The sequence below is a fragment of the Vibrio vulnificus NBRC 15645 = ATCC 27562 genome, from assembly GCF_002224265.1.
In the GTDB taxonomy this organism is placed as follows: Bacteria; Pseudomonadota; Gammaproteobacteria; order Enterobacterales; family Vibrionaceae; genus Vibrio; species Vibrio vulnificus.
On the sequence record NZ_CP012882.1, the window covers coordinates 1,268,773 to 1,326,443 of the forward strand.

General features: G+C 45.3%; 54 protein-coding genes and 2 pseudogenes (1 of these 56 running past the window's edge). 35 read left to right on the forward strand and 21 right to left on the reverse strand.

Annotated elements, in window-relative coordinates; translation table 11 throughout:
- The 5 genes in view from AOT11_RS21165 to AOT11_RS21185 are tightly spaced (at most 5 nt apart) and all read left to right on the forward strand, a layout consistent with a single transcriptional unit that may run on beyond the window.
- Nucleotides 1-393, forward strand: partial view of a MotA/TolQ/ExbB proton channel family protein gene (locus AOT11_RS21165; RefSeq protein ID WP_017422788.1) — the final stretch only. Its footprint begins 975 nt before the window's first position; the window shows 393 of its 1,368 coding nt (coding positions 976-1,368); the start codon falls outside the window, past its left edge; its stop codon occupies nt 391-393.
- Nucleotides 394-398: 5 nt separating this feature from the next.
- Nucleotides 399-956 carry a MotA/TolQ/ExbB proton channel family protein gene (locus tag AOT11_RS21170; protein WP_026050832.1) on the forward strand — a complete coding sequence of 186 codons (558 nt, stop codon included), beginning with the start codon at nt 399-401 and terminating at the stop codon, nt 954-956.
- Nucleotides 953-1,357 carry an ExbD/TolR family protein gene (locus AOT11_RS21175; RefSeq protein WP_017422790.1) on the forward strand — a complete coding sequence of 135 codons (405 nt, stop codon included), beginning with the start codon at nt 953-955 and terminating at the stop codon, nt 1,355-1,357. Before AOT11_RS21170 ends, AOT11_RS21175 begins: the two co-directional genes overlap by 4 nt.
- Complete coding sequence (locus AOT11_RS21180; RefSeq protein ID WP_017422791.1) at nt 1,357-1,995, forward strand: energy transducer TonB; 639 nt, start codon at nt 1,357-1,359, stop codon at nt 1,993-1,995. The genes AOT11_RS21175 and AOT11_RS21180 overlap by 1 nt, the downstream gene beginning before the upstream one ends.
- Nucleotides 1,995-3,272: a tetratricopeptide repeat protein gene (locus tag AOT11_RS21185; protein ID WP_017422792.1), complete on the forward strand. Its 1,278-nt coding sequence runs from the start codon at nt 1,995-1,997 to the stop codon at nt 3,270-3,272. The genes AOT11_RS21180 and AOT11_RS21185 overlap by 1 nt, the downstream gene beginning before the upstream one ends.
- A gap of 100 nt (nt 3,273-3,372) precedes the next feature.
- Here AOT11_RS21185 and AOT11_RS21190 read toward each other — a convergent pair whose 3' ends face one another.
- Nucleotides 3,373-4,701, reverse strand: coding sequence for an anaerobic C4-dicarboxylate transporter (locus AOT11_RS21190; protein WP_026050833.1), 1,329 nt, complete (start codon nt 4,699-4,701; stop codon nt 3,373-3,375).
- Between the two features lie 505 nt (nt 4,702-5,206).
- On the opposite strand from AOT11_RS21190, the gene AOT11_RS21195 reads away from it, so the two are divergent.
- Nucleotides 5,207-6,823 carry a methyl-accepting chemotaxis protein gene (locus AOT11_RS21195; protein WP_017422794.1) on the forward strand — a complete coding sequence of 539 codons (1,617 nt, stop codon included), beginning with the start codon at nt 5,207-5,209 and terminating at the stop codon, nt 6,821-6,823.
- 80 nt (nt 6,824-6,903) lie between these two features.
- Here the strand turns inward: AOT11_RS21195 and AOT11_RS21200 are convergent, their stop codons facing one another.
- Nucleotides 6,904-7,107: a DUF2986 domain-containing protein gene (locus AOT11_RS21200; protein ID WP_017422795.1), complete on the reverse strand. Its 204-nt coding sequence runs from the start codon at nt 7,105-7,107 to the stop codon at nt 6,904-6,906.
- 107 nt (nt 7,108-7,214) lie between these two features.
- On the opposite strand from AOT11_RS21200, the gene AOT11_RS21205 reads away from it, so the two are divergent.
- Nucleotides 7,215-7,640, forward strand: a complete 426-nt coding sequence (locus tag AOT11_RS21205; RefSeq protein WP_017422796.1) for a nitrous oxide-stimulated promoter family protein — start codon at nt 7,215-7,217, stop codon at nt 7,638-7,640.
- Here the strand turns inward: AOT11_RS21205 and AOT11_RS21210 are convergent.
- Nucleotides 7,609-8,994: an MATE family efflux transporter gene (locus AOT11_RS21210; RefSeq protein WP_017422797.1), complete on the reverse strand. Its 1,386-nt coding sequence runs from the start codon at nt 8,992-8,994 to the stop codon at nt 7,609-7,611. The two genes, AOT11_RS21205 and AOT11_RS21210, sit on opposite strands and share 32 nt — an antisense overlap.
- 51 nt (nt 8,995-9,045) lie before the next feature.
- Here AOT11_RS21210 and AOT11_RS21215 point away from each other — a divergent pair, with 51 nt between their 5' ends.
- Nucleotides 9,046-9,930: a helix-turn-helix transcriptional regulator gene (locus tag AOT11_RS21215; RefSeq protein WP_026050834.1), complete on the forward strand. Its 885-nt coding sequence runs from the start codon at nt 9,046-9,048 to the stop codon at nt 9,928-9,930.
- 5 nt (nt 9,931-9,935) lie between these two features.
- Here AOT11_RS21215 and AOT11_RS21220 read toward each other — a convergent pair whose 3' ends face one another.
- A complete protein-coding gene (locus AOT11_RS21220) occupies nt 9,936-11,090 on the reverse strand; it encodes an MFS transporter (RefSeq protein WP_017422798.1) in 1,155 nt (384 codons plus the stop codon).
- A gap of 198 nt (nt 11,091-11,288) precedes the next feature.
- A complete protein-coding gene (gene trxC, locus AOT11_RS21225) occupies nt 11,289-11,723 on the reverse strand; it encodes a thioredoxin TrxC (RefSeq protein WP_017422799.1) in 435 nt (144 codons plus the stop codon).
- Nucleotides 11,724-12,017: 294 nt separating this feature from the next.
- On the opposite strand from trxC, the gene AOT11_RS21230 reads away from it, so the two are divergent.
- The gene (locus AOT11_RS21230; RefSeq protein ID WP_017422800.1) at nt 12,018-13,106 is read left to right on the forward strand and encodes a ketoacyl-ACP synthase III; all 1,089 of its coding nucleotides are present in this window, start codon (nt 12,018-12,020) and stop codon (nt 13,104-13,106) included.
- A 70-nt stretch (nt 13,107-13,176) separates the two neighbouring features.
- On the opposite strand, the gene AOT11_RS21235 is transcribed toward AOT11_RS21230, so the two are convergent.
- The 4 genes from AOT11_RS21235 to AOT11_RS21250 form a co-directional block, all read right to left on the reverse strand.
- Complete coding sequence (locus tag AOT11_RS21235; RefSeq protein ID WP_017422801.1) at nt 13,177-14,493, reverse strand: DUF1501 domain-containing protein; 1,317 nt, start codon at nt 14,491-14,493, stop codon at nt 13,177-13,179.
- A 10-nt stretch (nt 14,494-14,503) separates the two neighbouring features.
- The gene (locus AOT11_RS21240) at nt 14,504-16,069 is read right to left on the reverse strand and encodes a DUF1800 domain-containing protein (RefSeq protein ID WP_017422802.1); all 1,566 of its coding nucleotides are present in this window, start codon (nt 16,067-16,069) and stop codon (nt 14,504-14,506) included.
- Between the two features lie 326 nt (nt 16,070-16,395).
- Nucleotides 16,396-18,099: an FAD-dependent oxidoreductase gene (locus AOT11_RS21245; RefSeq protein ID WP_017422804.1), complete on the reverse strand. Its 1,704-nt coding sequence runs from the start codon at nt 18,097-18,099 to the stop codon at nt 16,396-16,398.
- Between the two features lie 85 nt (nt 18,100-18,184).
- Complete coding sequence (locus AOT11_RS21250) at nt 18,185-18,370, reverse strand: YgaP family membrane protein (RefSeq protein ID WP_011081305.1); 186 nt, start codon at nt 18,368-18,370, stop codon at nt 18,185-18,187.
- Nucleotides 18,371-18,522: 152 nt separating this feature from the next.
- Here AOT11_RS21250 and AOT11_RS21255 point away from each other — a divergent pair, with 152 nt between their 5' ends.
- From AOT11_RS21255 to AOT11_RS21275, 5 genes are all read left to right on the forward strand, one after another.
- The gene (locus AOT11_RS21255; protein WP_038941075.1) at nt 18,523-18,834 is read left to right on the forward strand and encodes an ArsR/SmtB family transcription factor; all 312 of its coding nucleotides are present in this window, start codon (nt 18,523-18,525) and stop codon (nt 18,832-18,834) included.
- A gap of 15 nt (nt 18,835-18,849) precedes the next feature.
- Nucleotides 18,850-19,272 carry a YeeE/YedE family protein gene (locus AOT11_RS21260; RefSeq protein WP_017422805.1) on the forward strand — a complete coding sequence of 141 codons (423 nt, stop codon included), beginning with the start codon at nt 18,850-18,852 and terminating at the stop codon, nt 19,270-19,272.
- Between the two features lie 8 nt (nt 19,273-19,280).
- Nucleotides 19,281-19,748 carry a YeeE/YedE family protein gene (locus AOT11_RS21265; protein ID WP_017422806.1) on the forward strand — a complete coding sequence of 156 codons (468 nt, stop codon included), beginning with the start codon at nt 19,281-19,283 and terminating at the stop codon, nt 19,746-19,748.
- Nucleotides 19,749-19,843: 95 nt separating this feature from the next.
- A complete protein-coding gene (locus AOT11_RS21270) occupies nt 19,844-20,791 on the forward strand; it encodes an efflux RND transporter periplasmic adaptor subunit (protein ID WP_223848387.1) in 948 nt (315 codons plus the stop codon).
- Nucleotide 20,792: 1 nt separating this feature from the next.
- Nucleotides 20,793-23,942: an efflux RND transporter permease subunit gene (locus AOT11_RS21275; protein WP_026050836.1), complete on the forward strand. Its 3,150-nt coding sequence runs from the start codon at nt 20,793-20,795 to the stop codon at nt 23,940-23,942.
- 169 nt (nt 23,943-24,111) lie between these two features.
- On the opposite strand, the gene AOT11_RS21280 is transcribed toward AOT11_RS21275, so the two are convergent.
- A complete protein-coding gene (locus AOT11_RS21280; protein WP_017422809.1) occupies nt 24,112-25,005 on the reverse strand; it encodes an endonuclease/exonuclease/phosphatase family protein in 894 nt (297 codons plus the stop codon).
- A 296-nt stretch (nt 25,006-25,301) separates the two neighbouring features.
- Between AOT11_RS21280 and nrdD the strand changes: the two genes are divergently transcribed.
- The 4 genes from nrdD to AOT11_RS21300 all read left to right on the forward strand — a co-directional run bounded on the left by nrdD (nt 25,302) and on the right by AOT11_RS21300 (nt 30,093).
- The gene (gene nrdD / locus AOT11_RS21285) at nt 25,302-27,422 is read left to right on the forward strand and encodes an anaerobic ribonucleoside-triphosphate reductase (protein ID WP_017422810.1); all 2,121 of its coding nucleotides are present in this window, start codon (nt 25,302-25,304) and stop codon (nt 27,420-27,422) included.
- A gap of 74 nt (nt 27,423-27,496) precedes the next feature.
- Nucleotides 27,497-27,964, forward strand: coding sequence for an anaerobic ribonucleoside-triphosphate reductase-activating protein (nrdG, locus tag AOT11_RS21290; RefSeq protein ID WP_017422811.1), 468 nt, complete (start codon nt 27,497-27,499; stop codon nt 27,962-27,964).
- Between the two features lie 310 nt (nt 27,965-28,274).
- Entirely contained in the window at nt 28,275-29,462 is a 1,188-nt protein-coding gene (locus AOT11_RS21295) for an amino acid aminotransferase (protein ID WP_017422812.1), read from the forward strand.
- A 13-nt stretch (nt 29,463-29,475) separates the two neighbouring features.
- Nucleotides 29,476-30,093: an ATP-dependent zinc protease family protein gene (locus AOT11_RS21300; RefSeq protein ID WP_017422813.1), complete on the forward strand. Its 618-nt coding sequence runs from the start codon at nt 29,476-29,478 to the stop codon at nt 30,091-30,093.
- Between the two features lie 118 nt (nt 30,094-30,211).
- Here the strand turns inward: AOT11_RS21300 and AOT11_RS21305 are convergent, their stop codons facing one another.
- A complete protein-coding gene (locus AOT11_RS21305) occupies nt 30,212-30,748 on the reverse strand; it encodes a hypothetical protein (protein WP_017422814.1) in 537 nt (178 codons plus the stop codon).
- A gap of 270 nt (nt 30,749-31,018) precedes the next feature.
- A complete protein-coding gene (locus AOT11_RS21315) occupies nt 31,019-31,387 on the reverse strand; it encodes a YgiW/YdeI family stress tolerance OB fold protein (protein WP_017422815.1) in 369 nt (122 codons plus the stop codon).
- Between the two features lie 154 nt (nt 31,388-31,541).
- Between AOT11_RS21315 and AOT11_RS21320 the strand changes: the two genes are divergently transcribed.
- From AOT11_RS21320 to modC, 4 genes are read left to right on the forward strand one after another with little or no spacing between them, the layout of a single operon-like run.
- On the forward strand, nt 31,542-32,993 hold the full coding sequence (locus tag AOT11_RS21320) for a cobyric acid synthase (RefSeq protein WP_017422816.1): 1,452 nt from the start codon (nt 31,542-31,544) through the stop codon (nt 32,991-32,993).
- Between the two features lie 10 nt (nt 32,994-33,003).
- Nucleotides 33,004-33,759 carry a molybdate ABC transporter substrate-binding protein gene (modA, locus tag AOT11_RS21325; RefSeq protein ID WP_017422817.1) on the forward strand — a complete coding sequence of 252 codons (756 nt, stop codon included), beginning with the start codon at nt 33,004-33,006 and terminating at the stop codon, nt 33,757-33,759.
- The gene (gene modB, locus AOT11_RS21330) at nt 33,756-34,442 is read left to right on the forward strand and encodes a molybdate ABC transporter permease subunit (RefSeq protein ID WP_017422818.1); all 687 of its coding nucleotides are present in this window, start codon (nt 33,756-33,758) and stop codon (nt 34,440-34,442) included. The genes modA and modB overlap by 4 nt, the downstream gene beginning before the upstream one ends.
- Nucleotides 34,442-35,548 carry a molybdenum ABC transporter ATP-binding protein ModC gene (modC, locus tag AOT11_RS21335; RefSeq protein WP_017422819.1) on the forward strand — a complete coding sequence of 369 codons (1,107 nt, stop codon included), beginning with the start codon at nt 34,442-34,444 and terminating at the stop codon, nt 35,546-35,548. Before modB ends, modC begins: the two co-directional genes overlap by 1 nt.
- 17 nt (nt 35,549-35,565) lie before the next feature.
- Here the strand turns inward: modC and AOT11_RS21340 are convergent, their stop codons facing one another.
- On the reverse strand, nt 35,566-36,474 hold the full coding sequence (locus AOT11_RS21340) for a DMT family transporter (RefSeq protein WP_026050838.1): 909 nt from the start codon (nt 36,472-36,474) through the stop codon (nt 35,566-35,568).
- Between the two features lie 110 nt (nt 36,475-36,584).
- On the opposite strand from AOT11_RS21340, the gene AOT11_RS21345 reads away from it, so the two are divergent.
- Entirely contained in the window at nt 36,585-37,067 is a 483-nt protein-coding gene (locus tag AOT11_RS21345) for a MarR family winged helix-turn-helix transcriptional regulator (RefSeq protein ID WP_026050839.1), read from the forward strand.
- Between the two features lie 36 nt (nt 37,068-37,103).
- Here AOT11_RS21345 and AOT11_RS21350 read toward each other — a convergent pair whose 3' ends face one another.
- A complete protein-coding gene (locus AOT11_RS21350; RefSeq protein WP_011081285.1) occupies nt 37,104-37,541 on the reverse strand; it encodes a DUF3069 domain-containing protein in 438 nt (145 codons plus the stop codon).
- A gap of 140 nt (nt 37,542-37,681) precedes the next feature.
- On the opposite strand from AOT11_RS21350, the gene AOT11_RS21355 reads away from it, so the two are divergent.
- Both AOT11_RS21355 and AOT11_RS21360 read left to right on the forward strand, forming a co-directional pair.
- A complete protein-coding gene (locus AOT11_RS21355; protein ID WP_017422821.1) occupies nt 37,682-38,641 on the forward strand; it encodes a GGDEF domain-containing protein in 960 nt (319 codons plus the stop codon).
- A 2-nt stretch (nt 38,642-38,643) separates the two neighbouring features.
- Entirely contained in the window at nt 38,644-39,639 is a 996-nt protein-coding gene (locus tag AOT11_RS21360; protein WP_017422822.1) for a Solitary outer membrane autotransporter beta-barrel domain, read from the forward strand.
- Nucleotides 39,640-39,689: 50 nt separating this feature from the next.
- Here the strand turns inward: AOT11_RS21360 and AOT11_RS21365 are convergent, their stop codons facing one another.
- Entirely contained in the window at nt 39,690-40,934 is a 1,245-nt protein-coding gene (locus AOT11_RS21365; protein WP_017422823.1) for a GGDEF domain-containing protein, read from the reverse strand.
- Between the two features lie 206 nt (nt 40,935-41,140).
- On the opposite strand from AOT11_RS21365, the gene AOT11_RS21370 reads away from it, so the two are divergent.
- The 9 genes and pseudogenes from AOT11_RS21370 to AOT11_RS21410 all read left to right on the forward strand — a co-directional run bounded on the left by AOT11_RS21370 (nt 41,141) and on the right by AOT11_RS21410 (nt 49,565).
- Entirely contained in the window at nt 41,141-41,515 is a 375-nt protein-coding gene (locus tag AOT11_RS21370; protein WP_017422824.1) for a late competence development ComFB family protein, read from the forward strand.
- A gap of 6 nt (nt 41,516-41,521) precedes the next feature.
- The gene (locus AOT11_RS21375; RefSeq protein WP_017422825.1) at nt 41,522-41,803 is read left to right on the forward strand and encodes an HlyU family transcriptional regulator; all 282 of its coding nucleotides are present in this window, start codon (nt 41,522-41,524) and stop codon (nt 41,801-41,803) included.
- A 305-nt stretch (nt 41,804-42,108) separates the two neighbouring features.
- Nucleotides 42,109-43,665: pseudogene (locus AOT11_RS21380) on the forward strand (Re/Si-specific NAD(P)(+) transhydrogenase subunit alpha).
- A 13-nt stretch (nt 43,666-43,678) separates the two neighbouring features.
- Entirely contained in the window at nt 43,679-45,073 is a 1,395-nt protein-coding gene (gene pntB / locus AOT11_RS21385; protein WP_017422827.1) for a Re/Si-specific NAD(P)(+) transhydrogenase subunit beta, read from the forward strand.
- A gap of 125 nt (nt 45,074-45,198) precedes the next feature.
- Nucleotides 45,199-46,671 carry a sensor histidine kinase VxrA gene (gene vxrA / locus AOT11_RS21390; protein ID WP_301280454.1) on the forward strand — a complete coding sequence of 491 codons (1,473 nt, stop codon included), beginning with the start codon at nt 45,199-45,201 and terminating at the stop codon, nt 46,669-46,671.
- The gene (gene vxrB / locus AOT11_RS21395) at nt 46,646-47,308 is read left to right on the forward strand and encodes a response regulator transcription factor VxrB (protein ID WP_017422829.1); all 663 of its coding nucleotides are present in this window, start codon (nt 46,646-46,648) and stop codon (nt 47,306-47,308) included. The genes vxrA and vxrB overlap by 26 nt, the downstream gene beginning before the upstream one ends.
- The gene (locus tag AOT11_RS21400) at nt 47,308-48,189 is read left to right on the forward strand and encodes a DUF2861 family protein (protein WP_017422830.1); all 882 of its coding nucleotides are present in this window, start codon (nt 47,308-47,310) and stop codon (nt 48,187-48,189) included. Before vxrB ends, AOT11_RS21400 begins: the two co-directional genes overlap by 1 nt.
- 63 nt (nt 48,190-48,252) lie before the next feature.
- Nucleotides 48,253-49,365: a conjugal transfer protein TraF gene (locus AOT11_RS21405; protein ID WP_017422831.1), complete on the forward strand. Its 1,113-nt coding sequence runs from the start codon at nt 48,253-48,255 to the stop codon at nt 49,363-49,365.
- 44 nt (nt 49,366-49,409) lie between these two features.
- Nucleotides 49,410-49,565 carry a YoaH family protein gene (locus AOT11_RS21410; RefSeq protein WP_011152125.1) on the forward strand — a complete coding sequence of 52 codons (156 nt, stop codon included), beginning with the start codon at nt 49,410-49,412 and terminating at the stop codon, nt 49,563-49,565.
- A 673-nt stretch (nt 49,566-50,238) separates the two neighbouring features.
- Here AOT11_RS21410 and AOT11_RS24260 read toward each other — a convergent pair.
- From AOT11_RS24260 to AOT11_RS21430, 5 genes and pseudogenes are all read right to left on the reverse strand, one after another.
- A pseudogene (locus tag AOT11_RS24260) lies at nt 50,239-50,372 on the reverse strand (ISNCY family transposase); the annotation flags it as partial.
- A gap of 577 nt (nt 50,373-50,949) precedes the next feature.
- Nucleotides 50,950-51,261: a stress response translation initiation inhibitor YciH gene (yciH, locus tag AOT11_RS21415; protein ID WP_017422832.1), complete on the reverse strand. Its 312-nt coding sequence runs from the start codon at nt 51,259-51,261 to the stop codon at nt 50,950-50,952.
- Between the two features lie 2 nt (nt 51,262-51,263).
- Nucleotides 51,264-51,638, reverse strand: coding sequence for a DUF3319 domain-containing protein (locus AOT11_RS21420; RefSeq protein WP_017422833.1), 375 nt, complete (start codon nt 51,636-51,638; stop codon nt 51,264-51,266).
- Nucleotides 51,639-51,934: 296 nt separating this feature from the next.
- Nucleotides 51,935-52,930: a D-alanine--D-alanine ligase gene (locus AOT11_RS21425; protein WP_017422834.1), complete on the reverse strand. Its 996-nt coding sequence runs from the start codon at nt 52,928-52,930 to the stop codon at nt 51,935-51,937.
- 166 nt (nt 52,931-53,096) lie between these two features.
- A complete protein-coding gene (locus AOT11_RS21430; protein ID WP_017422835.1) occupies nt 53,097-53,672 on the reverse strand; it encodes an SPOR domain-containing protein in 576 nt (191 codons plus the stop codon).
- 224 nt (nt 53,673-53,896) lie between these two features.
- On the opposite strand from AOT11_RS21430, the gene AOT11_RS21435 reads away from it, so the two are divergent.
- Nucleotides 53,897-56,575, forward strand: a complete 2,679-nt coding sequence (locus AOT11_RS21435) for a bifunctional acetate--CoA ligase family protein/GNAT family N-acetyltransferase (protein WP_017422836.1) — start codon at nt 53,897-53,899, stop codon at nt 56,573-56,575.
- A 48-nt stretch (nt 56,576-56,623) separates the two neighbouring features.
- Here the strand turns inward: AOT11_RS21435 and AOT11_RS21440 are convergent, their stop codons facing one another.
- On the reverse strand, nt 56,624-57,511 hold the full coding sequence (locus tag AOT11_RS21440) for a LysR family transcriptional regulator (protein WP_026050841.1): 888 nt from the start codon (nt 57,509-57,511) through the stop codon (nt 56,624-56,626).
- Nucleotides 57,512-57,671: the final 160 nt, after the last annotated feature.

Consider the following 57,671-nt stretch of genomic DNA (forward strand, 5'->3'; position numbering starts at 1 on the left):
GCTCTAGAGCTGCGCTTGTTAGAGACCATAGTGGATGAGCAAACCGGGCTGGAAAAAGGGCTTTCGATGCTCAAACTGTTGGCGGCGTTGGCACCGATGTTGGGGCTGCTTGGTACGGTGATTGGTATGATCGAAACCTTTCAAGTCATCACCCAATTTGGTAACGGGGATCCTAAAGTCATGGCCAGCGGCATCTCGATGGCTTTGGTCACCACCGTGCTCGGCTTGGTGGCGGCGATGCCGTTATTGCTAGCACATAACGTGCTCAGCGGTTGGGCGGAAGAAATTCGCAGCATCCTCGAAAAGCAAGGCATTGGTTTGGTGGCACAACAAGCAGAGCAGCAGCTACCTTCCGTCACGCCCGTGATGGATAAAGTCGGCAACGCGGCGTGATCATTATGGACCTTCATTCCGATATTTGGCCAGAGCTACTGACTTCATCCTCGTGGTGGAATGCGCTCTATTCCTTTATGCAACAAGGCGGAGAAGTGCTCTGGTGGTTAGCGGCGGTCGCGGTGATCTTTTGGCTGCTGACCATCGAAAAATTGCTGTTTATCTACTGTGCGTACCCTCGTTTACGTGCAGAAACATTGCAAAAATGGCAAATGCGGCACGATCACCTTTCATGGTTTGCGCGTTCGCAAAGAGAAGCCTGGTTAGATGATGCGCATCAACAGTTATTCAAACACTTGGCCTTTATCAAAGTATTGGTGGCCATTTGCCCGATGCTTGGCTTACTTGGCACCGTGACAGGCATGATCTCCGTGTTTGATGTGATGGCCACACAAGGCAGCAGCAACCCGAAGCTCATGGCTTCTGGTATTTCATTGGCCACCTTGCCAACGATGGCGGGCATGGTGGCAGCGTTAGTAGGTATGTTTGTTCACGCTCGCTTGGTAAAACTGTGCCAAAACCGAGAAGTGAAACTAGAGCAGTCTTTGAGGAGTGACGCATGAGATTAGGCAGACGTCAAAGTAAAAGCGACGAAGCACAAATTGACCTAACTTCAATGCTCGATATTGTGTTTATCATGCTGATTTTCTTTATTGTCACGAGTTCATTTGTGCGTGAGTCTGGTGTTGAAGTGAATCGCCCTCAAGCGTCTAATGTTTCGGCGCAGAAAGATGCGGGTATTTTCGTTGCGATCACCGCCGCCAACGATATCTATATCGATAAACGTATGGTGGACGTCGAGCGCGTACAAGCGAGCATTGAGCGCCTGTTGCTCGAACAGCCTGACGCTTCTCTAGTGATTCAAGCGGATGAATACGCCTACAATGGCGTCGTCGTGAAAGTGATGGACGCAGCCAAAGCGGCTGGGGTGAAAAACATCGCGTTAGCGGCGGAGAAATCGTAATGATGCGTCTTGCGATCGCATTTCCCGTGGCGTTAGCGCTGGTCTTTGCCTTGTTTTCCGCCATGGCGTTGCTCGTTAATAGCGGCAAAAAGCAAGCGATTGATCAGACGCCGTCACTGAGTTTCAACATGGTGATGGTAGAGCAGGATACCGAAGTCACGAGACGGCAGCGTAGTGTACCGCCGCCGCCCGAGATCCCTGAGCCGCCACAACCGGAAACACCGAAAATGGCGCAAACGCCGATGCAAGTGACGTCGACACAAGTTGCGACGCCTAATATTGACATGCGCTTTAATGTTAGTGGTTTGGCCGTTTCTATCCCTGCGACGGTCAGTGCACCGACGCAAAATGCCACCAATACCACCAAACAGTTGATGCCATTGAGTCGGGTAGAGGCGGTGTATCCGGCTAAGGCGAAAAAACGCCGTATTGAAGGCTATGTCATACTCAAATTTGATATTGATGAAACAGGGCGAACCAAAAACATAGAAGTGGTGGAAGCGCAGCCTGCGCGTTTTTTTGAGAGAAATGCGATGGATGCAATTAAGCGTTGGCGCTACCAGCCACAGATTGTGGATGGACAAGCTCAAACCATTTACGGCTATACCACTAAGATAGAATTTAAGATGGCACAGTGATGAAAAAACGGATACTGACATTACTGCTCACCCAATGGTTATGGCAACCCGCTGCTCTGGCGGCCTCTGGTACCAATGTCAGCCAGTACACCGCTCGCGTGATGCAAAATGCACAACAGCTTGCAGACAATGATGCGCTCGCGGATGCCATCGCTAAGCTCAATAGTGCAGAGGTCTCTCGACCGGATGATGTCGCAGCGCTGTCAAAATTGTTGGGGATCTACTATTGGCAAGCGGAGCAATTCACGCGTTCGATTGCTTCGTTAGAGAAAGCGCTATCGTTCGAATTATTCACGTTTGAAGAAGAGTGGGTCACGCGACGCATGTTGACGCAACTCTATCTGACGCAAGGTGATTATAAAAAGGCGATTCCTCAGCTCAACAAACTGCTCAAACAGGTGCCTGAAAACGAGAGTGCTGCGGAAATTTGGCGTTATCTCGCGCAAGCTCAATACAGTGTTGAAAACTGGCGTGAGACCATTGCTGCGACAAAAGGGTTTCAGCGGGTTGAGAACAAACCAGATACAACGATTCTCTCGCTAGCGCTTGCCGCTCATGTTCAGTTAGAGCAATGGAAGTCCGTGATTCCGTTGGCCAAGCAGCTCATCGCTCTTGAGCCGTCGAATAAAAACTGGTGGCTACAAGCCTACAACGCTTACTTAAACCTAGGGCAGGAGAAATCCGCGCTCGATATGCTGACACTCATCGAGTTACAAGGGCTTGAACTCAACGAGGCGGAAACGAAATCATTGGCCTATTTGTATGCAGCGCAAGGTATCTATCAAAAAGCAGCACAAACCTTGGCCAGAATCGAGAACTCACAACAAGATCCTAAGCTCATTAAGTTGCAAGCCCAGTATTGGCAAGCGGCAAAAGAGTGGCAGCAAGCGCTCAAATTTTGGCAACGGCTAGCAAAACAAGAGAGTCAGTACCAGTGGGAAGTGGCGCTATTGGAAAATCAGCTGCAGCGCTATCAACAAGTGCTGATTTCTTTGGCTGAAATGGACAATCCAAAGCGTCAGTTCGACGCGCAGTTGCTAAAGATAAATGCGCTCTATCGACTCGAAAGAGTTGATCAGGCGTACGCTCAAGCAAAAAAAGCGGATGCTTTACGTTCCACAAAGCAGACGCAAACTTGGTTGAAGTTTTTGAGTCACAAACTGAAAAGCACTGAATCTAAACTCGATAAGGCGAAGAGAGAGCACGTAAGCGAAAGCGAGCATCTTACTCAACAAACTAATGCGGTCGCCGACAAAAGCGCCGATTCACGTTCCTAGCTGACGTCTCACTGTTTAGCTGAAATAAAAAAAGAGCGGTATCATTTCAGGCTTGATATCCGCTCTTTGTCGTTATGGGTTATAGGTTACAACACGGTGGTTAACCGATGATCATCTGTCCTAGCAGATAGCCTAAACAGCACGCGCCAATCACGCCAATCAAACCAACCGACATAAAGGAGTGGTTGAAATACCACTTACCAATTTTGGTGGTGCCCGTGTTATCAAAGTTCACAGTCGCGATATCTGACGGGTAGTTTGGAATAAAGAAGTAGCCGTATAGGGCAGGCATTAAGCCAACCAGCAAGGCTGGTTCCAAACCCAGACCAAGACCGACAGGAAGCATCATGCGCGCTACAGCGGCTTGAGAGTTCACCACGACCGATACAATGAACAGCGCCAGTGCGAATGTCCATGGGTAGTTGTTTACCATCTCCACAATGCCAGATTTGAATTGCGGCATCGCGTATTGGAAGTAGGTGTCAGACATCCAGGCAATACCGAAGATGGCAATTGCCGCAACCATGCCCGATTTGAATACAACGCCATTTGGCACGCTGCGCGGGTCAGTCTTGGTTGCCAACAAAATGATACCGCCGAAACAGAGCATCATCATTTGAATGACCACGGCCATGCTGATGGGTTTCGTGCCTTCGCCGATGATACGAACTTCAGGAATCATCGCGATAACCACAATGGTCAAAATCGACAAAATGAACAGTAGAACCGAGTTACGTGCTGCTGCAGGTAGATGTTCATCCAACGACGTCGCGGTGGTGTTGAGGATCTTCTCGCGCCAAACAGGATCTTTCAAACGTGCTTGATATTCAGGATCATCTTCCAACTCCTTGCCGCGTTTCATGCTGTAGAGTGACATCAACAAAGTACCAAACAGTGTTGCTGGCACAGTCACAAGCAGAATAGAAAGGAGCGTAATCTCATGATTGATATCAGAAAGCTGTGCAAGGTAGTAAACCACAGCCGCTGAGATTGGCGAGGCCGTAATCGCGATTTGTGATGCAACGGATGCGGCTGCCATCGGGCGCTCAGGTCGAATACCATTTTTCAGTGCAACGTCACCGATGATTGGCATGATTGAGTAAACCGCGTGGCCAGTACCCAACATGAATGTCATGGTGTAGGTGACAAAAGGGGCAATGAGGGTAACGCGTTTCGGGTTTTTGCGCAGCATTCTTTCAGCCACTTGCAGCATGTACTTCAAGCCGCCCGCCGCTTCCAAAATAGACGCACAGGTCACGACCGCCAAAATGATCAGCATTACCGTGACAGGCGGGGACGTTGGAGGCATTTTGAAAACAAAAACTTCAATCACCAAACCGATGCCGGAAACGACCCCGAGACCGATACCGCCGTATCGAGAGCCGATGTATAGCATCAGCAAAAGGAACAGGAATTCCAAATACAACATATTGTTTATCCTTAACGAAATATTGGTGATGTCATTCTCGCGCGTTATACAAAAAAAATAGTAAACGCGGTTCACATAACACTTTTATGCAAATTTGGAATGCAATTTCTCGGTGTTAACTCACGGAAAATCGGGCGTTCGTAAAGGTCAGGTAAGGAAGCTGTTAATGGATAATTGAGAGATTAAACAGATAGAGTTAACAATGGTGAATTTGTGTTCGCGCGATGTTTTATACAATCACTGAGTTGCGTGTTTACTTATTGTAACATGTGGCCCGTATTTTTCTTTTTGTTTAGTGATTTGTGCTCCAAATTGCCATTAAAGCTAACGGTTTTGATTACTAATTTGCATAAGAACGTGATTGAAACTGACTTTATGAAACCCATAGATAACATGTGGTTAAAATCGTGATATGCATCCTTTGTCTATTCAATTAAACAGGTAAAAATCAGCGTTTCAGAAAAACATGACTCAGTTGGCTTTATTTATAAAAATGGATGCTTAAATGAAATTAAGTAATTTGTCTGTTAAGTACAAACTTCTATCGCTTGTCTTACTCGCGGCGTTGTTAATCGCGGTCACTTCACTCTATAACCTCAATGAACAGCGAAAAACATCCCTCGCTGAACGGGAAAGCAAACTCAGTGCTCAAGTTGAAACGGTAGCGAGTCTGATAGAGCATTATCGCACTTTATCCAAAGAAATTGGTTTGGATGAAGCGCAGGCGCAAGCGAAAGAGGCGGTGAATCAGTTGCGCTACGATGGCGATAATTATTTTTGGATCACCACGCCGCAACTTCAGGTTGTTGTGCATCCTGTTAAGCCAGAACTCAATGGGAAGAGTGCACGGGATTTTAAAGATGGCGCGGGTAAATTTCATTGGCGAGAGATGGCAAGCGTCACATCCACGCAAGGGCGAGGTTTTCTCGACTATCAATGGAAAAGTCCTCAAGGTGAGCTAAAAGAAAAAATCTCTTATGTCACGCTGGTGCCTGAATGGAACTGGATCATTGGCTCGGGCATTTTGGTTGCCGATATTCACGAAGCGTTTTACCTACAAATGGCTAAGGCGGCACTGGTGGCGGGGTTGATGGCGGCTGTTCTACTCGCGATGGGGTATGTAATTTCTTCCAACATCGTCCTGCCTCTTAATCGATTGATTGAGAACACCAATAAAATTGCTGATGGCGATCTTCGTGTTCGTTTGAATGCAAAACGCAAAGACGAACTTGGTGTGATGAGTAATGAAATCGATCGAATGCTGGAGAAACTGCAGTACACCTTAATCGCCGCTCATGAAGCTTCCGCACAATCGGCGTCGATGGCACAAAATATTGCTCAGGCAAGTGAAGAAGCGGCAACCAGTGTCGGCAGTCAGCATGCTCAGTTGGAACTGCTTTCCGCGGCGATGACAGAGATGAGCACCACGATATCTGATGTCGCCAACAACGCGGAAAACACCGCGCATACGACGGGTGTGGTGACGACGCATGCAGAACAGAGTGGGGAATCGATGAGCAAAACGGCAGAGACGATCTCGCACGTCTCTCAGGAAATTTCTGCCGCCGATCAACTGGTGACGGAGCTGAAACTTGGCGTACAAGAGATCAGTGCCGTTGTTAGCGTAATTCGTGAGGTCTCTGAGCAGACAAATTTGCTCGCGCTCAACGCAGCGATTGAAGCGGCGCGTGCTGGTGAGCAAGGGCGCGGGTTTGCAGTGGTGGCGGATGAAGTGCGTAACTTAGCTTCACGGACTCAGCAATCCACCACGGAAGTACAGCAAACCATCGATCAGTTGACCGAACGTACCGCACGCACTGTCAAAGCAATGGAGCGCAGTAACAGCAAAGTTGAGCAAAGTGTGACAATTACGATTGAAACACAAAAGCAGTTGTCTCTAATGGTTGAAGAGTTGGTGAAATCCAATGATATGGTGGCGCAAATTGCAGCAGCCTCTGAGCAACAAGGCTTGGTCGCGAATGAAATGACGGAAAATGTCACCAGTATTCACTTAGCTGCCAATGAAGTGATGCAATCATCTCAGTTGCTTGCTCAAGAAAGCCAGTCGATGGCCGCCGCAGCTGAAATTTTAAATGACCAACTGCGTTACTTTAAGGTGTAAACCTGTTCAAAGTTACTCAGAAATGAAAGGACGAACGAAAAAGAGAACGAAAGAAAAACCGCTCAATTTGAGCGGTTTTGCTATTCTGTTGCGTTAAGCGTTTCAGCCTCGGCTGAGTTCTCTGCATCAGCGCTATTTTCCATTGCGTCTAACTTTTCGCTCTCGTCTAGCTTGGCGCGCTCTGCTTTGGAAATATAGCGAGGCTTGTTGCTTTTGTGCAGTTTGGCGTTTTGCTTTTTCTGCTTAGATTTTAAGATTTGATTGATTTTCTTTTTGCGGTTCATGTTTGCCCCCGTTAAAGGTGGCAGAGAATAATCATTTGTGCTGAAAAGTACAAGCGAGTTTGATTTAGATAAATGAAAACAATTCTCGGATAGACCTAAAATTAACAATGTTATTGATAAGAATTGGAAGTACGATGACTTCAAACATGCTGATGGGCGCACTGGCGACAGAATTTAAAACAGTCTCTGCGATGATCAAGATTTATTGCAAAGATCATCACCAAAGCGAAGGGCTGTGCGATGAATGCCACGCGTTGATGGAGTACGCTGAGGTGCGCTTGGATAGATGCCCCTATGCTGAAAATAAGCCAACCTGCAATAAGTGTCCCATTCACTGTTATAAGAAAGCGCAAAAAGAACAGATGCGTTTGGTGATGCGTTACGCAGGCCCACGTATGTTACTCGTTCACCCCATACTGGCCCTGAGGCACTTACTGCATGAAAAAAAGGCGGTGCCAGAGAAGCCGGCACCGGAGAGTTCAAATCGACATAAACGGTTGGCTAGCAAGTCGTCACCACAGTCAGGTTCTTGATCCAGAATTTCTGTGTGTAGCGACGATAACAAAGCGCCAGCTTGACCACTTCTTCCGCTAACATCAGTGAGTAAACCACTTTAAACTCCATGCCTGCGATGAACGCAGCAAAAGCGCATAGGGGAATACCTGTCATCCACATGGCGATAAAGTCCATTCTCAAACAGAAGACGTTGTCGCCGCCCGCGCGGATGATGCCGTTGATGATGGTCATGTTCAGCATACGAATCCAAATGCCGCAGCAGAGGACAATTACAGCCGGTGCAGCAAGTGGGCGTAACTCCTCAGTATTCAAATTGAGGCCAGCAAGAATCCATTCGCGATTTAACAGCATGAACGCACCAACGGATAAACCAACAATAAACACCACTTTGATAAAGTACGCCGCCATGGCTTGAGCGCGTTCGAACTCATTTCGCCCTAAGGATTGGCCAATCAGCACAGAGCAGGCAACGGACAATCCGAAGAAAATCGCATAGCAAAGAGATTCAAACGGCCCTAACATGCTAAACACGGCCAGTTCAGTCGTTCCCATGTGGCCAAAGATAATTTGGTAGGCCATGGTACCAATGCCCCACAACACTGCGCCTAACGTGACAGGAAGGGCTAATCGTCGATAGGAAAGCCATAAAGAAGGTCTTTCCGAGGAGGCTTCGGTTGTTAACAACCAATGTTGCTTTGATTTCATCAAAGTCAGCATCAAAAAGACTTGGATTGCACGTGAAATCGAGGTCGCCAATGCTGCACCTGCTACGCCCATCGCGGGTACACCAAACCCACCCTTAATCAACCAATAGTTCAACGCAATGTTAACCACAATAGTCAATGAACCGATGATAAGTGGGGTGACGGTGTCGCCGGATGAGCGCATGCTTGATTCAATCACAATCACGATGTGGGTTAACAACAGCACTGGGAACGCATACCACAGATACACGGATCCAAGACCAATAACAGTTTGGTCATTGGTTTGCAGCATCATAATGAACTGCGAACCTAATGTGATCAGCAGTGTCACCGGGATCAGGACTTTTAAGCCAAAGTTTAGCGCAATGAGAGACACCGCTTTTGCACTTCGTGCATCATCTTTGCCCCAATACTGAGCCACTAGCGTGCCATTGGCTGACGCTAAACCCGCCATAATCATGATGGCGATAAAGTGCCATTTTGAGGCAATTCCCACAGCGGCAGTTGCTTCTTTACCAAAGTCGCTTACCATAAGCACATCGGCTAAAGCCAAGATAGCCACCAATGCACTTTGAATGGCAACGGGGAAACCCAGCTTGGTAATGGTTTTCAATAGACCTTCTGGTAAGGTTTTTGGATTATTTGTCTCTGAGTGAAGTGCGTTCATTTTCTCTCCTCTGTTGCGGTGGGAATATATCGGGATTGCTGAGGAGTTAACATGTTTGAAAAATCACAAAACCTGTGCGAATCCGTCATTGATGGCTATTTGCCCAAGCAAGAGTGGATTGATGAGGTTTATCTGGCCGATCGATGCAAAGAGCGCTTTCTGACACAGACCGAAATTCCTGAATGGCAAAGCGCCGAGATTTTTATGGCGGGTATCGCAGAGCTAAGAGATGGCTACTACGTTGAGCGTTATGGCGTTGGCGTGCATACCTTGCTTTTTACCTTGAAAGGGGGCGGCGTGCTGATCACCAAAGATCGAGTGTGGGAAATCGCCCCTTACAGCTTAACGATTCTGCCTGCCCATACACCGTTTCGTTTTGAAATGAACCCCCGTTTAGGCCATTGGGATATGATTTGGCTGCTACCTAAACCAACGGAAAAGTGGCAACACATAGAGCGTATGGGACAAACGGTGGTCAGTTTTCATGAAACGGAGTTAATCTGGTCGTTAATGTGTTTGTTGTACGGCGAGATAGGTGGAAGGCCGAGCTATCGCAGAATGTTGGTTAGTGAAGCTGCACGGATGTTGCTGGTCATTGAACCTACGATTTCAACCTCTCTCTCACGAGTGCAAACATTATTCAATGAGGTGGAGAGTCAGCTGCATTTGCCATGGAGCGTTGCGGATATGGCGTCACGCTGTTTTATCAGCGAGGAGCAGTTTAATCGCCTGACTAAGCAATTATTTGGTGTTTCTCCGCGCACGCGGCTTATACAACTGAGAATGGAAAAGGCAGCCGATCTCTTACGTTACAAAGAGTGGACGATAACCATGATTTCTCATCGTTTGGGATATAAAGACCCTTACAACTTCACCCACAGGTTTAAGAAATACTTTGGTATATCGCCAACTCACTTTCGTAAAAATCAGCAGTAAACGCGTTATTCGCCGAGAGACACCACTTTGCGTGTTTTCAGTGCGGCAAACAGCATGTAGATCGTTGTGGGCACTAGAATGGCAAAAAGGTAGCCAAGCAAGCCATGAGGCTGAGTCATGAATCTACCCGCCAGAGCAGGGCCAACCACTGAACCAACGCTGTAACTGAACAGCATCACTTGAGTGGCGGAAACAATGAACTTGTTGTCCAACTGTTGGCAGCCAAGCGTAATCGCAACAGGATACAAAGCAAACACCGCCATGCCCAAAATAAACAGTGACACCGCGAGGACAATCGTTGAGTTGGTAAGCAAAGTCATACCGATGGCAAAGACACCCACTAAGCAATAAAACGCCATCAGCAGCGTTTTACCCGTCCACTTGCTGAGTAATGTCACCGTAGGTTGAACCACCATTCCCCCGAGGATAACCAGCGCCATTAGGCTGCCGATCTCGCTATGAGAGATATGACGATTTGCCAGCTCTAGCGGCATCAAACCGTAAATAGCGCCCAAAGTGAGGCCGGAAACAATACAACCAATCACCGCAGCATGGTTAAGGTTGATGATCTGTTTAAACGACAGGCTTTCCGACTCGGCGCTATTTGGTTGAGTGGTTCTAAAACAGATCAACGTAATGACGGCCAGTGACAATGTCACGCAAACAGTAGCAAAAGGCAGTAAACCTTGGGTACCAAGGAAGGTGATACCGATTTGCCCAAACGCCGTACCACCGTAGAGAGAGATCATATAAAAGCTCAAGCGTTTGGCACGCGAGCGCTCGTCACCATCGAGCAGCCATGATTCCACGACAACGAAGATACCCGCTACGGCAATGCCTGCGATAAAGCGGGCCGCCAGCCAAACAGGGCTAGAAGCAAAGAAAGGCAAAACAACGATCGTGGCAATAAAGATAACTAGGCAGCTCACAAAGGCAAACTTGTGGCCGATGCGTTGAACCAAAGGCTCAAAAAACACAGAACCTAATAATAGGCCAGCGTAAAACGCACTAGCGAGCCAACTGGCTAATGAAACAGGAAGCTGATATTCACTCGTGACCAGTGGGATCAAACTCATCAAATACCCAGACGCAATAGAGTAGAGCGTTAAAGCAATGATTGGTATAGCAATACCGAATGATTTGTCACTGTGTTGGTTCACGCGTTGTCATCTCCAAATTTCACATGATTGTTAATGAAAGTGGCGCGACTATGCGACTAAAAAACAGACATGTAAAATCAGAGATATTTGTCGTCAGGGATGTGAAATTTTATTGATGTACTGGCTGGATGTTTAGGTTGAAAATATCGACAGCTTGAATGCATGCCAGACGAAAACAGCGCTCGCCTGGCATTGCGATTACTTAATTAACGCTTGATTTAGCCATTGGTCGAACTGGCTTTTAGGGAGGGCACCGTTAATCACATCCACACGTTGACCGTTTTTAAAAACCATCACGGTTGGAATGCTGCGAATTTGGAATTGTGCTGCGAGTTGTGGTTCGATTTCGGTGTTGATCTTAATGAAACGGACTTTGCCTTTGCGCTCTGCAGCGACATCTTGGAAAACAGGAGCGAAACCCACACAAGGATTGCACCAAGGTGCCCAGAAATCGACCACGACAGGTTGATCGCTTTGAAGCAAATGGGTGAAATTGTCGTTGGTCCCTTCGATAGGCGCGCCGTCGAGGAGATCGGCTTTGCATTTACCACAGTTCGGGTTATCTGATACACGCTCGACGGGTAAACGGTTCATACCACCACATGATGGGCAACGTGAATGAAAGGTGGACATACTTTACTTCCTTTACTGATTTAACTTTTTATATCCTGCTGACTTGAAGTGAAGGCAGTATTGGTCGCTATGGCTCGTTTCAGAGCAAGGCGTTTCACCATGCACATAGCGCCATTTTTGCCACTGACTGGCCACAGCAAGTTGTTTAGGTATATATATGGGTGACAAGTGCCAAGTTCAATGAGGGAATCAAAACTGGACTTACCAGCTCCTTCGATAAAGCGTATACTTGCCGATACCACATGACCTGATGTCAGGTTATTAAATTCCAAAACAACAATAAATAGGTCTAAGATGACAAATTATTACGCGGAAATTACCGGTTGGGGGAAATGTTTGCCACCAGCTGTCTTGTCAAATGACGATCTGAGTACCTTCCTTGATACGTCGGACGAGTGGATCCGAACTCGTACTGGTATTGAAAATCGCCGTATCAGTCATGTAAATACTTCTGACTTAGCCACCGTAGCAGCAAAACAGGCGTTAGCGCGTGCAGGCATTACGGCTCAAGATATCGATTTAATTATTGTTGCGACTTGCTCGCCAGATTCTCTGATCCCTAACATTGCATCAATGGTGCAAAAGAACCTTGAAATTGAAGCGGCCGCGGCGTTTGATCTTAACGCGGCATGTACAGGCTTCGTGTACGGTTTGGAAACAGGCACGCGTTTAATCCAATCTGGCGCATACCGTCATGCATTGATTATTGGTGCAGAAAGACTGTCGTTTTACATTGACTGGGCAATGCGCGATACCGCGGTATTGTTTGGCGATGGTGCTGGTGCCGTGGTGCTGTCTCGCACTGAAGAAGCGGTTGGCTTGCAAAACGCCAAAATTGGTTGTGATGCACAAGGCCGTGACATTCTTTCTGTGCCTAAGTTTGGTACTTCTATGGATCGTTTTGCTGCAGACAACGGTTACTGGGATTTCAACTTTGTCGGTAAGGAAATCTTCAAACGTGCGGTAAAAGGCATGGGAAGCGCAGCGGCTCATGTTCTTGCACACGCAGGGATGAGCAAAGATGACATTAATGTGGTGATCCCACACCAAGCGAACATCCGTATTATTCAAACCTTGTGTGACCTTTCTGGTATTGATCAAAGCAAAGCGTTTGTGAACATTCAGAAATATGGCAACACCTCTGCGGCCACTGTGCCTATCGCATTGTGTGAAGCGGTAGAACAAGGTTACATCAAAGCGGGTGACAACATTTTGTTAGCAGCATTTGGTGCGGGTTTGACGTGGGGTGCTGGCTTAGTGAAATGGGGCCAACGCGTCGAGGCAATCAGTGAAAGTGATGCTGTCTTGCCTGAGTGCGACAAGAGTGCACTAGAGCTATTGAAAAACGCGATTGAGCTATGTAACGCTCGCAGAGATAAGTAACTCTCTGATTAAAAAACAAATAGGGAACCATTTTGGTTCCCTATTTTTATTCTCTATAAATAGTCGTGCTTTATAAAAAACCGAGATCACCGTCTGGAAAATTAGCGAGATTAGGAAGGACATAACGCATCAGTTGCTCATCGTGAACCCCCATCCATTTTGCCAACGTCCCATGCACCTGATCGGCAGCGATGCGCGGAATTAAGCGACCTTTCGAATAATCATCCTCGCCATCAATTTTCAACGTTGGCCAGTGGCCAATGGCATTTTCACTGAGTACACCTTTCCCCATAATGATTTGGTGTCCTCCCCAACCATGATCGGTTCCGTTACCATTGCTCGCCATGCGACGCCCAAAATCTGACATAGTAAATGTGGTGACGCTGTCACTCATTTGATGTTCCCCCAATGCCTGGTGCAGAGCGTACATATTGTCGCTAAGGTCTTCCAATAGAGCTGGGTGCTGAGTCAACTGAGTGTCGTGCACATCGTAGCCAGTTTGTTTTACAAAGTAGATTTGGCGACTTTGTCCTAATGCTTGATGTTGGCTGATAAGCTTAAACACAGTATTGAGCTGCTTACCGAGATCAGACGAAGTAAACATCGGGTTATCGGGCACTGAGTCGAGCGTTTGGCTTAAAGTATGGCTCACCGCTCGTGAGTGATTGACCATACGGCGGAACTGACGTTGGAACGGTGACTCACTCTCAAAAGCCAGCATCTCGTCATAAAGATCGCTAAGCCCAGAATCGGCGAGGCCATTTAACTCTACAGCACGATCTTTACGAAGCACCACTTGCTGATATTCAGAGGCGCGTAGCCACAACGAGTCCCCGTGTACACTGTAGAGCGGTGTCACACTGCTTTGGCAAGACAGCGCGTCCAATAATCGGCCTGCCCAACCCAGGTTTATGCCTGAGTTGGCGGCACCTCGCATCCACTCATCAGATTGCGAATTGTGGGAAAACAGTTGCTCTGGCAGCATGGCGGTGCCATCGAGAATTTGCTGCTTTGTTGTGGGTTGACACAAGATCCCGGAATTAAGCACCACATTGGCGTCACCTTGGTTAAACACGCTAGCAAGCTTACTCATCGCAGGATGCAATCCCAATGTGACGGGTTTGCCTTGGTTGTCTTGCGCTTTGAGCGACAGAGGAATGATCTGTGATTGGCTTAGCGCAAGGTTGCCACGAACATTTTTATATTGCAGGTAGTGCTCGTTGTCTTTCGCTAATACGGTATTAATCGCATCATTGCCACCAGCAAGGTAGATACAAACCAATGCTTTGAAATCCGACCCAGCATGAGCCGGGAGTGAAAAGCCAAAAGTGCCAGCAAAACTAAGCGTTGCTGAAGCGTGTAAAAAATGTCTGCGTGAAAGTTTCATTTTCTTATCCTCACTTTTGGATAAAGAATTCTTCGCTCGATAGGGCGAGGAATAGAATCTGTGAAAGTTTGGTCTTGGCGACATAGCTTTCTGGATAGTCATTTAGCGTGTTCAGCAATAGGCTTTCTAGGGCATCTGACATTGCATCACCAAATAAACGCTCATTAATAAGATCGACTAAAGCTTGATGCTGATCCAAACGCTCGTAATAAGGAGCTAGGTTCATGTTCATGGTTGGATCGTTGTTACTCTTAATGGCGTAGTACATGTAGTTCACGACTTGGGTGTAGACGTTCCAATCTAGAAGCTCAAACTCTGGCGCGACTAAACCATTTTGCTCAAACTCTCCTTGAGGTGCGAAGTCTGGCGAATAAAAGTTAAATACGGAAGGCGCACGTAAGCCACCTTGATTGGCTACATTCAAAAAGGTTACCGCATTAATAAGCCTGTCGCTGGTGGGGGTGAGCTCAAAGGCACGGTGAAATTGTGTTAACACTAAAATCGGCTCTTTGATTTTGCTCGCACCGGCTTGGGCTTGCGGATCGGTCAGGATGGCGGAAAGCACCGCTTTGAGATCCCCACGAACCCCAGCACCATTATTGGCAAACACATTGGCAACGCGCTCGATGTACTCGGGACTCGGGTTTGAAGTGGTAAACCGCTGAATCAAAAGTCTCGATATAAAGGGAGCTACGTTAGGGTGCTGAAAGATAATATCCAGCACTAAATCAAGTTCAGCTTCTGGTTGCATGCCTGAAGGAATGGTGTGACCTAAAAACAACTTTTCACCACTATCGTGCGTACGTGCATTGGCCTTCATTGGCAGCAGGTAACTGTAGTCCGATCTCGACCAGCCAGTTAGCGAGCGCGCCAACTCCTGAATATCGTGCTGATGATAGGTGGCGAGTCGCTTACTGTTGGTGGTTTTGAATGAACCGTCCATATTGATCTGATGCAAGCCAAGAGTGAACAATTGCATGAGTTCACGAGCGAAATTTTCGTCGGGCAGAGCACCGGTAGAGGCATTTTCTTTTTTACTGCCCATCATTGATAGATAGCTACCCATGACTGGACTAATGGCGATCTCTTTTAATAACTCTCGATAATTACCAAATGCATGCTCACCCAGTTGGTCATAATACTGGCTAAGTGCTTGAGCTCTTGAACCAAATTGCCCGCCATAACGGGATACCACAACAATTTGGCTTAAAGCAAAAGCCATGCGTTGACGTAATTGATCTTCCGCTTGTATCGAAATTTGATACCAAGCGTTTTCACGATTGGCCTGTTCTCCTTTCGGGAATGGCGTTAAGTACAGGGTTTGATGTGAGGTAAATGGCAGTGAAAATTGATATTCAAGCCATGCTGTAATGCCCAAAGAATCTAGCTGTTGCTGAGTTTGTGGTGTTGGTCCAAAGGTGGTTTGATATAAAAATTGATATTGTTGTTGCTTGGTAAGATTATTGTTCTCACCGGCTATTACGACAGGTATAGAAATTAAAAATAAAATACCTAACAGCAGAGCATTTCTAATATTAATGTTCTGACGTTGTCTCATAATTGACTCTCTTACCATCCAAAAATGATAGCGTGGTTTTTAGCTCTATGAGCTGTAAAATAAACTACTAATCATTGGAAGCGCTTCTCCAAAATTATAGAGCGATAAACAGAACGCAGTGCAATTTTTTGTAAAAAATAAAGTGATGATATCTATCTTGTTGTTTTTTATGGAGTGTTAAATCTTCGATTAAATGCTGGTGGCTATTGATGGTATTAGAGTCGACATAAGTAGTGATAGCAATCGTACGAAAGTACCAAATTTCGTTATATTTTTTGAGCTTACTAAGAATGTAATAAAAAATAAGGGAAGCGATGCTTCCCTTATTTAATGCACTAATGAAATTAACATTTAGCGAACATATAAGTTCGATAACCACCCAGTAAATTGCGGGCTTTATAGCCGTTATTCACCAGTTGTCGATAGGCGACGTTACCGCGCAAGCCAACTTGGCAGTAGATGATGATCTCTTTGTCTTTTGGTAATTCATCCATTCGTTGGCGAAGTTGGTCCACCGGAATATTCATTGCGCCAGGCAAATAACCGCCTGCTTGCAGCTCACTAGGATTGCGCACATCGAGCAGTAGTTGGTCGTCGTTCAGGTGTTCAATCTCATCAAAATGAATCGCTTTTGCGTCGCCTTTGATTAAGTTGTTGGCGACAAATGCCGCTTGGTTGATGACATCTTTTGCACTGCCGTAAGGAGGCGCATAGGTCAGTTCAAGATGTTGAAGTTGCTCAACCGTCATACCCGCACGTTGAGCGACGGCCATGACATCGATACGTTTGTCGACACCGTCTTTTCCGACGGCTTGCGCACCAAAAATTTTGCCAGTTTTCGGATCAAACAACATTTTAAATGACACGATTTCAGCGCCTGGATAGTAACTCGCATGGCTTGCGGTATGGACGTAGACTTTTTCGTACTCGACACCATCTCGTTTGAGTTGTTTTTCGTTTTTACCTGTGGACGCAACGGCCAAATCGAAGATCTTACAAATCGCGGTGCCTTGAGTACCTTGGTAGCGCTCACTGCGGCCAAGCATGTTGTCAGCTGCCATTCGACCTTGACGGTTTGCCGGGCCAGCTAGGGGAACAAGTGTTTGTTTTCCTGTCACAAAGTCTTTTTCTTCTACTGCATCGCCAACGGCATAGATCGAAGGATCACTGGTTTGCATCATGTCGTTGGTGTAGATGCCGCCGAGCTCACCAATTTGTAGGCCTGCTTGCTGAGCCAGTTTGGTTTCTGGACGGACACCAATTGCCATAATCAGAACATCAGTGTTTAACGTATCCCCTGTACTCAGGCTCAGCGCTAAATGGCCAGAAATATGCTGATGTTGGATATCTTCACCCGCATTTTCGCTCGCAACATGATCATTGGCGATGTATTCAACGCTGGTTAAAGCAGTACCTAAACGTAAATCGATGCCTTTGGCGCGAATTTCAGCATGCGCAAAACCGGCCATCTCGCGATCAACCGGTGTCATCACTTGATCTGCCAATTCGAGTAACGTGGTCTTAATGCCTAATTGATGGAAGGCCTCCATCATTTCTAAGCCGATAAATCCACCCCCAACCACAGTGGCATGCTCGACGTTATTGGTTTGAATCGTTTGAATGATGCGATCCATATCTGGGATGTTACGCAAAGAATGGGTAAGAGGGTTATCGATACCAGGAATCGGTGGCACAACAGGCCCTGCTCCGGGGCTCAATAATAGGAAATCATAACTTTCAGCGTATTCGCTACCATCGATTAAGTTTTTGACGGTGACCGTTTTTTCGTGACGATTGATCGCAGTAATCTCGTTCATGACACGTACGTCAACATTAAATCGTGCGAGAAAGCTCTCTGGTGTTTGCAGAAGTAGCTTGCTGCGTTCTTTGATATCGCCACCAATGTGGTAAGGCAAGCCGCAATTCGCAAAAGAGACAAAAGGACCACGTTCAAACATGATTATCTGTGCATCTTCACTCAAACGACGTGCTCTAGCTGCTGCTGAAGCACCACCTGCGACGCCACCAACGATCACGATTTTAGTCATAATATTCAACCTCTGATTTTAGGATTGGACCGAATTGTAGAGCGAAAAGGCAAACAACTCTGACAACTCGGTCAAATAAAACGAATTACTTAAGGCCGAGCTTTTTAAGGAAAAAGACGGCTGGGCAAAAGCCCGTAAAGGCACTTTGAATCAAATTCAGGCCTACAAATACGGTCAACCAAACAAAATTTTCGTGAACGTATTGGGTAAGAACTAGAGATAGCAACACCATGCTACCGGCCAAAATGCGAACTCCGTTTTCAATCGTCATAACAAGCACTCTTCGTTGTTGATAGGCATACCATACATAAGTAAATTAGAAATGTCTAATAAAAATAAATCTAAATACAATAAATCTAAATTAGAGTTGACTAATGTTTGTGTTTGCGTAAGATTTAAACCAACGCAGGGGAGGTGGTTGTGATGAGCAATGACAAAGTAATTGATTTAGAGCAGATGAGAGAGAGCGCGGAAAGCGTTTCTGAGCTGTTAAAAATAGTCGCGCATCCTGAGCGATTGATGGTGTTGTGCCAGCTAACAAAAGGTGAAATCGGTGTTGGTGAGCTTCAACAAAGCTCAACCTTGAGCCAATCCGCGTTTTCACAGCATCTCACCGTCTTACGGAAACATGGTTTAGTTAAAGCGCGCAAAGCGTCTCAGCAAGTTTTTTATTCTTTAGCTGATCCCCGAATTGAAAAGCTGATCGGCAGTTTACAGTTTATTTTTTGTTCCTAATTTTGCGAGGAAGATATGACGTTTGTAGTACCTTGGGAGTCGTTGGCAGGAGGCATTTTACTTGGCATTTCTGCCTTAACCATGTTGTTGGTCAACGGCAAAGTGGCAGGGATTAGCGGTATTTTGACGGGATTACTCACCCCTAAATCGAGAGATTTTGCGTGGCGTTTGATGTTCGTTATCGGCATGGTGAGTGGTGGTGTTTTGGCCGTGACTTTCGGTGCGGCGAGCGCATCGGTCGCGTTACCCACATCAGGCGTATTAATCGCTGCAGCTGGGTTGTTAGTGGGCATCGGCACACGTTTAGGAAATGGATGCACTAGTGGTCACGGGATCTGTGGCATTGGCCGTTTATCAAAACGCTCTATCGTCGCAACGGCGATTTTTATGGCGGTAGCTGCCATGACGGTTTTTGTTCGACTTCACTGGATTTCTTAAGCTAGGGCATGAATAAAATGAATAATTTTGTCTTTCGATTGACGTCATTGATGGCGGGTATTTTGTTTGGTTTGGGGATGGCGATTTCAGGCATGACGGACCCCAATAAAGTGATTGGTTTTCTCGATATCGCAGGTCAATGGGACCCAAGCCTCATGTTTGTGATGGGCGGTGCATTGGCGGTGTTCATGCCAGGTTACTTCTTGCTAATACGCAAACAACAGAAACCGCTCAATGCCGAGGCATTTTGCTTAGCCAGTCAGCAAACTATCGATAAACGTTTGGTCGCGGGCGCAACGATCTTTGGTATTGGTTGGGGCTTGGCTGGAATTTGCCCTGGCCCTGCTGTGGCAAGTTTGGGGCTTGGTAACATTCAAATTGTGCTTTTCTTTGCCGCCATGATGGTCGGATTAGGTGTTACCAACTTACTGATTTGTTTAAAAAATGCGCGAGAAGTCAAAACAGAACTTGCATAACAAGACTATGCTGGAGTAAAGATCAAGGGAGATTATCTATGCAATGGTTTAAACACTCAGCACTCGCAATGGGATTGCTTTCTGCTGTGCCTGCGATGGCGCACGCCGAAACCTACATCACTGAACTGAAGACTGTCGAGCAATTCGTTGTCTTTGATGGCGTTGTCCAGCCCGTCAATCAAGGTACTGTCGCAGCGCAAACGTCGGGTACAGTCGTGGCGTTAAATGTGGATGTAAACGACTTCGTCAAGCAAGGTACGGTGTTGCTGGAAATCAGTGCGGTGCAGCAGTCGGCGGCGCTTGATTCTGCTTTAGCTCAGTTGGCGAGTGCCAAAGCGCAAAATACGGAAGCTCAAGCTCAAGTAAAGCGCTTTCGCCAGTTGATGCCAAAAGGCGCCATCTCCCAAGATCAAATGGATGCAGCGGAATCTCGTGCCAGAAGTAGTGCGGCTGCGGTCAAATCTGCAGAAGCCGCCGTTGCGCAAGCGAAAGAATCTCTCGGTTACACAAGTGTCACTGCTCCTTATGATGGCGTCGTGACTAAGCGCTTTGTTGAGTTAGGTGAAACGGTGGCTCCGGGCATGCCTTTACTCAGTGGGTTCTCGTTACAACAACTGCGTGTCGAAACGCAGATCCCGCAGAATTATCGCGCTTATGTTAAAGAACCGACTCAGTTTGTGATTGATAACGGGGCTGGTGAACAGGTTTCACCGCGCTCTTTCAATCTTTTCCAATACGCAGACTCGGCTTCTCATAGCTTTCCAATTCGCTTAAACCTACCGGAAAATCAGGCAAATTTCGTTCCTGGCTCTTGGGTTAAAACTCGTTTTACTTATGGGCAAAGAGCCCTCTTGTTAGTGCCTAAGCAAGCGGTGATCCGTCGCGCAGAACTGAGTGTGGTCTATCGGCTTGATGACAACAATAAACCCATCTTGAATCCGATTCGTTTAGGACAAGAGTTTGAGGATAGCTATGAAGTGCTTTCCGGCCTAGAAATCGGTGATCGAATTACCACGGATCTCATCAACGTCAAAGGTGAATAGTATGGATACACGACTCGGAATTTCGGGTCGCATTGCCGCGGCCTTTCAACATTCAGCCATGACACCTTTGCTCGCTTTGGTGGGGCTATTGATGGGGTTATTTGCTGTAATCGTTACACCCAAAGAGGAAGAACCACAAATAGATGTGACTTTTGCTGACGTGTATATCCCGTTTCCGGGCGCATCTCCTCAAGAAGTGGCCAGTTTGGTGACGACGCCTGTAGAGCAGGTGATCTCTGAAATTCAAGGCATCGATAAGATCTACTCCTTTTCTCAGCCTGATGGTGCGATGATCGTGGCGATCTTTGATGTTGGGGTCACGCGTAATGATGCCGTTGTGCGCATCTACAACAAACTCTATTCAAACAAAGACTGGATGCCACAAGGTGTTGGTGTCGGCGAGCCCGTGATAAAACCTCGCGGCATCGAGGATGTGCCCATTGTCACTGTGACCTTGTCTGATAAATCAGGGCATTATACTGGCCAACAACTCACGCAAATTGCTCACGGGCTTGAAACAGAGTTGAAAAGAATTGACGGAACTCGCGATATCTACACTGTGGGCGCGCATTCCACTATTGTGGATGTGCGTCTAGACCCTGTAAAAATGAACGCTTACGGCATTAGTATTAGTCAACTAAACCAAGTGTTGCCATCAGCGAATCGCCGCTCATCGATGTTGAGTTTAACTCATGATAATCAGCAAGTACCGTTACAGATTGGTGAGTTTCTCACTCATGTTGACCAGATCAAGCAACTGGTGGTGGGTGTGGCGAATGGTGCGCCAGTCTATTTCTCGGATATTGCTGATGTTGAACTTGGGGTAAACACGCCAACGCAAAATGTGTGGGCCAGTGATAAGCAGGGCCTTTACCCAGCCGTGACTTTGGCGATCGCGAAAAAGGGCGGTGAGAATGCGGTTGATGTCGCGCAAACGATAGAAGATCGCCTAGAGGTCTTAAAAAATCAGTTGATTCCGCATGACGTTGATATCGCCATCACACGTGATTACGGAAAAACCGCAGCGGATAAAAGCAACACGCTGATAGGCAAACTCGCTTTTGCAACTACGGCCGTGGTGTTGTTGGTGCTGCTGACGATGGGGTGGCGTGAGGCTCTGGTTGTGGGTATTGCCATCGTTGTGACCTTAATGATCACTCTCTTTGCCTCTTGGGCTTGGGGATTTACACTCAATCGCGTCTCTTTATTTGCCCTGATCTTCTCCATCGGCATTCTTGTGGATGACGCCATTGTGGTGGTTGAAAATATTCACCGTCATATGTCGATGGGTAAGAAAAAACTGGCAGAGCTAATCCCTGTAGCAGTGGACGAAGTGGGTGGGCCAACGATACTGGCAACACTAACAGTTATCGCTGCGTTGCTGCCGATGGCGTTCGTTTCTGGCCTAATGGGGCCCTACATGAGCCCAATTCCGATTAATGCTTCAATGGGGATGCTCATTTCGTTAGCCGTGGCTTTTGTGGTTTCTCCTTGGCTGTCGGGTAAGTTGCTAAAGTCAGGACAACACGAAGAGTCACACAAAGCCGATTCTATCTTCCATAAAATCATGTCGCCGTTTATTACCGCCAGATCGCAAGGGCGCAATCGCTTCTTGTTATTACTCGGTATTGTTGGGCTAATTGCTGCATCGGTGGCGTTGCCAGTGATGCAGGCGGTGGTGTTGAAAATGCTGCCTTTTGACAATAAGTCTGAGTTCCAAGTGGTGCTCGACATGCCAGAAGGGAGTTCACTTGAAAAGACTCAGAGAGTGCTTTTTGAAATGGCACAATCGCTTAACGAAGTGCCAGAGGTGAGTGACTATCAGATTTACGTCGGTAGCGCTGCGCCAATCAACTTTAACGGTTTGGTTCGCCACTACTTCTTACGCAATCAAGCTCATCAGGGGGATATCCAAGTGAATTTGTTGGATCGTCGTGAGCGAGAGAGAGACAGCCACGAGATTGCCAGTTCGGTACGCCCGATGCTTAACCAGATTGCCAGCCAGTTTGGCGGCAAAGTCAAAGTAGTGGAAGTACCGCCGGGGCCACCCGTTTGGTCGCCAATTTTGGCTGAGGTGTATGCGCCTACCGCCGAATTGCGCGCCGAGGCAGCGCGCCAAGTCAGAGACATTTTCAGAGAAACGCAAGATATCGTCGATGTCGATATGTACTTGCCTGAGATTCACCAAAAATGGCAAGTGGTGATCGACCGAAGTAAATCAGCCAATCTAATGGTGCCCTACAGTGACATCGTTGATGCTTTGGCGACGGCAGTGGGTGGTAAGCCAGTCACTTATTTGCACGCTGAACACAGCAAGTATCCAATCCCCGTGATGATTCAAGCAAATGAAAGTGCGAAAGTGCGCCTGGAGCAAGTGTTAAACATGCAGGTCGTCAGTCAAACGGGCAACCGATACCCATTGTCTGAGCTCGTGAGCATTCGTCAAACTAAGATGGAAGACTATATTGTGCACAAAAACCTTGTGCCTATGGTCATGGTGGTGGCGGATATGACTGGGGAAACGGACAGTCCGCTCTACGGTATGGCGGCTTTATCAGGAACCTTGTCTGAGCGTATGCCGCTAGAGCAATACTTCATTCATCAGCCAGATGGCCTTCAGGGGATTTCCATCATGTGGGATGGCGAGTGGACCATCACTTATGAAACGTTCCGTGATATGGGGATCGCTTACGCTGTGGGCATGGTGCTTATCTACTTGCTGGTGGTGGCGCAGTTTAAATCCTATTTAGTGCCATTGATCATCATGGCACCCATTCCACTGACCATTATTGGTGTGATGCCAGGGCATGCTTTGTTGGGCGCGCAATTTACCGCAACCTCGATGATCGGCATGATTGCGCTTGCAGGGATTATCGTGCGAAATTCCATTTTGCTGGTGGATTTTATTAACCAGCAAGTGGAAGAAGGGGTTGAGTTTGCGGAAGCGGTAATGCAATCAGCAGCGGTTAGGGCAAAACCGATTATGCTTACCGCGTTGGCTGCGATGATTGGAGCAGTGTTTATCCTTGATGATCCCATTTTTAATGGTCTGGCAATCAGCTTAATCTTTGGTATCTTCGTCTCGACGATTCTTACCTTGATAGTGATTCCTGTGCTCTATTACGCGGCAATGAAAAAGCGCTTTGTCTAGGCATTGGCGTGCGAACAAATCTCACCATTGAAGTGCAACAGACCTAAGTAACCAATTAACAAGAGCCCCGACGTAGGGGCTCGTATCTATATTTTAAATTTCTTTATTTCTAATTTCTTTAACTCTAAATTTTTCTCTATTTCTTTCTCTTGCTTATCATGACGATGCGTTAAGGTAAGGTCACTGTGGTTGAGACCGGGCAGTGATCGCTCAATTGATACTCCAACACATCGTTGCTGGTAAACAACCTCTGCTCTCCTTGTGAGGCACTTAAACCTTCGCTGATGATGATGTGGTCAATAAGTGAACGAAAAGAATGAACCTTATTGGGGTGTTTTTTGGAGCGAACCTTACAGTTTGCTTTGGTGTCTTCCGTCAACAAATGAATTTTGCCGGCACTGGTGAGTTCATTCATCAGCCAGTCATTACGATAAGCAAGGTTATGGTTGAAGTCTCCAAGCACAAGATAGGTTTGCTTGTTGTTATGCCTTTGGCTAATCCATTGGCCAAGTGCTTGGCTTTCAAGTCGGAGTGTTCGACAAGCATCATTGCCTTTATACGCTCCGCTACACCCCGCCTTGAGGTGAACGTTTAACACATGCACCTCATTTGAAGCGTTACCAATAATGACGTATGAGGCAAAGCGCAGCTTACTGTTGCCTTTGTTGAGTTGGATGTCACCGACGTCGCGAAAAGGAATGCCTTTCTTGATGGCAAATCCTGTGTATTGATTGATGTCATCGAATTGAAAACGCTGATAGCGCGGATTAGAGCGATCCGAAAACAGGATCTGATAGTTGGTTCCGACGACTTTTTTAATCGCGGCCAAGTCATTGACCTCCTGAAAGGCCAAAACATCGCTGTTGGTTTTTTGGAAGTACATTGCCAATTTGGCAAAATCCTCGTCATTACGGTGACTTTCTTTGACTCGTGCTGAAGCTGTGGACGAAAGCCATTCCATGTTCCAACTGGTGAACGTGATTGGTTGAGCGGCCAAAAGGGGCGTTGGCAAGAGTAAATAAACCAAGCCGGTGAAAAAGAGACCAAGCGCGTGCTTCAGCATAAGTAAATATTCCCTGTGTTTTTAGGCAGCCTTTATCATACAAGACCTTCAAAAATTTCAAGTAGAAATCGCCACATTTTTGCAATTTTCATGGTTTTCTTTATATCTGAGATCTCAGCCAATAAGATCGATTTGATCTTAATCCATCATCTTATTTTGTTGATCGAAATCAATACTTTTGCCTAGTGCTTTTCGTTTAATACGCCACAATATATAGTGCCAGTCGGATAAAAAATAACCCTATATAGTGTGTTTGTGGATAACTCTGTGAGTATGCTTAGGGTAAGGAGAATAAAGTGAAACCAATCGTAATCAAGCGTGATGGCTCAAGGGCTCCGTTTAGCAGGGATCGCATTCAGGCAGCAGTTGAAGCCGCCGCGGAAAACGTTGATAAAGAAATTGCTATTTATGCGCTCAATGTGGCGCTGGCAGTTGAGCTACAGCTAAAAGATCACGATGAAGTTCATATCCACGAAATCCAAACCCGCGTTGAAAACGAGTTGATGCAAGGTCCATACAAGTCTTTAGCTCGTGCGTACATTGAATATCGTCATGACCGCGATATTGCACGTGAGAAACAAAGCACCTTAACACGCGAAATTGAAGGCTTAATCGAAGAAAGCAACGTTGACTTAATCAACGAAAATGCCAATAAAGATGGCAAAGTGATCCCAACTCAACGTGATTTGCTTGCTGGCATTGTGGCTAAACACTACGCGAAAACGCACATTTTGCCACGTGATGTGGTTCAAGCGCATGATGAAGGTGATATTCACTATCACGATCTCGATTACGCGCCGTTTTTCCCAATGTTTAACTGCATGCTGATTGACCTGAAAGGCATGCTGACTCACGGCTTTAAAATGGGTAATGCGGAAATTGACACGCCTAAGTCAATTTCAACCGCAACTGCGGTGACTGCGCAAATTATCGCGCAAGTGGCGAGCCACATTTATGGTGGTACCACCATCAATCGCATTGATGAGATCCTTGAGCCGTATGTTAACGCGAGTTACGAAAAGCACTTAAAAATTGCCCAAGAGTGGGATATCCATAATCCAGAAGGTTTTGCCATCGCACGAACTGAGAAAGAGTGTTACGACGCATTCCAATCTTTGGAGTATGAAGTGAATACGCTGCACACTGCAAATGGGCAAACACCATTTGTGACGTTTGGTTTTGGTTTGGGTACAAGTTGGGCATCGAAATTGATTCAACAATCCATTTTGAAAAACCGTATTGCGGGTCTAGGCAAAAACCGCAAAACAGCGGTGTTCCCGAAACTGGTATTCGCCATTAAAGATGGTCTGAATCATAAACCAACCGATCCAAACTACGACATCAAACAACTGGCGTTAGAGTGTGCTTCTAAGCGTATGTACCCAGATATCTTGAACTACGACAAAGTGGTTGAGATCACCGGATCATTCAAAACGCCAATGGGCTGCCGTAGCTTCCTAGGCACCTACGAGGAGAATGGGGAACTGATTCACGAAGGTCGTAACAACCTTGGTGTGGTAAGCCTGAACTTGCCAAGAATTGCACTAAAAGCAGATGGCGATGAAGAGAAGTTCTATGCGCTATTGGATGAAAAACTGAAGCTAGCTCGTCGAGCGCTCGAAACGCGCATTAGCCGTTTAGAGAATGTTAAAGCTCGCGTAGCACCAATTCTATACATGGAAGGGGCTTGTGGTGTGCGTCTGAAAGCCGATCAACCTATCGCAGATATCTTCAAGCATGGGCGTTCGTCTATTTCGTTAGGTTACATCGGTATCCATGAAACCATTAACGCGCTGTTTGGTAATCAAACTCATGTTTACGATGACAATGAACTGCGTGAAAAAGCGTTGAACATTGTTAAACGCATGAAGAGCGCTGTCGAAGCGTGGACGGAAGAAACGGGTTATGGCTTTAGCTTGTACGGCACGCCAAGTGAGAACCTCTGTAGCCGCTTCTGCCGAATCGACACCAAAGAATTTGGTGTGATTGAAGGCGTGACAGACAAAGGTTACTACACCAACAGCTTCCATTTGGATGTTGAAAAGAAAGTAAACCCATACGACAAGATCGACTTTGAGATGCCGTACCCTGAAATTTCGAGTGGTGGTTTTATCTGTTATGGTGAATTCCCTAACATGCAAAAGAACGTCGAAGCGTTAGAAAATGTGTGGGATTACAGTTACAGCAAAGTGCCTTACTACGGTACCAATACACCGATTGATGAATGCTATGAGTGTGGTTATACCGGAGAGTTTGATTGTACGAGCAAAGGGTTTACCTGTCCGAAATGTGGCAATCATGACTCATCCAAGGTATCGGTCACTCGTCGCGTTTGCGGTTACTTAGGCAGTCCAGATGCGCGCCCATTTAACTTTGGTAAACAAGAAGAAGTGAAACGTCGCGTAAAACACCTGTAAATAACGCATTAGGTTTCATCCGTTATTCAATGAGCCAACCCCATCCGGTTGGTTCATTTTTTCCAGAGGTCAATATGAATTATCACCAGTATTATCCCGTCGATGTGGTTAATGGACCAGGTACGCGATGCACGCTGTTTGTTTCAGGCTGTGTTCATCAATGTCGTGGTTGCTACAATCAATCGACGCAGCGTTTAGATTCTGGTGTGCCGTTTACGCAAGAAGCGGAAGATAAAATCATTGCGGATCTTAATGACACTCGTATCAAACGCCGTGGTTTATCGCTCTCTGGCGGGGATCCATTGCATCCAGCAAATGTGGCCGATATTTTGCGTTTGGTAAAGCGCGTCAAACAGGAATGCCCGGAGAAAGACATCTGGGTTTGGACGGGATACACGCTTGATGAGCTTGACGAAGCTCAACGACAAATACTGCCATACATCGACACATTGATAGACGGTAAGTTTGAGCAAGACAAAGCGGACCCAAGCTTGGAATGGCGGGGAAGCGCGAATCAAATCATTCATTGCTTTAAGCTCTAGTTTCTAAATCGTGTATGAAGCGCAGAATCAGCGCTTAAGTTCTGCAATGCAGTCTATGTTAGTTGGTTTGAGCCAGGAAATGTCGAAATTCCGTTTTTAGAGACGCCTTCTGCAGGGAGAGAGTTCGACACGGAATAAAACGCTACCGGTGAGTGCCTAGATGACAAAGGTGCGCTTGCTGATAGCGTTTTATTCTTTAATTACCGTCGTCAGAAAAAATATGTTTCGAAGTTAGACGCTTTGATGTTAAGTTTTATCGCACTATCTGGAGATAACTCCGTAACTTGAATTTCAAAGGGTTGTGACTTTCATGTTCTCTCAATTACCAACACCAGCTTTAGATCCTATTCTTTCTCTTACCGTTGCTTTTCGTAACGATCCCCGTGACCAAAAAGTAGACCTTGGCATTGGCGTATACAAAAACAACAAAGGCGAAACGCCAATCATGCGTGCGGTGTCCCAAGCGCAAAAAATCGTTGCTGATACACAGACAACCAAGTCGTACGTCGGCCTTGCAGGATGTGAAGAGTTTAACCAATCGATGGTGAATTTATTGCTTGCGGGCACTTCCGTACTTGACCGAGTGAGTGCGATTCAAACACCGGGAGCCAGTGGCGCACTGCGTATGCTTGGAGATTTGATGAAAGTAGCGCAACCAGACACCACCGTTTGGATCTCTAACCCTAGTTATGTGAACCATAAGCCTGTGATGGAAGCTGCAGGGTTGAAAGTGCGTTATTACCGCTACTTCAGCCCAGAAACCAAGCAAGTCGACATCGGCCAGATGTTAGATGATCTTGCTACTGCCGGTCCAAAGGATGTCGTACTGCTTCATGGTTGTTGTCACAACCCAACGGGTGCAGACATCGATTTTTCTGCTTGGCAAGCCATCACCGATTTAGCAGTGAAGAATGGTTTCACTCCATTTGTTGATATTGCCTACCAAGGCTTTGGTGATGGCCTGGAAGAAGATGCAAAAGGTCTGCAGTTCATGGCTGACCGTGTTGAAGAAATGCTGATTACCACTTCATGTTCGAAGAATTTTGGCCTTTATCGTGAACGTACTGGCGCGGCAATTGTGATTGGCAAAAACGCAAAAGAGTCATCTAACGCGAAAGGTAAGTTGCTGACACTAGCGCGCTCAACGTACACCATGCCGCCTGACCACGGTGCTGCATTGGTCAAAACAATCCTACAAAATGTCGAACTTACAACCACTTGGAAGCAAGAGTTGTGTGAAATGCAGCAACGTTTGTTAAACCTGCGTCAAACTTTATGTAATGAATTGAGAAATCAACACAATACGTCACAATTCGACTTCATTGAAAGCCACAAGGGTATGTTTACTGTGCTAGGCTTTACACCTGAGCAAATGGGAACGCTACGAGATGAATATGGAATTTATGGTGTAGGTGACGGGCGAATTAACATCGCTGGTCTTACAGAAGCTCACATTCCATACGTGGCAGACGCGATAGTCAAAGTCTCACAACGTTAATGCAGGTGATTGGATGAAGAATTTGAAACTTATTTTGCCATTACTACTTAGCGGCGGCTTAACTGCTTGTGCAGTGACACCCGCAACGGTAGATTCTTCAGCAGAAAATAAGTCGGAAATTAAAGAAGAACCAGTAAAGCAGACAAAACCTCAACCCAAGCCAGATCGACCAGTGCTCGAGCTTAAAGCCCACAAAACATCCGATGGAAAGTTGATCCTTGGTGAAGAAGAGTGGGTATATGTTCCGGGGTTAAATGAGGTGTTTAAGTCTCGAATTGATACTGGAGCAACAACTTCATCCATTAGTGCGGTTGATTTGGTTGAGTTTGAACGTGATGGCAAAGATTGGGTTAAGTTCAAAATCGAGCATGATGGCATCAACAGTAACGAAATAGCGTTACCTGTTGAGCGTTGGGTTCACATTCGCCAATCCAGTGCGGAAGGAACGCAAAAGCGCGCTGTCGTTCTAGCTTGGATTCAAATTGGCGATCTCAAAGAAAAAACCGAGTTCACGCTAACTGACAGAACGCATTTAACTTTCCCTGTATTGTTAGGGCGTAGCTTCTTCAAAGACGTTGCAATTGTCGATGTTTCACAGAAATACGTGCAAGATAAGCCGACAACGAAGTAACGAAAAGCGAACACGATAACTACTACGAACAAAGGGCCAATTTGGCCCTTTGTTTTTGTTCAACGCTTGTTGTGTGTGGCTTCTAAAAAGAGACTAGAAGAAACAAGAAGCTAGGGAGTTAGAACATAAAGTTGACCGACATTAGGATCTGATGTCCATAAGTGCCGTTATTACGAAGGTCTGCCCCGATAGAAAGTTGTTGAGTTGAATGGAATCGGGCGCCGATACCTACAATAGAGTTGCTGCTGTCATTGGAGATCAATTGCCCCAATCGTCCATGAACTTCGACATTTTGCATCAACCAAACACGAGCACCAATATTGACTTCGGTTTTCCATTCATCACCAATTTTATCGCTCGATTTGTTTTTAATGTTGTGAATCAGCATTTGGCCGTAAATATCGGCAAACTGCCCCATAGGACCATTAAAACCAATACCACCAGCAAGATCCCAGTCCCCACTAAATTCACTGTCGAAGCGTCCGATAAAGTGTGTATTTTCCGTGAAGTAAGTGTTGAACTCCGCACCGAAAGTGCCTGGGCTTGACCCCATTCGCACCTCAAACATGTTGTAGTTGAAGTTGTTTGCACTTGCTGTTATTGGGAGCAAAGTACATACACCCAACAAGGTTGTTTTGAGAGCTTTACCTAGCATGAGATCTCCAAAGCCAAAAAATTAACGCCCGTATTTTACAAAAAAAGCCTGCAAATAGCAGGCCAAACTTAAAAATAATATGACGTATACCCAAACTACTTGGAGTTGCAGGTAGGCGGCAAGTGAGGTCATCCCCGTGAACATAGACAGACTATGTGATTGGGGTGAACGTGCGTAGCCAACACCGCTGCAGCTTCAAGTAGGAAGGGTATAAATGAGTGTATTAAGCGAAAAGCGATCGTACTCGTACCACTCTGGCTATTTCGTATGTTAAAGCAGCGTCAAACTATCGACTTCAATTTCTGGGGTATTGCCGCCTTCAAACTCACCAAATAAGCGCAGGCGCGTATTGCTGTTAATGGTTTGCGTAAAACGAATATCGTCATCGAGCTCTACTTGAATCTCGGCGCTGCCATCGGTGAAAATATAGGTATCTTTATTGAGCTGGCGGACCAAAGTGCCTTCAACGACGACATCTTTCTCCGTAAACATATTTGAATCTTTCAGTAGTTCGGATACGACCGATACATTCACCGGACCATCAAAACTGATACCTTGTGCTGTTGAAGAGTTGTTGGCGAGCGCGATGGCTGGTGTGGTTGTCAAAGCAGCGATTGCGATAATAAGTGTTTTGTTCATGTTCTTTTCCTATGTTTAACCGAGGTTGTTTCGATAGGGGTATTAGAACAAAACGGATTTGAATGGTTGCTTAGCGCTTGATTCATATTGGATTCATTTTCTAAAGTGTCAAAAAAGGCTAAAATAGGCCTCCCTTGAATAGCGACGATAAAAAATGGAAGCAAAAGTAACCACGCTCATGGTGCAAGGCACTACCTCTGATGCGGGAAAAAGCGTATTGGTGGCAGGTCTCTGCCGCGTATTGGCTCGTAAAGGCGTAAACGTTGCTCCTTTCAAACCACAAAATATGGCCCTCAATAGTGCGGTGACGAAAGAAGGTGGTGAAATAGGTCGAGCTCAGGCGGTTCAAGCGCAAGCATGTCGCATTGAACCGAGTGTCCACATGAATCCTGTTTTGATCAAACCCAACAGCGATACTGGTGCTCAGATCATTTTGCAAGGTAAGGCATTAACCAATATGGATGCCTATGGCTTCCACAATTACAAAAAAGTGGCGATGGATACGGTAATGGACTCCTTCGCTCGTTTAAAAGATGAATATCAAGCCATCATGATCGAAGGAGCCGGCAGCCCTGCCGAAATCAATTTGCGTCAGAATGATATTGCCAACATGGGTTTTGCAGAAGAAGCCGATGTCCCAGTGATTATCGTCGCTGATATCGATCGTGGAGGCGTTTTCGCCCACCTTTATGGCACATTGGCATTGCTCTCGCCATCTGAACAAGCGCGAGTGAAGGGATTCGTTATAAACCGTTTTCGCGGTGACATTAAGTTGCTTGAATCGGGCCTTGATTGGCTCGAAGAGAAAACAGGTAAGCCCGTCATTGGCGTTCTACCATTTCTTCATGGGTTGAACCTCGAGGCCGAAGATGCGATTACCTCACAACAAGAGTTGTCGGGAGAGGTTAAGCTAAAAGTCGTGGTTCCGGTGCTGACGAGGATTAGTAATCATACGGATTTCGATGTGCTCAGACTGCATCCCCAAATTGACTTGCGTTACGTAGGTAAAGGAGAGCGATTAGAGCGCGCAGATTTGATCATTTTGCCTGGTTCCAAATCAGTGCGCGATGACCTTAAATACCTTCGAGAACAAGGATGGGACAAGGATATTCTGAGACATTTGCGCTTCGGTGGTAAAGTGCTAGGGATCTGTGGTGGCTACCAAATGTTAGGGGAGTCGATTAGCGATCCGTTTGGCGTTGAAGGTGAACCCGGTGAAAGTGTCGGGCTAGGCCTCTTAAAAACACGCACAGAACTAACCCAAGATAAGTGTTTGATTAACACTAAAGGGCAGTTATCACTAAACGGAAAACACGTTAACGTGTCAGGCTATGAGATTCACGTTGGGCGCTCGCAAGTGAATGAACATCAACCGATCACCAAAGATGATGGCCAACTTGAAGGCGCCCTAAGCGAATGCGGGCAGATCATGGGCAGTTATTTACATGGTTTCTTAGACTCTGAAGCCGCATTAGAGCTGATTTGTGAGTGGGTCAATGGTGTGCAAATCAAGGCACAGAATCACGAACAACTAAAGGAGCAGGCGATAGACCGGATCGCTGATGCCATTGAAGAACATTTGGATCTGAGTCTATTGGGCATATAGAGAGCGAAGTATGATGAAAAAATGGCTGAGTTTACTGCTGCTACTGCTAGCGCCTGTGGTAAGTGCTCAACAAACAACGCGCGTTTATGCCGCATCGTCACTGACGAATGCCATCAATGATGTCATTGAGAGTTACGAACGTCAGAGTCATCAAAAAGTACAGGCAATTTACGGTGGCTCCTCATCCCTCTCAAGGCAGTTGCTCAGCGGTGCACCGGGCGACATTTTTATCTCTGCCAATAGCCAATGGATGGACTATCTAGTTCAACATGGGGTTATCAAAAGCGACAGTGTCACTAATTTGCTGTCCAATAATTTGGTTGTTATTACCAATAAAAACAACAGTATAACTCTTGATGTTTCATCCAAAGCACAGTGGCAGAGACTACTCACAGGCAATTGGCTCGCCCTAGGAGATACCAACTCCGTACCTGCTGGTATGTACGCCAAGCAAATGTTGCAAAATGCCGATGTGTGGAATGTAGTGTCGAGCCATGTGGCGCCGAGTAAAAACGTTCGTTTGGCCCTGGCGTTAGTAGAGCGAGATGAAGCAAAGCTTGGCGTCGTTTACCAAACCGATGCGCGAATGTCGCAGAAAGTGAAGATACTAGTGACACCTGAGCAAGCGCTTTATGATCCCATTACTTATCCTGCTGGATTGATCAGTCAATCCGAATCCGCTAAGGCATTTTTCAATTATCTTATGGGCCAAGAAGCCACTGCCATATTTCAAAAGCATGGCTTTACAACGTTGGAGAAACCGTGAGCGAACTCGAACACCAAGCGCTAATACTTAGCCTAAAAGTGGGTTTTTATACGGTGATCTGGTTACTGCCATTTGGCGTGTTTTTCGCTTGGCTATTGGCGCGAAAATGCTTTCCGGGCAAAACCCTACTTGATAGCGCAATACATCTTCCTTTGGTTCTTCCTCCGGTTGTGATTGGTTATTTGTTGCTTATCGCTATGGGGCGCCAAGGCGTGCTGGGGCGCTGGTTATATGAGATGTTTGGGATTTCTTTTGCCTTTAACTGGAAAGGGGCGGTATTGGCTTGTTGGGTCGTTGCGCTACCTTTGATGGTGCGTTCTATTCGAATCAGTTTAGAAAGTGTCGACAGCAAACTAGAACAAGCAGCGGCGACGCTTGGTGCATCACCAACAAAAGTCTTTCTCACCATCACATTACCTCTGATGCTGCCCGGGATCATTTCGGGATCGATGTTGGCGTTTGCGCGCAGTCTCGGAGAGTTTGGCGCGACCATCAGCTTTGTTTCCAATATTCCCGGCGCAACACAAACTTTGCCTCTTGCCATGTTCAATTTTATTGAGACACCGGGTGCAGAAGCGCAAGCGGCAAGGCTGTGTGCCATTTCAATTGCTATCGCGCTGTCGACTTTACTGGTGTCAGAATGGCTGAACAGAAAAGCCAAACAACGATTGGGAGCGAAGTGATGAAGGGGCTTCAAGTTGCGTTCAAACAAACGTTGGGCCACGTTGTTTTCGACATCGAATTACAACTTCCGGCTAAAGGTGTTAGTGCGATTTTTGGTCGTTCTGGTGCAGGTAAGACGTCAATTATCAATGTGATCAGCGGACTAACTCAGCCCGAACAAGGGCGTATAGCGCTTAACTCGGAAGTACTGTTTGATTCTGCTTTAGGCATTAATGTCCCCGTACACCAAAGGAATATTGGTTATGTATTCCAAGATTCGCGCTTATTTCCTCACTATCATGTTGAAGGTAATTTGAAGTATGGCATCAAACAGTACGACGCAGAGATGTTTGGCAAAGTGGTGACACTCCTCGCGCTACAACCGTTGCTAAAACGCTATCCTGCGTCTTTGTCTGGCGGTGAAAAACAACGCGTTGCGATTGGCCGTGCGCTGTTATCATCACCTAAGATTCTGTTGATGGATGAGCCGCTGGCCTCGCTTGATATGCCGCGGAAAAAAGAGGTGCTTCCTTTTCTTGAGAAGCTCTCAGAAAGTTTCGAAATTCCCATTGTGTATGTCACCCATAGTCTGCAAGAGATTTTGCAATTAGCGGATCACCTCACGGTGTTGGATCGAGGTCGGATTGTCGCTTCCGGTTTGTTGTCTGAAGTGTGGTCTTCGCAAGCAATGCGCCCGTGGCAATCGTTCTCCGAACAAAGCACTTTGTTTAATGCCAACATTGCAGAGCAGCACCCTCAATACGCTTTGACACGTGTCATGCTTTCATCATCATCGTCGCTGTGGGTGCAAAAGATTGATGCGCCCCTTGGCAGTGATATTCGTCTGCAGGTGCGAGCGAATGATGTGTCCATTACGCGCGTTCAACCGCAAAAAACCTCTATTCGTAATATTATTGAGGCCAAGGTCGAGCGCATTGAGAAAAGACACCCAGCGGAAGATAAAGAGAGCATTGCGGTTAAACTGGCGTTAACACAGGATTGTTTTCTATGGGCGACCATTACCCCGTGGGCGTTGGACGATCTTAATCTGAAACAGGGTGACCGTGTGTTTGCACAAATCAAAGGGGTGAGTGTGACCCAAAGAGATATCGCACTCACGCATTAGTTTATTGGTGTTATGAATTAATTGGTGACAACGTCACCTTCTTGTCGCTTCTGACGCTTTTTAGCAGAAAGCAACCCGACAATTTGCGGCAGAAGTGACATTAATATCATCCCGGCCATCAGGGAAAACTGATGCAAAGTATAAGACTCACCAACCAGTAGAACCCCACATACGATACCGGCAACAGGATTTGCAATCCCGCCGAATGTAAAATCGACCACAGACATGCGTTGTAATAGCCAAACGTACAAGCCGTATCCTAGCGCTGTATTCATTAAAATTATCCAACCGAGGCCAATCAAATTTTGGCCGTCTAGCTGTTCCCATGCTTGATAGTACGGAGTGGGCTCAGCAACGAACTGAGCGAACGATGCAAGCGACAATACGATGCCACCAAAGATCAATTGCCAGGTAAGGATAAGCCACCAGTGCATCTCTGTTCCGAGTGATTTGGTTATACGACTGCCAATAATAATGCAGAAAATCGCAGACAACATGGCCAACAATCCGATGGGATTGAGGGCCAAGTGGCGAGGATCAAACAAGAACCAAGCAAAACTAATCAATCCGAAACCGCATAAAGCTTGAACTTTACTCGGCGCTTGTTTGGCGACAACCCAATGAAAAAGCATCGCGAAAACAGGCACAGATATCATGCCTACACCAGAGATTGCAGATGGTAGCGTCAACGCCATCACGAAAATGAGTGTAAAAAAGGCCGCAATGTTGATGGTTCCAAGCTTAATCAAGGTGACGACTTGGCGACGATTCGGCAACATGGGTTTAACCAATAGTAAAAGTAACCCTGCGGGTAACGCTCTTAATGCACCAAGTAACAGCGGTGGCCAGTCAGCCAACGTTGCTTGTGTCACAGCGTAGGTCGTTCCCCAAAAAAAGGCAGGTATCATAGCAATAAGTATGTTCATGTTAAATATCTTTACATTGAGATAATTGAGTTCAATGTATGCCTATTTTTGATGAAAGTAAAGTATCTTTATATTAAGATATCTCGCAAGCTAATGATTGAGATAAGATGATGGATGCAATTGATCGTGTAGTAGAGCTGTGGGACAGAGAGCGCCCTGAGTTAGATACCGAACCTATGGCTATCATGGGGCGCATATTCCGTATCACCAAATACTTGGAAAGTGCAGTGGGTGAGGTGCACAAACGTTACGATCTCAAGATGGGCGAGTTTGACGTGGTTGCAACTCTGCGTAGAAGTGGCGCGCCATATCGTTTGACGCCATCGGAGCTATTGGGGTCTTTGATGCTGACCTCTGGGGCTATGACCAACCGCTTAGATAAGCTTGAGCAAAAAGGTCTGATTTTACGCCAACACAGCAAGGAAGATCGACGCAGCGTTACTGTTGAGCTTACGGAGCATGGTTTGGTGACAGTGAATAAGCTGATAGAAGAGCATGTCGCGATTCAACATGCGCTATTAAAGAATCTTTCAAAGCCTAAGAAGCAAGCTTTGAATGCTGTGCTTAAAGAGTGGTTAGGGCAGTTCGAATAAGATAAAAAAAGCTGCTCATGTGAGCAGCTTTTTACATTACTTAGCGAACACGTCGCGGAAATCGCGTTTCAGAATAGGGTCGCGGCGCGCTTTCTTAAGTTGTTTGACCATATCTTTAACACAATTAAAGAGTACGTGGTCTAGCAGTTGAGCGCGGTAAGCATCTTTCTCTTCTTCACTCATGCCTTCTGGAAGATTCATTGTAGGGAACTCTTCCATCACGTTAACGCCAGCGAACGCTTGGCTTACAGAGATCAGTGCGTGGAACTGTTCAAAATTGTCTAGAACGTTTTGCGCGCTTGCAGGCAGTGAATCCCAAGCTTCACGGACGGCTTCTTCAGAAACTTCATGGATAGACGTTACCATCTCAAACATTGCTTCTGGAACCTGATCAAACTCGATAACCTGACGTAATTCAGGTGAAATCGTTGCTAGGTCGATGGGTTGTTTTTCTGGAGTATTTGCTTCTGACATGACACGTCTCTCATTTAAAAAAAGCGGAATAGTAAGGTGATCTTCAAAAAAGTCAACGTATTACGGTATAAGCTGGATGAAACCAGCAAGTTGATATGATATACCTTTAGTAACAGATGTGAAGTCCGATAGAGGAAACGATGATATCAACTGGCTCATCCATGCGCATTATGCTGGTCGATGACGTGCAACTCGATAGAATGCAACTCGCCATTCGCTTGAAACAACTTGGGCATATTGTCGAGGCAGTTTCGAGTGGCAGAGATGCATTGCGTTTGTACGAAGAGTTCGACCCTGAGCTGGTTTTGCTTGATATCAGTATGCCAGAAATGGATGGCTTTGATGTTTCCAAAGCGATTCGTACTCAGTTTGAAGAATGGGTACCCATTATATTCCTCAGTAGTCATGAAGAACCTGAAGTGATCGCAAAAGCGATAGAAGCCGGGGGGGACGACTACTTAATCAAGCCAGTCGATAAATTGGTGCTCAGCTCTAAGCTGATCGCGATGCAGCGCATTGCGCACATGCGTCGAGAGCTAAAAAAGAAAACCGCGAAACTGGCTGAGTTAAATGCGTTATTGCAACGGCAGGCAAACGAAGATGGCCTAACGAAGATTTATAATCGCCGTTATATCGATGAGCAGTTGGGGCAAATGTTAGGCTGGTACGGGCGGCACCGTTTACCAATCAGTGTCATCCTTTTGGATATCGATAACTTCAAATTGTTTAACGACAACTATGGCCATATTGAAGGGGACAAATGTCTTCAGGCCACGGCAAATACAATTAAGAGTCTATTTCAACGTAATGCTGACTGTGTTGGTCGCTACGGCGGTGAAGAGTTTGTCGTGTTACTTGGTGGTAGTGACGCTGAGCAAGCCGTTAAAGCGGCGGAAAGAATTCATAAAGCGGTTGCGGACCTCAGTTACCCACATGCGTTTTCTGCTGTATCTGACATTGTTACCTTGTCACAAGGTGTCTACACTTTTATCCCTAATGGTAGGGAAGAACTGCAGACAATTTATCAGTTCGCTGATAAAGCGCTTTATCAAGCCAAGTTAGAAGGCAAAAACCGTTACGTGACTTTCAGAGCATCTTAATTATGCTACGTTTTCCTTCCGCCTTTAGTACCTCAGTGTTTGCCATAATCTTGGCACCTTCTTTTGCATTGTCAGCCCAAGAGCTCAACGACCTAATACAAAAAGAGCTGGAACGAAACTTTGCAACGGCCATTGTTCTCACTGACAGTGATGTTTTTACTGTTGGCTTTCACGACTTTGACCCGAATGAATGGCTAAATCTCGATAATGAAGAGCTGGGAAGTGCCGATTCTGTCAATTTGCGCAAAAAAATTGGTGTATCAACACTACCCTTTGAGTTTGCCTTGTATGAGGATCCCGACAGCCAAGTAAAACACAGTCTGCAAGGTCGTTTATCTGCTCTAGGTATTGAACAAGACGTTTCCATCGCAGATGCTGGGGTGTCCGATAGCCATCGCGAGTATGTGCTTGGCGCGTTTCTTGAGTACACAAACTCACGACAACTGAGCGAAAACTGGACTTTTGATGCCTCCATTGGGGCGCATTTAATGTATTACCGTAGTGACTATACCTATCGCAGCGATGCATTGGCGGATTATAAAAGTGTCATCGATGGTTATTTGGTTAATACCGATGCTTGGGCTTTGGTCGCTGAGCCTAATGTTCAAGCCAAATATTTACAAATGAAGCCTTGGGGAAAGTGGTATTACTGGAGCTCGGCGCATTATTTTTATGGCCAAGGTTGGGGCGAAGCAAACAGAGGGCAGGTTGGTAACCCAGAAGGTTGGTATTGGGTTAACGGTGTCAAAATGTTTTATGACTTCGAAAAGTGGGGACGTGCAGTTCAATCTGTTTACACGAGTTTTAATCGGGTTGATGTTGGAGGCGATACTTCCGAGTCGTTAGGTACGCGTCACTATTATGAAGCGAGTGTCGGATGGTTAATGACACCGCCTTTCAAAACGCAGTGGGTAGACAATGTTGGTATCGGCTTAAGCCTCAATTATGGCAGTGCCCTGAAAGGCGGGAGTTTAGTGCTTTTCTTTAACCAAGATTGACGCCATCAAGCCCAACTATTTGGCAAGGGAAATAGCCAGACAATCGGTTTTTACTCAACCTTCGTCATGACTTGGTTTCTACCTGCTTTCTTCGCTTTATATAAGGCTTCGTCTGCTAAGCTACGAATGGTATCTGGATCTTTCGAAGAGCGGCTGTCTGATACACCAATACTGACCGTTACATTGACCGTGTTCATTTTATTCTCTTGAGTGCCACGACGTTTTTTTCCTTCACTCGCTTTATTTGGGCGTGTTGTGTCATTCCTCAAAACGAGATCGTAGTTTGCAATATCTTCTCGAATGTCGTCTAGGTAACCTTGTACTTCTTTCGAGGTTTTCCCTTTAAACACCACGGTAAATTCTTCTCCGCCATAACGATAAACCTTTGCTCCACCCTTAATTAAGAGCAAGCGAGAGCCAACGAGTTTCAAAACGTCATCGCCAGTGTCATGTCCATAGGTGTCGTTAAATTTCTTAAAATGATCCACATCGATCATGGCGATAGAAAAACGTCGACCTAAGTGTTTAACGTCCATTTCTAACGCGCGGCGGCTTGGTAACTGTGTCAGCACATCAATAAATGCCAGCTCATGACTGGCCTGGACCACATGCATAATCAGCAAAATTCCAGCCAAGGTGAACATGGTACTGGAGATGAACTTCACATCAAAAAACGTAAAGGTGGTAGAAGCTAAGAGTAAACACGTATAAATCGACACTTCGATAGGGCGATTGTGCTTCAGCACCAAAATCGCTGTAGCCAAAACGATGGCAGTGCAATAGGCCACCAGCAAAAGAGGCAATTTTGAAATTGCAGCGACAGAGAAGAGCAATCCATTATTCCAATGCTCAAAACCGGCTTCTTGAAAGTAGCTAAGGAAGATGAAAGACCAAACTGTCAACACGCCAAGGACCAATCCGTAAGTGGCAATGGATTTGCTGTGCATGCCTGAGGCGTTAAACAGATAGACGACAAAACAAGCCACGGGTAATAGGAAGGCAAGTAAAGAGAGCTCGAGCAATACACTCCCACTGCTTAACGGAATTTGCAGGCGGTTTTGAATAACAAAGTAGGTAATGATCATTGCCATTGCGATCATCGCAATACGGCCTTGTTTGAATACACTACAGAGTAAAAAAACGGTCCCAAGCAGGACATAAGGCAAGTTTGCAGCTAACCCCCAGTTTGCCTGTGTCATGACGATGATGTTATCCATCCCCATTGCCACAATCCCGAGTAAACCAACGGGAAAGAAGATTTTAAACTGAGCACTACTAACTACCGGAGACGTCATTAACCGCTGACTTCCTATAACACTAACGAATGGGTATGGAGAACCTAGTAGAATACGATTATTTCTGGATTTTCCAAGCCTTTTGCTAAACTTAAGTAGTGATTTATTGATAATGACAGTAAAAGTGAATGACAAAGCTTGGTTTCGAAAAGTCGCTGCGTATACTGTTGATGTACCGAGCATAATAAAAACAAGGAGATGCTTTAATGCAAATCAGTGTCGATGTTCATAATTACATGGAAACTCTGGTTGGTCAGGTTCTCGCTCAGGATGAGTATGTGAGTCAGTACACGTCGGAACAATTGGCCGATTTAGCGTGTTTAGCGCTTGTGCAACTCAAACCTGTTTATATCCGCTTTGATATCGATTTTTTATCTGCACTGCCTGAAGAGCGGTTGGTTCAGTTCAAACACAACAGTGAAGTTGCCGTTAAAAATGCCGAAAGCATGATCGTTGAAGATAGAAGACAACATCGTTCAGATGATGTTCCTGTGGTTTTCTCTCATGTGAATTACGATGACAATGCGCCGCTTGAATGGTTTGAAAAACCGATATTGAAATTCAACAAACCACATGAGTGAGGAATAATGGGGTTATTTTCACGCCTGTTTGGGTCTTCAAAAAACAGTGAAGCAAAGAAAGAAGTTGAGCCAATTGAGCATAAAGGCTTTCTTATCTATGCCGAGAGCTTACAAGAAGGCGGTCAATACCGCGTCGCTGGTAGAATTACAAAAGAGGTAAAGGGCGAACTAAAAAGTCATCGATTCATCCGATCGGATGTTCTGACCTCTGAAGCAGATGCAAACGAATTGATGGTCAAAAAGGCGCAAATGTTCATTGACCAGATGAGAGGCGAGATATTTAGCTAAAAGTTTCTCGGGTTTTGATTCCTGTCATCATCACAAGAGCCATTAGTGTTTATGCTGGTGGCTCTTTTTGTTTGTTACGCAAAAATTTAATCTATGTGGTTGTAAAATAACCAATAATTATAGGTCTGGTTGGACCTCTGTCTTGTTGATATGTCGTTGTTTTATTTCGTGGGGTGCGTAGAGTTCCTTCATTACATAGGGTTATATGTAATGAAAATTTGTATTTTAACTACAAAACACTTGAAGTCGCATCCTGCGTTAGATACAAAAAGATGATTAACAAGGCCAATAGTCAAGGAATAGCTATGCAAATTGGTGTACCAAGAGAACTACTCGCGGGAGAAACGCGAGTCGCTGCTTCGCCAAGTTCGGTAGAGCAGCTAATTAAATTGGGGTTTGATGTTGTTGTCGAAACCCAAGCGGGGGCGTTAGCCAGCTTCGATGATTCAGCGTATGAGTCAGCTGGTGCGAAAATGGTTTCTAAAGAAGAAGCTTGGAATTCTGAGCTGATCCTTAAAGTCAATGCGCCAATTATCGATGAAGAGAAAAGCATTGACGAGATCGCGTTGATCAAAGAAGGCGCGACCTTGGTTAGCTTTATTTGGCCAGCTCAAAACCCTCAGTTGATGGAACAACTCTCTAGTAAGAACATCAATGTGCTTGCGATGGATGCCGTGCCACGTATCTCACGTGCTCAGGCACTGGATGCATTGTCCTCTATGGCAAACATCGCCGGTTATCGAGCGGTTGTTGAAGCGGCGCATGAGTTTGGGCGTTTCTTTACAGGGCAGATTACTGCAGCTGGTAAGGTACCACCAGCGAAAGTGTTTGTCGCCGGTGCGGGTGTTGCTGGTTTGGCTGCTATCGGTGCTGCTGGTAGCCTAGGTGCGATTGTTCGTGCTTTTGACGTACGTCCAGAAGTTAAAGAACAAGTGGAATCCATGGGGGCAGAGTTCCTTTCTGTTGATTACCAGGAAGCTGCTGGTTCTGGTGACGGTTATGCGAAAGAGATGTCTGATGACTTCAACAAGAAAGCTGCGGAGCTGTATGCTGCACAGGCGAAAGATGTTGACATCATTATCACGACGGCACTGATTCCTGGTAAGCCCGCGCCTAAGCTGATTACCAAGGAAATGGTCGATAGCATGAAAGCGGGTAGTGTGATTGTTGACCTTGCTGCCGCTAACGGTGGTAACTGCGAATACACAGTCGCAAACCAAGTTATCACGACAGCTAACGGCGTAAAAGTGATCGGTTACACCGACATGGTTGGTCGTTTGCCCACTCAATCTTCACAACTTTATGCAACAAACTTAGTCAACCTTTTCAAACTGTTGTGTAAAGAAAAAGATGGCAACATCAATATCGATTTCGAAGATGTTGTACTACGTGGTGTCACTGTGGTTAAAGATGGTGAAATCACCTGGCCTGCGCCACCAATTCAAGTTTCTGCACAGCCTCAAGCCAAACCAAAAGCGGTTTAAAAGCCAGCACCAAAAGTACAAGAACCCGTTTCTCCAGTGAAAAAACTGGCCGGACTTGCTGTGGCTGTCGGTGCATTTGCATGGATTGCATCCGTTGCGCCAGCCGCGTTCCTCGCACATTTTACGGTATTTGTTTTGGCATGTGTTGTGGGCTACTACGTGGTATGGAATGTCACACACGCACTTCACACTCCACTCATGTCGGTAACCAATGCAATTTCAGGAATCATCGTTGTCGGTGCATTGTTACAGATTGGCCAAGGAAATGGGGCAGTAACGTTTTTGGCGTTCATTGCTGTGTTGATCGCGAGCATTAATATTTTTGGTGGCTTTACAGTAACCAAACGCATGCTCGAAATGTTCCGCAAAGATAAATAATAGGGAGTAACCAATGTCTGCAGGATTAGTACAGGCGGCCTATATCGTTGCTGCACTATTTTTTATTCTGAGCCTTGCTGGTCTATCTAAGCAAGAATCAGCAAGATCAGGGAACTACTACGGCATTGCCGGTATGGCAATTGCGCTACTTGCAACCATCTTCAGTCCTACTGCCGAAGGGTTTGCTTGGGTCATTGTGGCCATGGTAATTGGTGGTGGTATTGGTATCCACTACGCTAAGAAAGTTGAAATGACAGAAATGCCAGAGTTAGTGGCCATTCTACACAGTTTTGTGGGTATGGCGGCTGTTTTGGTTGGTTACAACAGCTATCTTGAACCACCGGCGCCAGTCTCTCTTGACCCAGCGGGAATGCACGCAGAACACGTCATTCACTTAGTTGAAGTATTTTTGGGCGTATTCATTGGTGCGGTAACCTTTACGGGATCGATTGTCGCGTTCGGAAAGTTACGCGGTATCATTTCCTCATCGCCACTTAACTTGCCTCATAAGCACAAGATGAATCTCGCAGCTATCGTTATTTCAACTCTGCTTATGATTCACTTTGTTAACGCCGACGGCAGTATGTTTGCCTTAATCGTGATGACACTGATTGCTTTCGCATTTGGTTATCACTTGGTGGCGTCGATCGGCGGTGCGGACATGCCCGTAGTGGTCTCTATGCTGAACTCTTATTCAGGTTGGGCAGCAGCCGCGGCAGGTTTCATGCTAGCAAACGATCTGTTGATCGTGACAGGTGCTCTCGTTGGTTCTTCAGGTGCAATACTTTCATACATCATGTGTAAAGCGATGAACCGCTCGTTTATCAGTGTTATCGCCGGTGGCTTTGGCCAGGAAGTCGTGATTTCTGGTGATGAAGAGTATGGTGAGCATCGCGAAATCAACGCAGAAGATGTAGCGGATATGCTGAAAAACTCCAAATCAGTCATCATCACTCCAGGATATGGCATGGCAGTAGCACAAGCTCAATACCCAGTTCACGAAATCACAGAAAAACTGCGTGCGCAAGGTGTGAATGTTCGTTTCGGTATTCACCCAGTAGCGGGGCGTTTACCGGGTCACATGAACGTTCTGCTCGCTGAAGCAAAAGTGCCTTATGACATCGTTTTGGAAATGGATGAGATCAACGACGACTTCTCAGACACGGATACTGTGTTGGTTATTGGTGCCAATGACACCGTTAACCCAGCTGCGCTAGAAGATCCAAACAGCCCAATCGCTGGCATGCCAGTATTGGAAGTTTGGCATGCGAAAAACGTCATTGTTTTCAAACGTTCAATGAATACTGGCTATGCTGGAGTTCAGAACCCATTGTTCTTCAAAGAGAATACATCAATGCTCTTTGGCGATGCTAAAGATAGCGTGGATGCGATTTCAAAAGCGTTATAATTTACGTTAAAGACGAAGGCCAGCTGAAAAGCTGGCCTTTTTTGTTGTTTTTCTAATCGAACCAATCAAATACCGAATCCCACAAATGTAAACTTTCATGAATATGTTGTATATTGGGGCCAATAATAACGACGTCGTACAATGTTTTGATTAAAAAACTCTGCTTATCATTGCTGCTTTCTGTGAACCTAGTGCCTAGTGCTCTGGCAGACTCTTTGCCGGAGCGCATTGATTTTTTCACGGAGTTATTTGATTATGCTTCCGCAAGCAAAACATACGATATCCGCGATTTACAGTCGTCATTCCCGACCAAGCTTCTTTCGCCCGACTCAATGCTGCCGCAAACGGCAAACTACCCACTGAAAGACATACAACAACTGTATCAACTGTCCAAAACCTGCAATGGCAAGCTACCACTTAGCCCATTGATCACGGAACCGCTAGTTTTCACCCGTTCAGTTTGTAAAGGAGTGAAGCTTAATACTCGCTGGTTTTCTCGTTCAGCATTGATCCACCCGGGTGGTGGGACTTACGCCGCTCGCTATATTCAAAAGTTTCCAGAAGAACATGAAACATTAAAGAAATTCATGCACATCAAAGAGCGAACAGATGAAGTGGGAGATGAGTTGTTAACGACGCTTCAACAAATGGATGATGAAACCATTAGCTCGTTAATTGCTGGCTCAATAATGTTCATGGATAGAGAACAGCTTTGGTTGAGACGAGGCGACTACTATCATGTGTTTGATAAAAGCGTTTGGTCAAACAACGTTGAAAAAGCTGGACTGTCATTAAGCATTCGTTCAGACAGCGCGAGCTGTTTCGTTCAGCGAGGCAATATATGTTGGGACGTTGAAGATCATTCGCAAATCTTACGCTTCTCCATGATCGTCCTAGTGATTGCTAACATTATGCTCGTTGCTGGTTGGGCGGTTTATCGCTGGAACAGTAAACGACAAGAGATGCGCAGCAGAATGCTTGTTTTGCAAATACTGACGCACGAATTACGCACACCAATTGCGAGTCTATCACTCACGGTTGAAGGTTTTCGCAGAGAGTTTGAGCACTTACCAGAAACAGTTTATGATGAGTTTCGACGATTATGTGAAGATACAAGAAGACTTAGGCAGTTAGCTGAAGCGAGCAAAGATTATTTACAGTCGGATAATCAACAGCTTGCTACCGATTGGATCCCATCAGTTGAAGAGTGGCTGCTGTTTAAAATCGAAGATGAATTTCCTGAAGGCGTGGCGTTCAAGATCAACCAAGATGTTTCTGCAAAAATTAACGTTTATTGGTTAGGTACTTGTGTCGACAATTTGATCCGCAACGCAGTCAAATACGGCGTCGCCCCCGTGACATTGGACGTACAAACGGGTGACAGTAAATTAACAATCCGAGTCACCGATAATGGCAAACTCACCAGCCGAGACTGGTCAAATTTACGAAAGCCATTTGTAAGCAAAAGTGGCTTGGGACTTGGCTTAACAATTGTTGAATCTATGGTGGGACGAATGGGCGGAAAAATGAAGCTTATCGGGCCACCGACTACGTTTATTTTGGAGATACCTTGTGAAACAGACGTTGCTTCTCGTTGAAGATGATAAGAACTTGGCAGATGGCCTTCTCGTTAGCCTAGAACAGGCAGGATACGAGTGTTTGCACGCTGAGCGTATTTCTGAAGTGGAAGCGCTATGGCAACAAGCCGATTTGGTTATTTTGGATCGCCAGCTACCAGATGGCGATTCCGTTACACATTTGCCTAGTTGGAAAAAATTGAAGAATATCCCTGTGATTCTATTAACAGCGCTTGTGACGGTAAAAGACAAGGTTGCTGGCCTAGATTCGGGAGCAAATGATTATCTAACCAAACCTTTTGCAGAAGCAGAGCTTTTTGCACGTATTCGCGCGCAGCTACGTTCTCCAGAATCTTCTGAGCAGGGGAATACTGACAAAGTTGAAACTGAAAATCTAATTATTGATAAGTCTACACGTGAAGTATTTTTCAAAGGGGAGCAGATAACGCTGACAAGAACAGAATTTGACCTATTACTGTTCTTAGCAAGTAACTTAGGTCGTGTGTTTACACGTGACGAGTTACTTGATCATGTGTGGGGATATAACCATTTTCCAACTACGCGAACAGTTGATACGCATGTATTGCAGTTAAGACAAAAACTAGCAGGGCTCGAAATTGAAACGCTTCGCGGTGTTGGCTATAAGATGAAAGGTTAATGCGTAAGTCACTTTTGGTTCCAATCTTAACATTAACAATCACTCAACCAGTCTATGCTATAGACTGGTTTGAAGCGAATACCCCGCTAACTCAAGCGCACCAGCATCTTCTTGATGATGATCTTCCAAGAATGTTCAACTCTCTTGTCGAGGTTTGGCAATCGCAACCTAAAGAACGGATCAAAGATCATCTCAACAGTCTCTTAATGCAGTCGTTGAATCGGGATTGTGGCAAATCATTGACGAGAAATACGTTGCCAAACTGGCTATCAGGCGTAAAAGTGATACGTCACACGAATCAAAGCCCAGGCAGAGACATATATAGTTTGGTCATTGATATTAGAACCACTTCAGAGGTTAAAAGCCTTGCAATGCGCAAATGGGTCGACCGAAGTGTTTCTTCTGACAGTGTCTTTACTCAAGTTTCTGGTGACGTTGTCACAAAAAAAGCTGATGAAAGACAATATCAAAAACGATATAACCTCAATGGTAAACTCGACGCGGGTTTGTATCAGCTTGTTATACAACCGTCAGACCAAGATGTTTGGAGTGGTTGGGTCATACTTGGTGAACCTATAGCGCCACAATACGTACGTTGGTCTTCAAAAGAAAATTGGACGGTGGAAAAGGTGGCGTTAAACAACCCTTATTGTCCACTTCCTGAGATGAATGTTGGTCTCAATGATTTTGTTGATGGGCAGTACCAACGAGTTTGGAACCAAACCTACGAATCTGATTATCCTACCAGTTTAGAGCTCGATGGTATCCCCAACGAACGCTACGTTCTAGCTGTAAGCATGAACACCAAGCGTTGGCAGGGACAAATTCTGGTAGAGCAATCACAAACCATTAGTCGTACATACGACATTACACAAGAATAAAAACTTGAAAAATCTTTAATCCTGCCGATATTACTAGAAAAGGAATCTAAGGGTTGTCTTCGGATGAAATTAAACAATAGATATTTATACGCAACGATACTTTTTTGTGGCACAGCAAATGCCGCTAATTATTCAATCGAAGCACGAAGCGACGCTATGGGTGGAGTAGGTACAGTTTCCGCCACTTATCTCACTGCGCCTTTTTTCAACCCAGCTCTTGCTGCTGTCTACCGACGTAATGACGATGCTGGCATGATCATTCCTAGCTTTGGTATCACATATAATGATCCAAATGATTTGGTTGATCAAATTGAGGCACTTGGAAAATTAACTGATCCTACAGAAATCAATAATGCGTTAGCTGCGATAGATGGTGACCAGCTAAATTTTGAGCTTGGTGGAGTCTTAGCATTTGGAATTCCCAATCGTTTTCTGTCCGCAACAGTTTATGGAAAGCTCTATACAGAATCCTTTGTCACTCCATCTGTTACACCATCTGATATCAGTAATAGTTATGTACAAGCTGTATCTGTATCAGTAACTGAAGTAGGGGTTTCACTGGCTAAATACCAAACCTTTCTTTACCAACATATGGCTTTTGGTATCACACCAAAACTTCAACGAGTTTATACCCACTCTTTTGCTTCAACATTTGCCAATTTTGATCTTGGAGATGTAAGAGAAAACGAAACCGGCGAAACAATTTTTAATTTAGACGCTGGTGCTTTGTGGTTTTACGGCCCATTTCGAATTGGTGTTGCAGCGAAAAATCTTATTGGACGAGATATCCAAACTAAAGCTTATGACTTCACAGGCACAACACCAGCAACGGCGATTCCTTCGTACGACTACAGTATGAGACCTCTATATACTGTAGGGGCAGGGATCGTTGCTGATTACTTTACCTTATCAGTCGACTACGATCTTAATGAAGAGAAAAAGTTTTCATCATTTGATGACAATAGCCAAATGTTGAGAGCGGGTTTTGAAATTGATGTTTTAAGACAACTGCAGATTCGTGGTGGTTACATGAAAAACATGGCACGAGATGTGGACGATACAATTACAGCCGGTATTGGCCTTTCGCCCCTTAATTTATTTGAAGTGGATATCTCCGCCAGATATACAAATGAAAACGCGATGGGGGCATCCATCAATTTTCTTGCCACCTATTAAGCATCTCGTTATAGTCGGCTCCTAAACAAAGGAGCCGATTTTTTATGTTTGACGATCTCCCACCGCTATCTCATCAAGAACAACAAAGAGCAGTAGAAGAAATCCAGAAGCTAATGGCTGAAGGGATGAGTACTGCTCAAGCGATAAAAATCATCGCAGAAAAGATTAGGGCAGAGCACAAAGCTCAAAGTGCAGAGTAAGTATCTACTTTCTCGACAGCACCTAATGAATCGAAGCAGAACCGAAAGGTTCTGCTTTTTTTTGACATCAAAAAGCAAGTAAAACTTTTACCATGCCATGTTTACCTCAGCCTTCTTAAAGGGATTTAATTGGGTGTCGATTAGGTCCGTTGTTATACGTTTCCTTTTATATCAATTGCTTACATTGGTTTATCTTGCTAAATTCATACGGCGTAACTTCTGGTTTGTAATTAAATTACAGATTCAATTTGTAGTCAGCAATTGGCGCAGCATAAAATGTTGAGAAATGAACTTAGTTACGCTGTAAGTACTTACTCTTACTTAGTCCCTTTATAATTAGAGATTCGAGTTACTACACATTGAAAATTTAACGAGTGTCCGAAATGATTAATAAAACAATGCTGTTTTGAGAACGGGAGCGAATTGATCAAAGTTGATCAAATGGGCTAGTGTGAGTTGAGTCGTGAAGAATTGAATCGATTTAGTAATAATTGGCAGATTATCTTGAGTTACGTCTAAAGCTCATTATTAACGTTTTACTCATCGAAGTGATTTGGTTACATTTCTTGTGTCAGGGCATATCCAACCTGGCTCCTCGAAAAAGCCGAGCTTCATACCTGATGCTCGGCTTTTGAGTTGCTCGGCAGTACATCTCTTAAAACATGGCTAGTTGTTTTTGCTTTTCCTGATTCACGCGAAAAATCGAATGCTTATCGCAGTAGAGCGCGACGGGCTTGCCGTATTCATTAAGATATTCTCTCGTTGTTAGCATTAATCAAAGGCCGACTCGGTTTCGCTTAACCTTAAGTTCATCATGCGGGCAGTCGTATACGAGCAACGCGCGCGAGACTTTGAGCTCCTAAATTGGAGCGTCGATTAAGTGTGGGCCAGATATTACAAACAAAACAGCTAGAGTAACTGCAGCATCAACTAGACGTAACTGCCTTGTACGGACGACAGACAGAACCCCAAATCGATAAATGTCTTTTTCACTCGTCGTAATCAACATCGGCTAAAGCCTCGAAAGCAAACAATGTTTTAATTTTTAGGAGGACATTTTAAAGTGGCTAAACCGGACATTACTAACTGGCACTTACAATTACAGCCTAAGTGCGCATTATGTACGTTATGTTAAATGATGTGTAGCGCTACGTGAAATGTTTCTATCTCGACTCCCCTTTACTGGTATTAATACTCTGATTCATGATTAAACATAATTTGTATTTACCATAAAATACCTAATATAGAACCTTATTAATCAAAGATTTAAGGTTCTATATTGGTTATACGATTAAGGCTTCGAGAGCAGATTCGTTGTGCCGATTAATGTGACGTGTTCACTTTGGACGAGATCAAAAAAGGAGCGTTGAAAGCTCCTTTGAAATTAACCACCGGCAAGTTTTACTTTCATGCCTTTTTTTTCAAGATGCGCTTTGATTTTGTCACGAACATCACCTTGAATCTCTATGTTTCCGTCTTTAACACTACCTCCACAACCACAGACTTTCTTCAACTCTGCGGCAAGAAGCTTCAAAGGTGCATCATCGAGATCCAAGCCAGTGACAACGCAAACCCCTTTGCCTTTTCGGCCTTTGGTTTCTCGTTGAATTCGAACAATACCATCACCTTTTGGGCGCGAAGCTTTAGGTTCTTCTGGTTTGATTCGGCCTGTTTCTGTTGAATATACAAGAGTCATTACTATTTCTTCTGTTGTTCGGCTTTTTGTTTCGCGATCAAATAGGCTTCTATATGTCGCTGAATAGCCGCTTTGGAACCTTTAATGAGTTTGCCATTAAAGAAACAATACCAAGCGTTCGGTTCACCTGTATCGTTTTTAATGGCAAAACCATTAAAGTTTTCTGCCTGAGTAGATCCTGACGCTTCTTGCTTTCTGTCAAGCGAAGAAAACTCTCTAGGATCAATGATCGATGCTGTATCGCACCACCAATCAATGCTCTTTTTCACTGCACTTAAGCTTCCTTGAAGCACTCGATTCTTAATCTTTACTTGCCAGACGTTCGTATCATTTGGTGCAGACTGTAAGTTAAAACCACGGTAATGAGATATAGCCATGTAACTGAATCATCTATTAATTAAGTCTTACTATAATCATAATAGTAATCAGACGCTTAGCAAGTATAAAATTCTTATAATAGCGTGCTTTGGTGCAATGAAATGAAAAAAAACCTTTTCCACCATGAAGATACTCTTCAATCAATCACATATTAGTAGGTGTATTGTCTGGTTTTTAAGGTGCTATTTCGTAAAAAGAATGACTGATTAGATAATTGAATTCTCATGACTTATTGATTATAAAACGGCTCTTTTTGTCGAAAAACAATATCAAAAGCGCCGCTTTTCTTTAATGCTTAAAGTGAGCGTTCAATACAGTCCGCTAGGAATTCATGAAACTTATGTCCATTGTGTTGGAGCATTTTGGGGAACATGGAAATTTTCGTCATTCCAGGAAAGGTATTCACTTCATTAAGGTAGATCTCTCCTTCACTGGTTAAGAAGAAATCGATTCGAGACAAATGACGAAGGTTCATTTGACGAAAGACTTTCTCGCTGCACTGCTGAATCGTCGCTAACTGCTGTTCGGTTAGGTTTTTCGCTTCTACTTCTGTGATTGAATGGCTACCTGCGCTGTATTTCTCATCGTAGGAGTAAAAAGCACCGTCAGGAGCAATAATTTCACCTGGCTTTGAAATATGAAGTTGACCTTTCATCTCATAAGCGGAAACTTCTAATTCTCTTGGTTTTACGGCCTTTTCAACCAATACCTGATGAGAGAATCCGAACGCCTTATCAATGGCATCAGAAAGTTGCTCTACTTTGGTTACGCTGTAACAGCCAACCGATGATCCCTGTCTAGCCGCTTTGACAAACAGCTTGCCCCATTTGTCGAATGCCTCTCTACTCACCTGGTGAGACTCTTCATTATTCTCCGTTAGGAAAAGATACGGTGTGTTAGGAATACCAATCGCGTCATACCATAGTTTCGACGTAATTTTATTGAAGCTGTTACTGCTAGCCTCAGGCCCACAGCCCAGATAAGGAATACCGGCTAGCTCAAAAAGTGACTGGATATCCCCTGTTTCACCAGGAAAACCATGGATACAAGGCACAATGAAATCGATGTCTATCGATTCATTAAACTCATCACTTTTCACGCTTTTCGTATGGATATCGAGATAGACAAGTCTATCTTTTTGGTCAAACCAACCTTCGTTTTTAATCTCAACTTTTAGGACATTTACATTATCAATTAAGCCAAGCTGTTGCTGAAGGTATTCAGAAGAAAGCAGCGAAATTTCGTGTTCTGAAGAACCACCGCCGCATAAAAGTAGAACATTTCTCATCATTGTTAAATCTTTCCGTGATAGAAGACACGCTGTCTCAATGATAGCGATACCTTGCTATTCGTACAGTCATTTATTGGTAAAAAATGGCTTTTACCCACTGAATGACTACTTGTTGTACAAAAACGAAAGGAGCGCTAGGCTCCTTTCGTTTTTATGTCGTTGTCATTTAGTTGAGTTTGTTGAGTGTTGGGTATTCAGAGTTTTTGATTGCATCAATGCTTTTTACGAAAGGTTGCAATTCTTTGAACTCTTGGGGCAATTGTGCAATGGCTTTCTTTGCCTCAGTGCTTGTTGCGAAGTCACCATATAATACTGTGAACCATTTAGTACCATTGACAATCTTATAGTTTTCCCAAATAGGCTGGCCGTCTTTAGGTAGTTTAGAAGCAAAATAGTCAACTTTTGCTTGAGAACCGACAGCGACGACTTGAACCGTATAACCGAAGCGCTGCATTTTTTCTTGTTGCTTTTTGCTCGGCGGAACTATCTTAACTGCTTTTGTTGTTTCGGATTGAGGGCTGAGTTTAACGACTTTTTTCTCTTCCGTTTGTGGCTCCATTTTAACTACTTGCTGTGGAATACTCACCTCTTGAACGGTTTCTTCTTGTGCCATCAAAGGCTCAGGAATAGGTTCAATTTTAAATTCTTCGCGGTGGCTCTCGGTCGTTACGTTAGCAACGTAGTTATCCGACGCACAAGCAGACAGCAAAACAGAAAGAGTGATAATGGCAACTTTTTTCATGGAATGACTAACTCTTAAAAAATTTATCTTAAATCATGCCGATAGCGATGCTGAGAATCAAGCCTAGATCTCAATAATCCGCTTAGAACATGTGACTTATTACACAATCTACATACGGCGTGCTGTTTTTGTAAGCATAGTTCTATTTATAAACATTTCACTATCGACGATTTTGTTTATGATGAACTCCACAAGGTCATACGGCGAAGCAGGGAGAAAGCCAAGTGCATAAGCTACAGAAACTGTTTAAACCTACTTCAATCGCAGTTATTGGTGCGTCACAACGTCACTTAAGCGCAGGTAATATAGTAATGAAAAACCTGCTTCAAAGTGGGTTTGATGGCACGATTTTGCCCGTTACACCAAGATACAAATCTGTCGCTGGTGTTCTCGCCTACCCCTCTGTTTCTGAACTGCCGCTTGTCCCCGATATTGCTATTCTGTGTACTCGCTCAGAGCGCAATGTAGTGCTGTTTAAACAACTGTCAGAAATTGGTACTGAATTTGTCATAGTGTTGGCGTCAGATACAGACTATCTCCATCAAGATGATCAGTCTGTCGCTGAAGCGTGTTTGCGCATTGCGCGCGAAAGCAATATGCGAGTACTCGGACCAAACAGCCTTGGTTTGATCCTACCTTGGCAAAAGTTTAACGCTTCGTTCTCTCCTGTAACGGCAAAGCCGGGGAAGATAGCATTTATTTCTCAGTCTGCCGCGGTGTGTACAACAATTTTGGATTGGGCCAATGACAAAGAAATTGGTTTTTCCGCTTTTGTTTCGATTGGTAACGGTCTCGACATCGATTTTGACGAACTACTGGACTACCTTTCGACAGACAGTAAAACCGACGCCATCTTGCTGTATGTTGACTCAATCACTGATGCACGACGATTTATTTCTGCAGCGCGCGCGGCCTCGCGTAACCGACGCATTCTCGTTTTGAAAGGCGGACGTTCGATTCTTGGCAGAAGGGCATTAAATAAATCGGGTTCGGATACACTTGATATCGTTTATGACTCAGCCATCCGACGCTCGGGAATGCTTCGAGTTAACAACACACACGAGCTATTTGCAGCAGTAGAAACCCTCACCCATTCAGTGCCATTGCGGGGCGAGAGACTTGCCATAATCACTAATGGCGCTGGTCCTGCATTGATGGCCGTCGATACGCTATTTGAACGAGGTGGGCAGTTAGCCAATTTATCCGCGGAGACGGTAGAGGCGCTTTCTCAGAATCTACCAAGTAGTTGGTCCCATAATAATCCTATTGATATTGTCGGCGATGCAGATAAAAAACGTTACGTTGCAACTATTAACGCCATTCTTGATAGCGATTGTGCAGACGCAATCTTGATTATGCATAGCCCTTCTGCGGTATCAGACTCCGTAGACACGGCGCAAGCGATCGTCGATGCAATACAGAGTCATCCGCGACATAAGCGTTTCAATATATTAACGAATTGGTCTGGTGAGCAAACTGCAAAGCCAGCCCGCATGATACTCACTAAAGCGGGAATCCCAACTTATAGAACACCAGAAAGCGCGGTTGTGGCTTTCATGCATTTAGTGGAATACCGCCGCAATCAGAAACAACTTATGGAAACCCCGACAACCGCAGAGCCATTGCACGTTTCCGACGTCAACGCTGCAAAGGCGTGGGTTTCAGAGCATTTGATGGATAAGGAATTCGCCCAGCTTGATACTCACCAATTGGGCAGTTTGTTAAAGCTCTTCCACTTTGATGTTTTGCCGACCTGGATTGCAAGTGATACCCCTGAGGCCGTGCATATTGCCGAGCAAATCGGTTATCCCGTCGCGGTGAAACTGCGCTCTCCTGACATTGCACATAAGTCTGATGTCCAAGGCGTCATGCTGAACCTGCGTAATAGCCAAGAAGTAGCGTCAGCGGCTGACGCGATTCTTGATCGCACAAAACTTGCCTACCCTAGCGCCCACATACATGGGTTATTGGTCCAAGGCATGGCAAAGCTTGCCGGAGGGGAAGAAATTCGTGTAAAAGTCATTACGGACAAAGTGTTTGGTCCAGTAATTCTACTTGGTCAAGGCGGTTCGGAATGGAGCGAAGCTCGTGACGCAACGGCCGCATTACCACCGCTAAATATGACGCTGGCACGCTATCAGATTGTACGCGCGATAAAAGAAGGCCATATACGCCTACAAAAACTGCCTGAACCGATGGATGTTCTTGGGCTGGCAAAGTTTTTGGTTCGCATTTCTCAAATGGTGGTCGAGCTGCCGCAGATTAAAGAACTGGATATTCATCCAGTTCTGGCAAATGGTGAGCATTTTACCATCCTGGACGCGGATCTGACCTTAGAGAATTACCAAGGCCACGGTCAAGAACGTCTTGCTATACGCCCTTTCCCCGCTGAGTTTGTAGAAACCATGCAACTGAAAGATGGAGAACCTATTCTACTAAGGCCGATATTGCCTGAGGATGAACCTTCGCATGCCGAGTTCATCAATAATGTCTCCAAAGAGGATCTCTACAAACGCTTTTTTAGTGATGTGGGAGAGTTTAACCATGAGGCTTTGGCTAACCTGACACAGATTGATTACGACAGAGAAATGGCCTTTGTTGCCGTATCGTTTTCATCCGGTGAGGCAAAAATCATTGGCGTTGCGCGAGCCTTGATTAATCCTGAAAACACGGAGGCGGAGTTTGCGATATTGATTCGTTCTGATCTAAAAGGCAAAGGCTTAGGAAAAGTCCTGATGAATAAGATCATTGATTATTGTCGTCAGAAAGGCACGAAGAAGATGACTGGCATGACCATGCCAACAAACCGTGGCATGTTAACTCTTGCTCAAAAACTTGGTTTTAGCCTAGATATCCAATTTGAAGATGGCGTTGCAGATATGGTGTTACCACTGAACCCGTAAGCGAACCAACGAAAGCGGCTGTCAAAGCCGCTTTCTCCAGATCAACTCTTATTTTAGCTTCCAATTTTTCTTCAGATATTGAATACACCAGGATTTCGCTTCTCCCATTTGGTTGCGCTTCCAAGCCAAAATGATCTCTAGATGTTGCTGCTCTGCTCCTTCGATTTCCTTGAGCTTGCCTGCTTCGATCAATGGGCTTGCGATATCTGTGGGTAGTGTGCCGATTCCGAGGCCAGTGACAAGGGCATCCACTTTAGCTTGAAGATTAGTGACGGTTAATCTTGGTTGTTTCTGGATGATATTGACCGTAATAGCCGGTTGCTCACGTGCAGTATCGGCGATAGCGATAATGCGGTACTTCTCCCTTGCTGAATCATTAAACTCACCACTTCGTTTGTGAACGTAGTGATTTGGCGCTGCCACCCAGGTCATACTCATCTTTCCAATGGTGTCGGCTTTCACGTCATGTGGCAGGACTTCTAATTTTGGACACACGAGCAAATCTGATCTGCCGGATTGAAGAGATTCCCAGCAGCCTGCGAGAATTTCTTCCTGTAATCTGACTCTGGTTTTACTCACGTTTCCTAACGCATCTACAAGCGAAAAAAAATGGTGAATACCAATAATGCCATCATATGCGATGGAAATATCCAGTTCCCAACCATTGGCTAGCAGTGTTGCGTCGTTAACCAGTTTTTCTGTTGCGGCGAGAATCGTGCGGCCACGTTCTAAGATAAGTCGACCTGCGTCTGTGAAATTCGCTTTGTGGCCAGAGCGATCAAAAATCATGATGTCTAGATCTTGCTCAAGCTTTTGAATTTGATAACTCAAAGACGAAGGAGCGCGATCAAGCTCATTGGCAGCGGAAGCGAAGCTCCCTCTTCTGTCGATGGCATCTAAGATATGTAATGCTTCCAAGGTTATGGGGCTTTGCACTTCAACTCCTTTGGTGATCAAGATCACAGATGTGAATTTTGTAAAGTGGCGTTATAAATTCATCATTCTCAGTATATCGTATTGATATTCTGTAATTTTTCATTTTAAGAAACACGGAACGACATAAGAGCCATGGTTAAAAATATTTTTACGAATGATA

What these genes read in the sequence shown, in the direction of transcription:
- AOT11_RS21230 (WP_017422800.1), top strand. Translation starts at nt 12,018, where the DNA reads ATGACAAATTATTACGCGGAAATTACCGGTTGGGGGAAATGTTTGCCA.
- AOT11_RS21305 (WP_017422814.1), bottom strand. Translation starts at nt 30,748, where the DNA reads ATGCTAGGTAAAGCTCTCAAAACAACCTTGTTGGGTGTATGTACTTTG.
- trxC (WP_017422799.1), bottom strand. Translation starts at nt 11,723, where the DNA reads ATGTCCACCTTTCATTCACGTTGCCCATCATGTGGTGGTATGAACCGT.
- AOT11_RS21205 (WP_017422796.1), top strand. Translation starts at nt 7,215, where the DNA reads ATGTTATTGATAAGAATTGGAAGTACGATGACTTCAAACATGCTGATG.
- AOT11_RS21265 (WP_017422806.1), top strand. Translation starts at nt 19,281, where the DNA reads ATGAATAAAATGAATAATTTTGTCTTTCGATTGACGTCATTGATGGCG.
- modC (WP_017422819.1), top strand. Translation starts at nt 34,442, where the DNA reads ATGAAGGGGCTTCAAGTTGCGTTCAAACAAACGTTGGGCCACGTTGTT.
- AOT11_RS21210 (WP_017422797.1), bottom strand. Translation starts at nt 8,994, where the DNA reads ATGAACGCACTTCACTCAGAGACAAATAATCCAAAAACCTTACCAGAA.
- AOT11_RS21345 (WP_026050839.1), top strand. Translation starts at nt 36,585, where the DNA reads ATGGATGCAATTGATCGTGTAGTAGAGCTGTGGGACAGAGAGCGCCCT.
- AOT11_RS21300 (WP_017422813.1), top strand. Translation starts at nt 29,476, where the DNA reads ATGAAGAATTTGAAACTTATTTTGCCATTACTACTTAGCGGCGGCTTA.
- AOT11_RS21340 (WP_026050838.1), bottom strand. Translation starts at nt 36,474, where the DNA reads ATGAACATACTTATTGCTATGATACCTGCCTTTTTTTGGGGAACGACC.
- AOT11_RS21295 (WP_017422812.1), top strand. Translation starts at nt 28,275, where the DNA reads ATGTTCTCTCAATTACCAACACCAGCTTTAGATCCTATTCTTTCTCTT.
- AOT11_RS21200 (WP_017422795.1), bottom strand. Translation starts at nt 7,107, where the DNA reads ATGAACCGCAAAAAGAAAATCAATCAAATCTTAAAATCTAAGCAGAAA.
- AOT11_RS21405 (WP_017422831.1), top strand. Translation starts at nt 48,253, where the DNA reads ATGAAATTAAACAATAGATATTTATACGCAACGATACTTTTTTGTGGC.
- AOT11_RS21425 (WP_017422834.1), bottom strand. Translation starts at nt 52,930, where the DNA reads ATGATGAGAAATGTTCTACTTTTATGCGGCGGTGGTTCTTCAGAACAC.
- AOT11_RS21260 (WP_017422805.1), top strand. Translation starts at nt 18,850, where the DNA reads ATGACGTTTGTAGTACCTTGGGAGTCGTTGGCAGGAGGCATTTTACTT.
- AOT11_RS21320 (WP_017422816.1), top strand. Translation starts at nt 31,542, where the DNA reads ATGGAAGCAAAAGTAACCACGCTCATGGTGCAAGGCACTACCTCTGAT.
- AOT11_RS21410 (WP_011152125.1), top strand. Translation starts at nt 49,410, where the DNA reads ATGTTTGACGATCTCCCACCGCTATCTCATCAAGAACAACAAAGAGCA.
- AOT11_RS21245 (WP_017422804.1), bottom strand. Translation starts at nt 18,099, where the DNA reads ATGACTAAAATCGTGATCGTTGGTGGCGTCGCAGGTGGTGCTTCAGCA.
- modA (WP_017422817.1), top strand. Translation starts at nt 33,004, where the DNA reads ATGATGAAAAAATGGCTGAGTTTACTGCTGCTACTGCTAGCGCCTGTG.
- AOT11_RS21250 (WP_011081305.1), bottom strand. Translation starts at nt 18,370, where the DNA reads ATGACGATTGAAAACGGAGTTCGCATTTTGGCCGGTAGCATGGTGTTG.
- AOT11_RS21355 (WP_017422821.1), top strand. Translation starts at nt 37,682, where the DNA reads ATGATATCAACTGGCTCATCCATGCGCATTATGCTGGTCGATGACGTG.
- AOT11_RS21190 (WP_026050833.1), bottom strand. Translation starts at nt 4,701, where the DNA reads ATGTTGTATTTGGAATTCCTGTTCCTTTTGCTGATGCTATACATCGGC.
- AOT11_RS21360 (WP_017422822.1), top strand. Translation starts at nt 38,644, where the DNA reads ATGCTACGTTTTCCTTCCGCCTTTAGTACCTCAGTGTTTGCCATAATC.
- AOT11_RS21235 (WP_017422801.1), bottom strand. Translation starts at nt 14,493, where the DNA reads ATGAAACTTTCACGCAGACATTTTTTACACGCTTCAGCAACGCTTAGT.
- AOT11_RS21255 (WP_038941075.1), top strand. Translation starts at nt 18,523, where the DNA reads ATGAGCAATGACAAAGTAATTGATTTAGAGCAGATGAGAGAGAGCGCG.
- AOT11_RS21430 (WP_017422835.1), bottom strand. Translation starts at nt 53,672, where the DNA reads ATGAAAAAAGTTGCCATTATCACTCTTTCTGTTTTGCTGTCTGCTTGT.
- AOT11_RS21350 (WP_011081285.1), bottom strand. Translation starts at nt 37,541, where the DNA reads ATGTCAGAAGCAAATACTCCAGAAAAACAACCCATCGACCTAGCAACG.
- AOT11_RS21315 (WP_017422815.1), bottom strand. Translation starts at nt 31,387, where the DNA reads ATGAACAAAACACTTATTATCGCAATCGCTGCTTTGACAACCACACCA.
- AOT11_RS21420 (WP_017422833.1), bottom strand. Translation starts at nt 51,638, where the DNA reads ATGGCTATATCTCATTACCGTGGTTTTAACTTACAGTCTGCACCAAAT.
- AOT11_RS21170 (WP_026050832.1), top strand. Translation starts at nt 399, where the DNA reads ATGGACCTTCATTCCGATATTTGGCCAGAGCTACTGACTTCATCCTCG.
- AOT11_RS21175 (WP_017422790.1), top strand. Translation starts at nt 953, where the DNA reads ATGAGATTAGGCAGACGTCAAAGTAAAAGCGACGAAGCACAAATTGAC.
- nrdG (WP_017422811.1), top strand. Translation starts at nt 27,497, where the DNA reads ATGAATTATCACCAGTATTATCCCGTCGATGTGGTTAATGGACCAGGT.
- AOT11_RS21195 (WP_017422794.1), top strand. Translation starts at nt 5,207, where the DNA reads ATGAAATTAAGTAATTTGTCTGTTAAGTACAAACTTCTATCGCTTGTC.
- AOT11_RS21400 (WP_017422830.1), top strand. Translation starts at nt 47,308, where the DNA reads ATGCGTAAGTCACTTTTGGTTCCAATCTTAACATTAACAATCACTCAA.
- AOT11_RS21375 (WP_017422825.1), top strand. Translation starts at nt 41,522, where the DNA reads ATGGGGTTATTTTCACGCCTGTTTGGGTCTTCAAAAAACAGTGAAGCA.
- AOT11_RS21275 (WP_026050836.1), top strand. Translation starts at nt 20,793, where the DNA reads ATGGATACACGACTCGGAATTTCGGGTCGCATTGCCGCGGCCTTTCAA.
- yciH (WP_017422832.1), bottom strand. Translation starts at nt 51,261, where the DNA reads ATGACTCTTGTATATTCAACAGAAACAGGCCGAATCAAACCAGAAGAA.
- AOT11_RS21185 (WP_017422792.1), top strand. Translation starts at nt 1,995, where the DNA reads ATGAAAAAACGGATACTGACATTACTGCTCACCCAATGGTTATGGCAA.
- AOT11_RS21270 (WP_223848387.1), top strand. Translation starts at nt 19,844, where the DNA reads ATGGCGCACGCCGAAACCTACATCACTGAACTGAAGACTGTCGAGCAA.
- pntB (WP_017422827.1), top strand. Translation starts at nt 43,679, where the DNA reads ATGTCTGCAGGATTAGTACAGGCGGCCTATATCGTTGCTGCACTATTT.
- AOT11_RS21215 (WP_026050834.1), top strand. Translation starts at nt 9,046, where the DNA reads ATGTTTGAAAAATCACAAAACCTGTGCGAATCCGTCATTGATGGCTAT.
- AOT11_RS21280 (WP_017422809.1), bottom strand. Translation starts at nt 25,005, where the DNA reads ATGCTGAAGCACGCGCTTGGTCTCTTTTTCACCGGCTTGGTTTATTTA.
- AOT11_RS21180 (WP_017422791.1), top strand. Translation starts at nt 1,357, where the DNA reads ATGATGCGTCTTGCGATCGCATTTCCCGTGGCGTTAGCGCTGGTCTTT.
- AOT11_RS21370 (WP_017422824.1), top strand. Translation starts at nt 41,141, where the DNA reads ATGCAAATCAGTGTCGATGTTCATAATTACATGGAAACTCTGGTTGGT.
- AOT11_RS21240 (WP_017422802.1), bottom strand. Translation starts at nt 16,069, where the DNA reads ATGGTAAGAGAGTCAATTATGAGACAACGTCAGAACATTAATATTAGA.
- AOT11_RS21365 (WP_017422823.1), bottom strand. Translation starts at nt 40,934, where the DNA reads ATGACGTCTCCGGTAGTTAGTAGTGCTCAGTTTAAAATCTTCTTTCCC.